Source organism: Azospirillum sp. FG154 (genome assembly GCF_057809575.1).
Genome location: NZ_JBMDKF010000026.1, coordinates 1 through 57,671 on the forward strand (window position 1 = coordinate 1; position 57,671 = coordinate 57,671).

The 57,671-nt window shown below is 65.7% G+C and carries 46 protein-coding genes (1 of these 46 running past the window's edge); 26 read left to right on the plus strand and 20 right to left on the minus strand.

Annotation, left to right across the window (positions count from 1 at the left end; all coding sequences use genetic code 11):
- Positions 1–495: 495 nt before the first annotated feature.
- Positions 496–2,199, plus strand: a complete 1,704-nt coding sequence (locus ACODS4_RS22855) for a monovalent cation:proton antiporter-2 (CPA2) family protein (RefSeq protein WP_488867894.1) — start codon at positions 496–498, stop codon at positions 2,197–2,199.
- Between the two features lie 30 nt (positions 2,200–2,229).
- On the opposite strand, the gene ACODS4_RS22860 is transcribed toward ACODS4_RS22855, so the two are convergent.
- Genes ACODS4_RS22860 through ACODS4_RS22875 form a run of 4 tightly spaced genes read right to left on the minus strand, consistent with a single transcriptional unit; the run spans position 2,230 to position 6,029 of the window.
- Positions 2,230–3,267 (minus strand): sulfate/molybdate ABC transporter ATP-binding protein, encoded by a 1,038-nt coding sequence (locus ACODS4_RS22860; RefSeq protein WP_488867896.1) that lies wholly within the window; start codon positions 3,265–3,267, stop codon positions 2,230–2,232.
- 13 nt (positions 3,268–3,280) lie between these two features.
- Positions 3,281–4,135 carry a sulfate ABC transporter permease subunit CysW gene (cysW, locus tag ACODS4_RS22865; RefSeq protein WP_488867898.1) on the minus strand — a complete coding sequence of 285 codons (855 nt, stop codon included), beginning with the start codon at positions 4,133–4,135 and terminating at the stop codon, positions 3,281–3,283.
- Entirely contained in the window at positions 4,125–4,961 is an 837-nt protein-coding gene (gene cysT, locus ACODS4_RS22870) for a sulfate ABC transporter permease subunit CysT (protein ID WP_488867900.1), read from the minus strand. The genes cysW and cysT overlap by 11 nt, the downstream gene beginning before the upstream one ends.
- A gap of 54 nt (positions 4,962–5,015) precedes the next feature.
- Positions 5,016–6,029, minus strand: coding sequence for a sulfate ABC transporter substrate-binding protein (locus tag ACODS4_RS22875; protein ID WP_488867902.1), 1,014 nt, complete (start codon positions 6,027–6,029; stop codon positions 5,016–5,018).
- 294 nt (positions 6,030–6,323) lie between these two features.
- Here ACODS4_RS22875 and ACODS4_RS22880 point away from each other — a divergent pair, with 294 nt between their 5' ends.
- Positions 6,324–7,460, plus strand: coding sequence for a Fic family protein (locus ACODS4_RS22880; protein WP_488867904.1), 1,137 nt, complete (start codon positions 6,324–6,326; stop codon positions 7,458–7,460).
- A 22-nt stretch (positions 7,461–7,482) separates the two neighbouring features.
- Here the strand turns inward: ACODS4_RS22880 and ACODS4_RS22885 are convergent, their stop codons facing one another.
- Positions 7,483–7,935 carry an RrF2 family transcriptional regulator gene (locus ACODS4_RS22885; protein ID WP_488867906.1) on the minus strand — a complete coding sequence of 151 codons (453 nt, stop codon included), beginning with the start codon at positions 7,933–7,935 and terminating at the stop codon, positions 7,483–7,485.
- A gap of 196 nt (positions 7,936–8,131) precedes the next feature.
- Between ACODS4_RS22885 and ACODS4_RS22890 the strand changes: the two genes are divergently transcribed.
- Entirely contained in the window at positions 8,132–8,764 is a 633-nt protein-coding gene (locus ACODS4_RS22890; RefSeq protein ID WP_488867908.1) for an MBL fold metallo-hydrolase, read from the plus strand.
- A gap of 20 nt (positions 8,765–8,784) precedes the next feature.
- Here the strand turns inward: ACODS4_RS22890 and ACODS4_RS22895 are convergent, their stop codons facing one another.
- Both ACODS4_RS22895 and ACODS4_RS22900 read right to left on the minus strand, forming a co-directional pair.
- Entirely contained in the window at positions 8,785–9,606 is an 822-nt protein-coding gene (locus ACODS4_RS22895; RefSeq protein WP_488867910.1) for a ParB/RepB/Spo0J family partition protein, read from the minus strand.
- Positions 9,607–9,715: 109 nt separating this feature from the next.
- Positions 9,716–11,866 (minus strand): methyl-accepting chemotaxis protein, encoded by a 2,151-nt coding sequence (locus ACODS4_RS22900; RefSeq protein ID WP_488867912.1) that lies wholly within the window; start codon positions 11,864–11,866, stop codon positions 9,716–9,718.
- A 241-nt stretch (positions 11,867–12,107) separates the two neighbouring features.
- On the opposite strand from ACODS4_RS22900, the gene ACODS4_RS22905 reads away from it, so the two are divergent.
- The 3 genes from ACODS4_RS22905 to ACODS4_RS22915 all read left to right on the plus strand — a co-directional run bounded on the left by ACODS4_RS22905 (position 12,108) and on the right by ACODS4_RS22915 (position 14,470).
- Positions 12,108–12,683 carry a class I SAM-dependent methyltransferase gene (locus tag ACODS4_RS22905; protein WP_488867914.1) on the plus strand — a complete coding sequence of 192 codons (576 nt, stop codon included), beginning with the start codon at positions 12,108–12,110 and terminating at the stop codon, positions 12,681–12,683.
- A gap of 3 nt (positions 12,684–12,686) precedes the next feature.
- The gene (locus ACODS4_RS22910; protein WP_488867916.1) at positions 12,687–14,009 is read left to right on the plus strand and encodes a class I SAM-dependent methyltransferase; all 1,323 of its coding nucleotides are present in this window, start codon (positions 12,687–12,689) and stop codon (positions 14,007–14,009) included.
- A gap of 98 nt (positions 14,010–14,107) precedes the next feature.
- Positions 14,108–14,470, plus strand: coding sequence for a methylglyoxal synthase (locus ACODS4_RS22915; RefSeq protein WP_488867918.1), 363 nt, complete (start codon positions 14,108–14,110; stop codon positions 14,468–14,470).
- A gap of 252 nt (positions 14,471–14,722) precedes the next feature.
- Here the strand turns inward: ACODS4_RS22915 and ACODS4_RS22920 are convergent, their stop codons facing one another.
- From ACODS4_RS22920 to ACODS4_RS22930, 3 genes are all read right to left on the minus strand, one after another.
- Positions 14,723–16,882, minus strand: a complete 2,160-nt coding sequence (locus tag ACODS4_RS22920; RefSeq protein ID WP_488867920.1) for a malate synthase G — start codon at positions 16,880–16,882, stop codon at positions 14,723–14,725.
- Between the two features lie 169 nt (positions 16,883–17,051).
- On the minus strand, positions 17,052–19,919 hold the full coding sequence (polA, locus tag ACODS4_RS22925) for a DNA polymerase I (protein ID WP_488867922.1): 2,868 nt from the start codon (positions 19,917–19,919) through the stop codon (positions 17,052–17,054).
- Between the two features lie 108 nt (positions 19,920–20,027).
- Positions 20,028–20,957 (minus strand): dihydrodipicolinate synthase family protein, encoded by a 930-nt coding sequence (locus tag ACODS4_RS22930; RefSeq protein WP_488867924.1) that lies wholly within the window; start codon positions 20,955–20,957, stop codon positions 20,028–20,030.
- A gap of 270 nt (positions 20,958–21,227) precedes the next feature.
- Here ACODS4_RS22930 and ACODS4_RS22935 point away from each other — a divergent pair, with 270 nt between their 5' ends.
- The 3 genes from ACODS4_RS22935 to ACODS4_RS22945 are packed head-to-tail and all read left to right on the plus strand — an operon-like array spanning position 21,228 to position 24,405.
- Positions 21,228–22,112 (plus strand): SMP-30/gluconolactonase/LRE family protein, encoded by an 885-nt coding sequence (locus ACODS4_RS22935; RefSeq protein WP_488867926.1) that lies wholly within the window; start codon positions 21,228–21,230, stop codon positions 22,110–22,112.
- A gap of 5 nt (positions 22,113–22,117) precedes the next feature.
- Positions 22,118–22,960: an NAD-dependent epimerase/dehydratase family protein gene (locus tag ACODS4_RS22940; RefSeq protein WP_488867928.1), complete on the plus strand. Its 843-nt coding sequence runs from the start codon at positions 22,118–22,120 to the stop codon at positions 22,958–22,960.
- A gap of 2 nt (positions 22,961–22,962) precedes the next feature.
- Positions 22,963–24,405, plus strand: coding sequence for an aldehyde dehydrogenase family protein (locus tag ACODS4_RS22945; protein WP_488867930.1), 1,443 nt, complete (start codon positions 22,963–22,965; stop codon positions 24,403–24,405).
- A 51-nt stretch (positions 24,406–24,456) separates the two neighbouring features.
- Here ACODS4_RS22945 and ACODS4_RS22950 read toward each other — a convergent pair whose 3' ends face one another.
- The 3 genes from ACODS4_RS22950 to ACODS4_RS22960 form a co-directional block, all read right to left on the minus strand.
- Positions 24,457–25,212, minus strand: coding sequence for a response regulator transcription factor (locus ACODS4_RS22950; RefSeq protein WP_488867932.1), 756 nt, complete (start codon positions 25,210–25,212; stop codon positions 24,457–24,459).
- A gap of 181 nt (positions 25,213–25,393) precedes the next feature.
- Positions 25,394–26,650, minus strand: coding sequence for a DUF1501 domain-containing protein (locus tag ACODS4_RS22955; RefSeq protein WP_488867934.1), 1,257 nt, complete (start codon positions 26,648–26,650; stop codon positions 25,394–25,396).
- A 15-nt stretch (positions 26,651–26,665) separates the two neighbouring features.
- Entirely contained in the window at positions 26,666–28,231 is a 1,566-nt protein-coding gene (locus ACODS4_RS22960) for a DUF1800 domain-containing protein (protein WP_488867936.1), read from the minus strand.
- Between the two features lie 272 nt (positions 28,232–28,503).
- On the opposite strand from ACODS4_RS22960, the gene ACODS4_RS22965 reads away from it, so the two are divergent.
- Positions 28,504–28,671, plus strand: a complete 168-nt coding sequence (locus ACODS4_RS22965; protein WP_488867937.1) for a hypothetical protein — start codon at positions 28,504–28,506, stop codon at positions 28,669–28,671.
- Positions 28,672–28,715: 44 nt separating this feature from the next.
- Positions 28,716–29,744 carry a methyl-accepting chemotaxis protein gene (locus ACODS4_RS22970; RefSeq protein WP_488867939.1) on the plus strand — a complete coding sequence of 343 codons (1,029 nt, stop codon included), beginning with the start codon at positions 28,716–28,718 and terminating at the stop codon, positions 29,742–29,744.
- 27 nt (positions 29,745–29,771) lie between these two features.
- On the opposite strand, the gene ACODS4_RS22975 is transcribed toward ACODS4_RS22970, so the two are convergent.
- Together ACODS4_RS22975 and ACODS4_RS22980 are read right to left on the minus strand one after the other, a co-directional pair.
- Complete coding sequence (locus ACODS4_RS22975; protein ID WP_488867941.1) at positions 29,772–30,035, minus strand: hypothetical protein; 264 nt, start codon at positions 30,033–30,035, stop codon at positions 29,772–29,774.
- A 96-nt stretch (positions 30,036–30,131) separates the two neighbouring features.
- A complete protein-coding gene (locus ACODS4_RS22980) occupies positions 30,132–30,533 on the minus strand; it encodes a DUF1636 family protein (protein WP_488867943.1) in 402 nt (133 codons plus the stop codon).
- A gap of 197 nt (positions 30,534–30,730) precedes the next feature.
- Here ACODS4_RS22980 and ACODS4_RS22985 point away from each other — a divergent pair, with 197 nt between their 5' ends.
- From ACODS4_RS22985 to ACODS4_RS22995, 3 genes are all read left to right on the plus strand, one after another.
- On the plus strand, positions 30,731–34,132 hold the full coding sequence (locus tag ACODS4_RS22985; protein WP_488867945.1) for a hybrid sensor histidine kinase/response regulator: 3,402 nt from the start codon (positions 30,731–30,733) through the stop codon (positions 34,130–34,132).
- Between the two features lie 4 nt (positions 34,133–34,136).
- Positions 34,137–35,063, plus strand: coding sequence for a response regulator (locus ACODS4_RS22990; protein ID WP_488867947.1), 927 nt, complete (start codon positions 34,137–34,139; stop codon positions 35,061–35,063).
- A gap of 222 nt (positions 35,064–35,285) precedes the next feature.
- Positions 35,286–37,319: a methyl-accepting chemotaxis protein gene (locus ACODS4_RS22995; protein ID WP_488867949.1), complete on the plus strand. Its 2,034-nt coding sequence runs from the start codon at positions 35,286–35,288 to the stop codon at positions 37,317–37,319.
- A 14-nt stretch (positions 37,320–37,333) separates the two neighbouring features.
- Here ACODS4_RS22995 and ACODS4_RS23000 read toward each other — a convergent pair whose 3' ends face one another.
- From ACODS4_RS23000 to ACODS4_RS23015, 4 genes are all read right to left on the minus strand, one after another.
- The gene (locus ACODS4_RS23000; RefSeq protein ID WP_488867951.1) at positions 37,334–37,786 is read right to left on the minus strand and encodes a MaoC/PaaZ C-terminal domain-containing protein; all 453 of its coding nucleotides are present in this window, start codon (positions 37,784–37,786) and stop codon (positions 37,334–37,336) included.
- 42 nt (positions 37,787–37,828) lie between these two features.
- A complete protein-coding gene (locus ACODS4_RS23005; protein ID WP_488867953.1) occupies positions 37,829–39,130 on the minus strand; it encodes a hemolysin family protein in 1,302 nt (433 codons plus the stop codon).
- A gap of 25 nt (positions 39,131–39,155) precedes the next feature.
- The gene (locus tag ACODS4_RS23010; protein WP_488867955.1) at positions 39,156–39,815 is read right to left on the minus strand and encodes an exopolysaccharide biosynthesis protein; all 660 of its coding nucleotides are present in this window, start codon (positions 39,813–39,815) and stop codon (positions 39,156–39,158) included.
- 151 nt (positions 39,816–39,966) lie between these two features.
- Positions 39,967–40,344 carry a response regulator gene (locus ACODS4_RS23015; RefSeq protein WP_488867957.1) on the minus strand — a complete coding sequence of 126 codons (378 nt, stop codon included), beginning with the start codon at positions 40,342–40,344 and terminating at the stop codon, positions 39,967–39,969.
- A 290-nt stretch (positions 40,345–40,634) separates the two neighbouring features.
- Between ACODS4_RS23015 and ACODS4_RS23020 the strand changes: the two genes are divergently transcribed.
- Complete coding sequence (locus ACODS4_RS23020) at positions 40,635–42,758, plus strand: ATP-binding protein (RefSeq protein ID WP_488867959.1); 2,124 nt, start codon at positions 40,635–40,637, stop codon at positions 42,756–42,758.
- A gap of 12 nt (positions 42,759–42,770) precedes the next feature.
- Here ACODS4_RS23020 and ACODS4_RS23025 read toward each other — a convergent pair whose 3' ends face one another.
- The gene (locus ACODS4_RS23025; protein WP_488867961.1) at positions 42,771–44,426 is read right to left on the minus strand and encodes an AMP-binding protein; all 1,656 of its coding nucleotides are present in this window, start codon (positions 44,424–44,426) and stop codon (positions 42,771–42,773) included.
- A gap of 198 nt (positions 44,427–44,624) precedes the next feature.
- Between ACODS4_RS23025 and ACODS4_RS23030 the strand changes: the two genes are divergently transcribed.
- From ACODS4_RS23030 to ACODS4_RS23080, 11 genes are all read left to right on the plus strand, one after another.
- Positions 44,625–45,521, plus strand: a complete 897-nt coding sequence (locus ACODS4_RS23030) for an ABC transporter ATP-binding protein (RefSeq protein ID WP_488867963.1) — start codon at positions 44,625–44,627, stop codon at positions 45,519–45,521.
- Positions 45,521–47,485 (plus strand): long-chain fatty acid--CoA ligase, encoded by a 1,965-nt coding sequence (locus ACODS4_RS23035; RefSeq protein ID WP_488867965.1) that lies wholly within the window; start codon positions 45,521–45,523, stop codon positions 47,483–47,485. Before ACODS4_RS23030 ends, ACODS4_RS23035 begins: the two co-directional genes overlap by 1 nt.
- A gap of 163 nt (positions 47,486–47,648) precedes the next feature.
- Positions 47,649–48,536: a branched-chain amino acid ABC transporter permease gene (locus ACODS4_RS23040; RefSeq protein ID WP_298375997.1), complete on the plus strand. Its 888-nt coding sequence runs from the start codon at positions 47,649–47,651 to the stop codon at positions 48,534–48,536.
- A 7-nt stretch (positions 48,537–48,543) separates the two neighbouring features.
- The gene (locus ACODS4_RS23045; RefSeq protein ID WP_488867967.1) at positions 48,544–49,617 is read left to right on the plus strand and encodes a branched-chain amino acid ABC transporter permease; all 1,074 of its coding nucleotides are present in this window, start codon (positions 48,544–48,546) and stop codon (positions 49,615–49,617) included.
- Positions 49,618–49,671: 54 nt separating this feature from the next.
- Positions 49,672–50,952 (plus strand): ABC transporter substrate-binding protein, encoded by a 1,281-nt coding sequence (locus ACODS4_RS23050; protein WP_488867969.1) that lies wholly within the window; start codon positions 49,672–49,674, stop codon positions 50,950–50,952.
- A gap of 78 nt (positions 50,953–51,030) precedes the next feature.
- The gene (locus tag ACODS4_RS23055; protein ID WP_488867971.1) at positions 51,031–51,873 is read left to right on the plus strand and encodes an ABC transporter ATP-binding protein; all 843 of its coding nucleotides are present in this window, start codon (positions 51,031–51,033) and stop codon (positions 51,871–51,873) included.
- 173 nt (positions 51,874–52,046) lie between these two features.
- Positions 52,047–53,276 (plus strand): phenylacetate--CoA ligase family protein, encoded by a 1,230-nt coding sequence (locus tag ACODS4_RS23060; RefSeq protein ID WP_488867973.1) that lies wholly within the window; start codon positions 52,047–52,049, stop codon positions 53,274–53,276.
- Between the two features lie 254 nt (positions 53,277–53,530).
- Entirely contained in the window at positions 53,531–54,703 is a 1,173-nt protein-coding gene (locus ACODS4_RS23065) for an isovaleryl-CoA dehydrogenase (protein WP_488867975.1), read from the plus strand.
- 53 nt (positions 54,704–54,756) lie between these two features.
- Positions 54,757–55,941, plus strand: coding sequence for an acetyl-CoA C-acyltransferase (locus ACODS4_RS23070; protein ID WP_488867977.1), 1,185 nt, complete (start codon positions 54,757–54,759; stop codon positions 55,939–55,941).
- Between the two features lie 176 nt (positions 55,942–56,117).
- Positions 56,118–57,251, plus strand: a complete 1,134-nt coding sequence (locus tag ACODS4_RS23075) for an acyl-CoA dehydrogenase (RefSeq protein ID WP_488867979.1) — start codon at positions 56,118–56,120, stop codon at positions 57,249–57,251.
- A 43-nt stretch (positions 57,252–57,294) separates the two neighbouring features.
- A protein-coding gene (locus ACODS4_RS23080; RefSeq protein WP_488867981.1) for a carboxyl transferase domain-containing protein crosses the window boundary here: on the plus strand, positions 57,295–57,671 show its beginning. The gene runs 1,231 nt beyond the window's last position; only the first 377 of its 1,608 coding nucleotides appear in the window; its start codon is at positions 57,295–57,297; its stop codon lies off the right edge, out of view.

Below are 57,671 nucleotides of genomic sequence, written 5' to 3' on the forward strand. Positions count from 1 at the left end.
TCGAAACCCAACGTCAAACGGTGCAACCCGCACCGCCGCCTGCGCATCCCTTCTCGACTTCACGACCACAATGTCAAAGATCCATCCCCGATGGCGCACCTAAAGCTTTTCAATCGCCTAAGCGAATGATAAAGTCTCTCAGAGCTTTCTGATCGGAGAAGCGCGAAACCGAGCGGTTCGCGCTGGCAGGCAGTCTTTCTAGCTCTTTCGGCGGAGAGCGTCAAGCTCTTTTTTTCCGCCTGTTTTGCCGACGCATCGGCAAAACCATCACCAAAAAGCACCAACCTCCCCCAATCATCCAGGGGTCTCAACCACTTGCCGTCGCCCCGCAGGGCGCCGCCATCGGCTGAGGGACGGGTGTATACTCAGCCATATCGCCCTCGTCCAGCACAAAATAACCCGAACCAAATTTTTCATCGCGGCCACGGCGCGGCTTGCAGCCTCCCCCTGACCAGACCATACACAACAAAGCCCTGTTCCAACCACGCGCGTCCGATGCACGACACCACTCTTCTGCTCGATGTTCTGTTTCTGCTGCTGTCGGCCATCGTTGTGGTCCCCGTGTTCCAGGCGCTTCGCATTCCAGCGGTGCTGGGCTATCTCGTCGCTGGCATGGCGCTGGGACCACACACGCCTGGACCGGTCGTCGATTTGAAACTCCCCCAGGTTCTTTCGGAGTTTGGGGTCGTCTTCCTGCTCTTCGCCATTGGGCTGGAACTGCCCGTGTCGCGTTTGCGGGCGATGCGCCGCTACATCTTCGGATTGGGTTTGTTGCAGGTGGGGTTGACCAGCGCCGTTCTGGGAGGCGCCGCCTATCTGTTGGGGTTGTCGCCGGAAGCGTCCCTGGTGGTTGGCGGGATGCTGGCCTTTTCCTCGACCGCCACTGTGTTGAAGCTGTTGGTCGAACGCGGGGAAACCGTGGCGCGTTTTGGCCGAATCTCCGTCGCCGTGCTGATCTTTCAGGATTTGGCGGTGGTGCCGCTGCTGACCCTGCTGCCCTTGCTGGCCGACCCAAGCGCCAGCATTCCGCTCGCCCTGACGATTGCGACCGGCAAGGCCGTGCTGGCGATTGGGTTCATCATGCTGTTGGGCCGCTTCGTGGTGCGTCCGGCCTACCGCTTCATCGCCTCGGCGGGGAATCCCGAGCTGTTCACCGCGACCAACCTGTTTGTGGTGCTGGCGGTCGGCTGGTTGACCGCGCAGGCCGGAATGTCGATGGCGCTTGGCGCCTTTCTGGCTGGAATGTTGCTGGCGGACACCGCCTATCGCCACCAGGTCGAAGCCGACATTGAACCGTTTCGCGGGTTGCTGCTCGGTCTGTTTTTCATGACCGTCGGCATGACGCTGGATTTGCCCGCCATGGCGCGGGAGGCCGAGACCATCGCCACCCTGACCGGCGCGCTGCTGATCGGCAAAAGTCTGCTGCTGGTGCTGCTTTGCCGCTTGTCCGGGCTTGGGTTGGCGACGTCGATTCGCGTTGGTTTGATTCTGTCGCAGGGAAGCGAATTCGCCTTTGTGCTGATTGGCACGGCGACGTCGCTGTCGGTGCTGAACGCGTCCACCGGCCTGCTGTTGTCCTCGTCGGTGGCCCTCAGCATGGCGGTGACGCCGCTCATCGCCGCCATCGCCCACCGAATCGCACAGCGCATCGAGGCGCGAAACGGCGCGGAATCCTTCGGCATCGCCACCGGCGACGCCAGCCGTCATGTGCTGATCGCCGGGTATGGTCGGGTTGGCAAGGCCGTAGCCCGGTTGCTGACCGCCAACAACATTCCCTACGTCGCCCTGGATCTGGAACCAAGCCGCGTCGCCGCCGCGCGCGCGCAAGGATTGCCGGTGTTCTACGGCGACGCCAGCCACGCCAACGTCCTGCGCACCGCAGGAATCGACCGGGCAAGCGCCGCCGTCATCACGCTGAACCGCCCCGATCAGGCTCAACGCGCGGTCGAGGCCGTCCATCACGCAGCCCCAACCCTGCCGCTGATCGCCCGCGCTCACGATCTGACGCAGAGTCAGCACCTGACCGAAGCCGGAGCCAGCGCCGTGGTGCCTGAAGCGATGGAAGCCAGCCTGCAACTGGCCGGGCTGGTTCTGCTCAGCGCTGGGGTCGAGGCTGACCGGGTCGATGAAAGCCTGAGAACCCATCGGGCGGACGAATACGCCGCCCTGGCGGAGCGCCCGGTCGCGGAGGCGGACTGATCCGCCAACCCGCGCCAGACGCATGGCGAATCAACGCGTGAACACCCGGGCGCGGTCGATGTGAACCGAACAAGGATCGCCAAGCGCCATGCCGAGCGAGGTGAAACGCTCCCGGTCCATTTCCGCCTCCAGAAACAAGCCGCCAAGTTCAATTTCGACCCGCGCGTCGGGGCCGACCACATGGATGCCCGACACCCGCCCCGGTCCACCAACGGCGGGCGTCACACCCAAATCATGCGGGCGGACATAGGCGATGGCCGCCCCCCGCACGTCGCCGTCGGTCGGAATGGTCAAGGCCCCGTTGCCGATGTGGGCCAAACCACCCTCCACCATGCAATCAAAACGGTTCACCTGCCCCAGAAACTCATAGACGAAGGCCGAGGATGGATGGTCGTAGACCTCGGCGGGCGAGCCGATCTGTTCGATCCGCCCTTGGCTCATCACCACCACGCGGTCGGCAAGCTCCAACGCCTCCTCCTGGTCGTGAGTGACGAAGACCGAGGTGATGTGAATCTCATCGTGCAGCTTGCGCAGCCAACGCCGCAACTCTTTGCGAACCTTGGCGTCAAGCGCGCCGAACGGCTCGTCAAGCAACAGGACTTTCGGCTCAATCGCCAAGGCGCGCGCCAACGCCACGCGCTGACGCTGGCCGCCCGACAATTGCGCCGGATAACGGTCGGCGAAATGGCCGAGTTGAACCAGTTCCAACAATTCCGTGACGCGGCGTTTGATCTCCGCGCTGGGCAGACGCTGCGCGCGCGGACGGACCTTCAGGCCGAAGGCCACATTGTCGAACACCGTCATGTGACGGAACAGGGCGTAATGCTGAAACACGAAACCGACCTGACGGTCGCGCGGCTTCAGCCCCAACGCCTCCTCGCCATTCAGTTGCAGACTGCCCGCGTCCGGGCTTTCCAGCCCGGCCATGATTCGCAACAGGGTGGTCTTGCCCGACCCCGAAGGACCAAGCAGAGCCAAAAGCTCCCCTGATCGCACCTCAAGATCAACCGAATCGAGCGCGCGATAAGACCCGAATTGCTTGGTGATGCCCGAAACTTGGATCGCCATCGACGTCGAACCCCTACTTGTGCCGTGTGGCCGCCAACTCGGCCCCGAAGCGCCATTCCAGCGCCGTTTTCACCACCAGCGTGACGAGAGCGAGCATGGCCAGCACCGAGGCCACCGCGAAGGCGGCGACGAAGTTGTATTCATTGTACAGAATTTCGACGTGTAGAGGCATTGTGTTGGTGTAGCCCCGGATGTGACCGGACACCACCGACACGGCGCCAAACTCCCCCATCGCCCGGGCGTTGCACAGCAGAACGCCGTACAGCAGCCCCCATTTGATGTTGGGCAGCGTCACCCGCCAGAAGGTTTGCCAACCGCTGGCGCCCAGCACCAGAGCGGCCTCCTCCTCCTCCGATCCCTGCTCCTGCATCAGCGGAATCAACTCACGCGCGACGAAGGGGAAGGTCACGAAGATGGTGGCCAGCACCAAACCGGGCACGGCGAAGATGATTTGGATGCCTTCCGATTTCAGATACGGTCCCAAAACGCCGCGCAAGCCGAACAGCAACACGTAAATCAGGCCCGAGATGACCGGCGACACCGAAAAGGGCAGATCAATCAGCGTTATCAGCAGGCTTTTGCCGCGAAAATCAAATTTGGTGATGCACCAGGACGCCGCCACGCCAAACACCAGATTGGCCGGAACCGCAATGACCGCGACGATCAAAGTCAGCTTGATCGCCGCCAACGCGTCCTCTTCCACCAACGCCGCCCAATAGGCGCCGACGCCCCGGCGCAAGGCCTCAGCGAACACGGCGACCAGCGGCAACAGCAGAAACAAGGCCAGAAACGTCAGAGCGGTGACGATCAGCAACCGACGCATCCACGCCGGATCGCTCAGCGCCGAGGAGGATGAGTTAGCGGGCATGGCGCGACCTCATCCAATGTTGCAGGATGTTGAGAATCAGCAGCATGACGAAGGACACCAACAGCATGGAGGCGCCAACCGCCGCCGCGCCCGCGTAGTCATACTGTTCCAGCTTGATGACGATCAGCAACGGCAGGATCTCCGTCAACCCCGGCATGTTGCCGGCGATGAAGATCACCGATCCGTATTCGCCAACGCCGCGTGCGAAAGACAGGGCGAAGCCCGTGACCAGGGCGGGCAGAACCGCCGGAAACACCACCCGCCAAAAGGCTTGCCCGCGCGTCGCCCCCAAAGAAACCGCAGCCTCCTCCTCTTCCGGCGGCAAATCCTGGAGGATTGGCTGCACCGTGCGGACGACAAAAGGCAGGCCGATGAAGGTCAACGCAATGGCGATGCCGATGGGGGTGAAGGCCACCTTCAGCCCGAACAGCTCGTTCAGCGGCTTGCCCACCCAACCGTTCGGCGCGTAGAGCGCGCTGAGCGCGATGCCCGCCACCGCCGTCGGCAGGGCGAAGGGCAAGTCAACCAGCGCGTCGACCAGCCGCTTGCCGGGAAACTCGTAACGGACGAGCACCCAGGCGACCATAAAGCCGAACACCGCGTTGATTCCCGCCGCCACCAGCGACAAACCGAAACTGACCTCGAACGCCGCCAGGACGCGCGGCGTCAGAACCGCGTCCCAGAAGCCCGACCAACCAAGCCCGCCCGCTTTGCTCATCAAGGCGCCAAGCGGCAGCAACACGATGACGCCAAGATAGCTGAGCGTGAACCCCAGAGTCAGGCCAAAGCCCGGAATCACGCTTGGTTTCTTCAGGATGGACGTCACCGCGCTTCCCTTCGTGGGAAACGCGACGTCGGCAGAAGAGGTTGCGACCACCGGTCAGCGGCCCTTCTGATAGATCTGGTCGAAGACGCCACCATCCGCGAAATGCTTCTCCTGTGTCGGACGCCAGCCCCCGAAGGCCTGGTCAATCGTCACCAGCTTAACATTCGCGAAGCGTCCCGCATACTGGCTCGCCAACTCCGGCAACCGTGGGCGGTAAAAGTTCTTGGCGGCAATCTCTTGGCCTTCGCGGGTGTAAAGAAATTGCAGATACGCCTCCGCCACCTTGCGGGTTCCCTTGCGGTCCACCACCGAATCGATCACCGCCACCGGCGGTTCCGCGAGGATCGACAGGCTGGGGACGACGATCTCGAACTTGTCGGCGCCAAATTCCTGAAGCGACAGATAGGCCTCGTTCTCCCAGGCCAACAGGACGTCGCCCAATTCACGCTGGGTGAAGGTCACGGTCGCGCCACGGGCGCCGCTGTCGAGAACCGGCACATTCTTGAAAAGCTGGCCGACGAACTCCTTCGCCTTGGCCTCGTCGTTGCCGTTCTTCTCCAGCGCGTAGGCCCAAGCCGCCAGATAATTCCAGCGCGCCCCGCCCGAGGTTTTCGGATTCGGCGTGATGACCGCCACGCCCGGCTTGACCAGATCATTCCAGTCCTTGATCGCCTTGGGATTGCCCTTGCGGACCAAGAACACGATGGTCGAGGCGTAAGGCGCGCTGTTGTTCGGCAGGCGGGTCTGCCAGCTCTTCGCCAGAAGGCCAGTGTCGGCGATGGCGTCAATGTCATAGCCCAGCGCCAGCGTCACCACGTCGGCGTCAAGACCGTCGATCACCGACCGCGCTTGCTTGCCGGAACCGCCATGCGACTGCTTGACGCTCAGCTTGTGGCCGGTTTCGCTCTGCCATTTTTTTGCAAAGGCTTGGTTGAATTCGACATACAGTTCACGAGTCGGATCATAGGATACGTTCAACAACGTGTCCTGCGCATCGGCGGCGGCGACGCCCAGCCAAGCCAGCGTCAAGCCTGCGGCGAGGAGGGACAGGCGGCGACGGAACGACATCGGTGTCTCCTTCGGTGGAACCCACAGACCACAGTATTTACATGGAATGTGCGTGAGTTCATTTCTATTTCGTCCGTAGACATTGCCAAACCACAGGGTTGGTGGAAAGCGCTTTTTTCCGAAGAAAGCGAAAATGAACCATGGGGAAGGCGTAATGTCATGTTTTTATTGTATATAAATTTTACGGACACCGAATGCGCCGAACGGCCATCCGCACGCGGTATTTTACAATGAAACTTATCAAAGAAATTGGTATCATCCGACGGTTCCTCGGCGCACGCAGGCCAATCCACAATGCTGTCCCCTGCCCTTCTCACCGCCCTTCTAGAGGCTGAGCGCGCTTTGGGCCGCTTGGCGGAAGCCTGCCAAGAACCGGAACGGCGGGCGCGCCTGTGGGCCGACGCCGCCCGACGCGAGGCCTGCGCCGCCGCCCGCCTGGACGGGATCATGATCGATCCCACCGATTTCCTCATCGCCACCGTCAATCCTGATCTGGCGCCAACGGCGGATCGCCCCGCCGCGTTGTGCGCCCACGCGCTGTGGCAAGGCGCGCGCTTCGCGCAAGGGGTCCGGGACGTCGCCGCCCTTCGCCCACGCGCGCGGCTTCCGGTCCGGGGTCCCAACCACAGCGCCGCCGCCGACGCTTGGCGCGCGGTCGCCGCCCTGGAGGGTCACGCCGACGCGGACAGCGCCAGCGACGCGCCCACCGACGCGCAAGACCCGCCGGAGTCGGGCGGCCCAGCCTCGCCCGCCCCCTGGACGCTGGGCTGGATCGAAGCGTCCTGGCGAGTCCTTGAAGCGGATCTGTCCGGGCGGGATCCCGCTCATCTGAGCCTGTCGGTTGAGCGGGAGGCGGAGGCCATGGCCTTGCTCAACCGGCTGGACCGGGCGGGGGAGGCTCCGGCGCTGTTGGGTGGAATCGGGCTGTTGGCCGAGTTGTTGCGCCCGCCGCCAGATTTGCGCACGCCCGGTTGGCTGCGCCCAACGGCCCGCCTGCTGGCCCCGCTCGCCATCGCCCGCAACTGCCGCCTGCCGGGTCTCTGGTTGCCGCTGTCCACCGCCCTGTGGAACGACCGGACGGCGGCGGCCATCGCCGCTCGCGACAGCGGAGACGGCTGGCGGCTCTGGTTGACCGACATGATCGCCGAAACCGCGCGGCGGGAACGGCAACGGCTGGCCAGTTTGGATCAGACGGCGCAATCCTGGCGCCGCCGTCTGGGCGACCGCCGCCGCAACTCACGCCTGCCCATGGTGATCGACGGCCTGTTCGAGCGCCCGGCCTTCACCGTGCGCCACCTGCAAAAACGGCTGGGAACCACCTTCCGGGGGGCGCAACTTTTGGTCAATGATCTGGAAGACGCGGGCGTTTTGCGCGAAGTGACCAACCGCGCGCTGGACCGGGTGTTCGTCGCGGTCGAATTGCTGCCGTGACGCGGCCCTCGGCCCCGCCCGGTCAAATGTCGAAATTCAGCGCCAGACCGCCGGTGGATTGACGGTGCCGCAGCGCGTCGGCCAGCGTGCAATTGTCGAGCACATCGGCGGTCGCGTCGCGCACCTGCACCATCAGCCAACGCACCGAGCAGGCGTTTGGATCGCCGCAATCCTCGCAGGGCTTGAAGGAAAATTTGCTGGCGCAGGGAATCGGGGCCAGATGACCATCGATCAGCCGAATCACCTCGCCAAAGGAAATGTCGGACGCCGAACGCGCCAACCGATAGCCGCCGCTCTTGCCCCGCTTGGCGAACAGCAGGCCGTGTTTGCGCAATTCAACCAAGATGGCTTCCAGAAACTTGCGGGGGATGTTCTCCCGATCCGCAATATCGGCGATCAGAACCAAACCATCATCCGGTCGCTCCGCCAGCATGATAAGCGCGCGAAGCGCGTATTTGGCTTTCTGCGTCAGCATTCCGGCAAAGCCTGTTCCTAAAGAGTTGTTTCACACAACCGAGTCGGTCGAACACGCCAACCCGGATCCCACCGATCAACCGCAACGATCATCCACCAGCAAGCCGAGCGTCAAGCATCGTCTTGCCCCGGCTTTCGCGACCGCGTTAAGGTCCGCCGTCTTCCATGGCTGCGTTCCAGCGACAAAGGGCACGGGTATGCAACACGTCATCGTTCCGGTCACGCCGTTTCAACAGAACTGCACGGTTCTCTGGTGCCCCGAAACGATGACGGGCGCCGCCGTGGATCCGGGCGGCGATCTCGACCGGATTCTCCGCGCCGCCGAGGCCAAGGGAGTCACGCTGGAGAAGATCCTCGTCACGCACGGCCACATCGATCACGCCGGCGCCGTGGCCGATCTGGCCGACAAACTGTCGTTGCCCATCGAAGGGCCGCAACGCGAGGATCAGTTCTGGATCGACGGCATGCCGATGCAAAGCAAGATGTTCGGCTTTCCGCCAGTGCGCTCCTTCACGCCCGACCGCTGGCTGGAAGACAACGACACGGTGACGGTGGGCAAGCTGACGCTGGACGTCCGCCATTGCCCCGGCCACACCCCCGGCCATGTCGTGTTCATCCACCGCCCAAGCAAGCTCGCCATCGTCGGCGACGTTCTGTTCCAAGGCTCCATCGGCCGCACCGATTTCCCCAAGGGCAACCATGGCGACTTGATCGCCTCGATCAAAGAACGCCTGTTTCCCTATGGCGACGACATCGCCTTCATCCCCGGCCATGGGCCGATGTCGACCTTTGGCGAGGAACGCCTGTACAACCCATTCCTGACGGACTGACCGCGCGTCGTTCACACAGGTCAGTCGATCTCCATCTCGTCGCCCAACAGCAGATCGATCCGCCGCCGCAACACCATCAGTTCGCGGCGTTGGGCGTCGTCGATGTAAGCGCGGTGGTCGCGCGGGTCGCCCAAGCGCTGGGTGGCCCGGCGCAGCGCGTCGAGAAAGCGCCCAACGGCCGACAGGGCGCGCAAGCTTGGCTCCTTCGTCGTGTCCTTGCGGTCACGCGCGTCCCGCACCGTGTCGTTTCCCTCCTTCACCTGTTCCCACAAGGCCATTTGATCGGCCAGATCCTTGATCCAGGCGATTTCGATCAAGGTGGAGCGCGACACGTCGCGATGCGACGTCGCATAATCCCGCTTGATCGCCTCGGGCAGGCTGTTCAGGCGCAACGTGTGGCTGACGTTGCTTTGGCTTTTGCCGATGATGCGGCCAAGCTGTTCCTGTGTGTATCCATAACGGTCCATCAGCCGGGCCAACGCCTCGGCCAATTCCAGCGCGTCGAGATCGACCCGTTGGACATTCTCGACCAACGCCAACTCATCGGCGTTGCCCGACGTAATCAAGGCGTGGACGGTCGCCAACCCCAACATCTCATGGGCGCGCAACCGCCGCTCGCCCGCGATCAACCGGCAGCCGCCAACCACCTCCTGAACCAAAATCGGCTGTTTCAAACCGTAATGGGCGATGGAATCGGCGAGGCTGCGCATCTCCTCATCGTCGAAACGCCGCCGGGGCTGGTTGGGGTTGCGCAGGATGCGGGCGACGTCAAGCTCGACCAGACGGGGCGGCTTGCTCTTGTCATCGAACAGATCGGCGCTGCTGGGCAAGGGCGTTGGCATGACGGCGGTTCCTATCCCTCAAACGGGCCTGGACGGTGCCCTGCCGGGCGCCGTCCTGTCAACAGCCCGTCCCCGGCAGGGTTGGCCCCACCGGTCGGCGCAAGCCGCGTCACGCCGCCTTGATGTCAGCCAGAAACCGCTCGATCTCATTGCGCAGATGCCCGGCCTGACGGGTCAGATCCTGCGACGAGGTCAGCACCTCGTTGGCCACCGTCTTGGTGGTGTCCGCCGCCTTGGCGACGCCATCGATGATCGAGGTGACGGATTGCGTCGCCTTGGCCGCCTGCTGAGCGTTGGCGGCGATTTCCATCGTCGCGGTTCCCTGCTCTTCGATGGCGTTGGAGACGACGCCGGAGATGCGGCCCATGTCCTCGATCACCGTGACGATCTGGCCGATGGCCGCCGCCGCCCCTTCCGTGACCGATTGCATGGTGGAGATCTGGCCGGAAATTTCCTCCGTCGCCTTGCCGGTCTGGTTGGCGAGGCTCTTCACCTCGCTGGCCACCACGGCGAAGCCCTTGCCCGCCTCGCCCGCGCGGGCCGCTTCGATGGTCGCGTTCAGCGCCAGCAGGTTGGTTTGCGCGGCGATGTCGTGAATCAGTTGAACCACCGCGCCGATGCGGTTGGCGGTGTCCACCACCACCTGCATGGTTTCGCCCGCTTGCGCCGCCGCGCCGACCGCCGCCTGGGTGATCCGGCTGGATTCGTCGATGTGCCGCCCGATGTCGCCAATCGACGCGCGGAGTTGGTTCGCCGCCGAGGCCACCGTGCCGACGTTCGACGCGGTTTGATCCGCCGCCGCCGCGACGTTGGTCGCCTCGTGCAGAGTCTTGTCAGCGCCGTCGCTCATCGACCGCGCCGTCGTCTCCAATCCTCCCGCCGCCACCGTCACCGCCCGAACGATGCCGCCGACCCGCGAGTCAAACGTCTGGGTGACGCGTTCCAACTGTTTGGTCCGCTCTTCGCGCAGGGCGCGGACACGCTCCTGCTCCGCATGCAAGGCGTCCGCCTTGATGAGCGCGTCCTTGAAGACCTGCATGGCCCCGGCCATCCGACCGATCTCGTCGGTGCGTTCACGCGCCGGAACGTCAAGCTGCCGTTCGCCGTCAGCCAGACGCTGCATCGCGTCGCTCATGTCCGACAACGGACGGGTGATGCCGCGCGCGAACAGAACGCCGCCCAGCGACACCAACAGCACCAGACCGACGCCAGCCAGAAGCATCTGGTTGCGCATGCTGTAGACGGGCGCGAGGATCTCCTCCACCGCCGCCTCCGCCAACACGGTCCAGCGCAAAGAGCTGTGCTTCATCGCGTGATAGGCGGTGAGCGCTGGCCCCGTGCCGCTGACGTTTCCGGCCTCGACCACGCCGGTTTGGTCGCTGTCCGAGGCGATGGTCGCCGCCGCGCCGCCGACATAGGGCTTCAGCACCGCCATTTCGCTGGAAAAACGCGGCGTGCTGCGCAGTTTGCCATCCGCGCCAAGCAGGAACGTGTCGCCGGTGTCGCCCATGCCGTCGGTGCTGCGCATGATCCGGTCAACCCCGCTGGGCTGAAGCCGGAAGGCCAGAACCGCCAGCATCTGCACGCCGCCGTCCGGCTGTTGCAAAATCACTGGGCTGGCGATGAAGGCGGACGGCATGCCGCCCGCCAACGCATAGGCGGTGAAATCCAGGACGCGGGCCGTGCCCGGCTTGGGTTCCCGCTTCATCTCCGCCAACAGCGGGCCAAGCGCGGTGTCGTTCGCCGATTTGCCGAAATCGTCGCCCTTGGCCGCGCTGTACAGAACCGTGCCGTCGGGCGTCAGAACCAGCACGTCGGCCAGCCCACGCCGCAGCATCAAATCCATCATCCAGGAATGCAGACGAAGATGCGCCATGTCGTACATGGTGCTGCCTTCGGGCTTCTCCAGCTTGTAGCGTTCCGCCGCCGGGTGGGGATTGTCCTCGACATAGCGTTTGCGCAGCATGGCCCCCGGCTCGCCCCGGTCGGCTTCGATCCGCCAGCCATTGTTCAGGGCGACCACGGCGTCGCGCATCGACCGTGTGTTCGCCGTCAACACGACGTCGCCCTCCAACCCTTCGATGTAGGATTGCACGCTGGACGCGCGCGCGTTGGCCAAAGCCACAAGTTTTTCTTGCGCCGCCGTGCGCAAACGGTCGGTCGCCGCCCAATAGGCGAAACTTCCCAACAGAATCGCCGACAACACCGCCGAAGCAACCAAAGCACAGGGGATTTTGTGCCGCAGAAGAAGGCTATTCAAGGTTGCACCCTCCCGGAGAAATACTGCACCGGCTACCCCGGTTTTGTGAACAGTCTGTCATTGCATGAACAGATTGAAAAGAGTGAAGACAATCATGCCAGCCAATCGTGAACGCAGGACCGGGCAACCCCATGACGGTTTTGTTAAACGATCGTTCAAAATCCATTGCGCTGGCGCAATGAAACGCATGTCGGTAGAAAGGGGAATGAATACCGGGTTCCCCTGGGGTGGAGGTCAGTCGATGTCCCTTGCAGACCGCAAGCTCTTCGTCGAGCGATGGATTCGCTCTCCGCTGAAAGTCGCGTCGGTGACGCCAAGCGGAACGGACTTGTGCCGGGCCATGGCGAAAGCCGCCGGTTCCGGCCCGGCGCGCCGGGTGGTGGAGCTTGGTCCGGGCACCGGCCCCGTCACCGCCGCGTTGCGCGACCAGGGCGTCACCGCCGAGAATTTGTTGATGATCGAGTTGGACCCGGCCTTCGCCGGTCATCTCGCGGCGCTCCATCCCGGCGCTGGAGTCATCCAGGGGGACGCGACTCGGATCCAGCGGATTGTTCACGATCATGGTTGGTCGCAGTGCGACAGCGTGGTGTCCGGCCTGCCGTTGATCGCCATGCCCCTGTCGGTCCAGGCGCGAATCGTGCGCGGGGCTTTTTCCGTGCTGGCGCCCGGCGGGGTTTTCGTGCAATTCACCTACGGCCCGTTCGCCCCGATCAATCCTGAACTGATTCGGCGGTTGCGCCTGAAACCGCACCGCCACAGTTGGATTGCCCGGAACCTGCCGCCGGCCTCCGTCTGGACCTTCCACCGCTTGCCGTGATCCGTGACCGCTGCTGATTTGGTGTTTGACGAGGCGCGCGCCCTGATCGACGCGCGCCGCTATCGGGTGGCGATCCGCCGCCTGAAGGACAGCGCCCCGGACGGGGCGACGCGCGACCGCCTGCTTGGAACGGCTTACGTCGGCCATCGCGCGCCCGCCGCCGGACTGGCGCATCTGCGCCGGGCGATGATGATCGCCCCGGACGACGCGGAGACGCTGCGCGCCCTTGCCCACGCCCAACAGGCCGCCAACGCCCCCTTTCACGCGGTTTTGTGGTTCGAGCGGCTGGCCCGACTGGCCCCACACACACCCGGCATTCGCGCGGCGCTGGCCGGAGCCTACCGCCGCGACGCCCGATACCGTGACGCGCTGGCCGTCACCCATCGGGCGTTGAGCGAGGGCGAACGCAGCCTGGACCTGCTGTTCGAGACGGCGACCAGCCAAGCCTGCCTTGGCCGTGACGCCGAGGCGCTGGCCAGCTTCCACGCCCTGTTGGCCGACGACCCGGAACACGCCGCCGGTTGGTTCGGCAGCCACGCCCAGGCGATGCACGGCCTTGGCCCGGAGGAGGCGTTGCGCCGCCTGCGCCGCTCCACCCGCTGCGGCGGGGCCAACGGCAAATATTGGGCCTTCGTCTGCGCCATGCTGTTTCTGCTCGACCGCGTCGAGGAGGCGGAGGCCGTCGCCGCCGAACAGATCGGCGACAACCCCAAACGCCGCCCGCTGGTCGATGGCGTCCGCGCCCTGCTGCCCCACCGCGCCGCCGACCTGCGCCTGTTCGGCAGCAGCGCCCGCCTGCTGCGCCACGCGCTGGCCCAAGCGGCGACGCCCGGTTTGGTTCTGGAATTCGGCGTCCGGCGCGGCACGTCGCTGGACCACATCGCCGCCGTCGCCGGACAAGAGGTCCACGGCTTCGATTCGTTCGAGGGGCTGCCGGAGGGTTGGGTCAACGCCCCCGCCGGCGTGCTGACCACCGGCCTGCAACGGCCCGAGGTGCGGCCCAACGCCCGCCTGCATGTCGGCTGGTTCGACGACAGCCTGCCGCCCTTCCTGGCCGCCCATCCGGGGCCGGTGCGTTTCGTCAACATCGACAGCGACATTTACAGCTCCGCCCGAACCGTGCTGACCGCGTTGGCCGACCGCGTTCGCCCCGGCAGCGTTCTGGTCTTCGACGAATACATCGGCAACCACAGTTGGCGGGAGGACGAACACCGCGCCTTCCAGGAGTTCGTCGCCGCCCATCGGGTTGATTACGAGTGTTTCGCCGTCAGCCCCTTCACCAAACAGGTCGCGATGCGGATTCTGTCCATCGGCGGCGCGGCGTAGCAGCCCGCTGTTACAAAGTTTCTGCTTTCAGCCTTTGGCTTCTCATTCCTTGCTGAATGCGGTAGTTTGTCGCGGTTTTTCGCTGGAGGACACCCGCCGTGCAGGCCGCCTTGATTTCCCACGACCGTCTGAAGCCGCAATTCGTCGAATGGGTGGTCCGCCACCGGCTGGCCTTGCAGCCGCACACCCTGTTCGCCACCGGCACCACCGGCGGCCTCATCAAAGACGCCTGCCCGGAATTGAACCTGACCCCGCTGAAAAGCGGCCCCTTGGGCGGCGACCAACAGATCGGCGCGATGATCTGCGAGGGCGCCATCCACGCCATGTTCTTCTTCATCGACCCGCTGACCCCAATGCCGCACGACGTGGACGTGAAGGCCCTGATCCGCCTGACCGCGCTCTACAACATCCCAACCGCGCTGAACGAGGCGACGGCGGATCGGGTGATCGCTGGGTTTTGAACGGAGCGGCGTGGATTGGTATTCGGTATTTTTTGACACCGATGGACACAGATAAACACAGATGAAATAAGAATTTTTCGCACTTCATACGCGATGAAAGATGGAGTTCAGAAAACAGACGCACAGATTTCCACGCGCTTGCTTCGTCGGCGTCCATCTGTGTTTATCTGTGTCCATCGGTGTCAAAAAAAATCCCCCGGCCCCATGCAAGGGACCGGGGGAATGTGACCTTCACGCCAAACGCACAGCCCGTTACGCCGCCGCTTTCACCTGACGGCGGCGGGCGTGCAGGACCGGCTCGGTGTAGCCGTTCGGCTGGACGCGGCCCTTGAACACGAGGTCGCAGGCCGCCTGGAAGGCGACGCTGGTCTCGAAATTCCCGGCCATCGGGGTGTAGAGCGGATCACCGGCGTTCTGTCCATCGACCACGGCGGCCATGCGCTTCATCGTCTCCATCACCTGGGCTTCGGTGCAGATTCCGTGATGCAGCCAGTTGGCGATGTGCTGGCTGGAAATGCGCAGAGTGGCGCGGTCTTCCATCAGCCCGACATTGTGGATGTCCGGCACCTTGGAGCAGCCGACGCCCTGATCGACCCAGCGGACGACGTAGCCCAGAATGCCCTGGGCGTTGTTGTCCAACTCCTGGCGGATTTCCTCGTCCGACCAGTTGGGGCGGTCGGCCAGCGGCAGGGTCAGAATGTCGGACAGGGCGGCGGCCTGCCGGGCGGCAAGCTGGTCCTGCACCGACGCGACGTTGACCGCGTGGTAATGGGTGGCGTGCAGGATGGCGGCGGTCGGCGACGGCACCCAGGCGGTGTTGGCCCCGGCCTTGGGATGGCCGATCTTGGCGACCAGCATGTCGGCCATCAGATCGGGCATCGCCCACATGCCCTTGCCGATCTGGGCGCGGCCCTTCAGGCCAGCCCGCAAACCGACATCGACGTTGTTGTCCTCATAGGCCCCAATCCACTTGGCGGCCTTCATCGCCGCCTTGCGGACGACGGGACCGGCCTCCATCGAGGTGTGGATCTCGTCGCCGGTGCGGTCCAGGAAGCCGGTGTTGATGAAGACGACCCGATCCTTGGCGGCGCGGATGCATTCCTTGAGGTTGACGGTGGTGCGCCGCTCCTCGTCCATGATGCCGACCTTCAGCGTGAAGCGGGTCAGGCCAAGCAGATCCTCGACGCGCCCGAACAGCTCGTTGGTGAAGGCGACCTCCTCCGGCCCGTGCATCTTCGGCTTGACGATGTAGACCGAACCGGCGCGGCTGTTGCGCAACGGACCAGCGCTCTTCAGGTCATGCAGCGCGATCAGCGAGGTGAAGATGCCGTCAAGGATGCCTTCCGGCGCCTCGCCGCCATCCGACAGCTTGACCGCGTCGTTGGTCATCAGATGGCCGACGTTGCGGACCAGCAGCAGGCTGCGGCCATGCAGGGTCCGCGTGCCGGTCGCCGTGTTGTAGACGCGATCCGGGTTCAGCGAGCGGACCACCGTCTTGGCGCCCTTGTCGAAACTGGCCTGCAACGTGCCCTTCATCAGGCCCAGCCAGTTGCGGTAGGCGCCGACCTTGTCCTCGGCGTCCACGGCGGCGACGGAATCCTCGCAATCCTGGATGGTCGAGAGGGCGGCCTCCAGCACGACGTCGGCGACGCCCGCCGGATCGGTCTTGCCGATCAAATGGTTGCGGTCGATGCGGATGTCGATGTGGGTGCCGTTCTGCACCAACAGGATCGACGAGGGCGACGCCGCGTCGCCTTGCCAGCCAACCAGCGCGGCGGGATCCTTCAGGCCAACCGTGCGGTGATCCTTCAGCGTGGCGACCAACGCGCCGTCCAGAATGGCGTAGGCGCTGACGTCGGCGTGCGAATCCTCGGCCAACGGCACGGCGTCGTCCAGGAAACGGCGCGCCCAGGCGATCACGTCGGCCCCGCGTTCGGCGTCATAACCGCCCACCGCCGCCTTGCCGGGCAACGCGTCGGTGCCGTACAGCGCGTCGTACAGGCTGCCCCAACGGGCGTTGGCGGCGTTCAGCGCGTAGCGGGCGTTGGTGATCGGAACCACCAATTGCGGCCCGGCCAGCCGGGCGATCTCGTCATCGACGTTGGTCGTGTCGATGGTGAAATCCGGCCCTTCGGGGACCAGATAGCCGATTTCGCGCAGGAAGGACTCATACGCGGCGGCGTCGAAAACCTGCCCCCGGCGCTCAAGATGCCAAGCGTCGATCTTGGCCTGGATGGCGTCGCGCGTGGCCAGCAGCGCGCGGTTGCGCGGGGCCAGATCATGCAGCAGCGCGTCCACCCCGGCCCAGAAGGCGCCGGAGTCGATCCCGGTTCCGGGCAGCGCCTCGGTCTCGATGAAATCATACAGGGCTTGGGCGACGTCCAGGCCGCCGCGACGGATCCAGGTGCTCATCTCGTTGCGTGTCCCATTCTCTTGTGCGCTCGGTTCGCAGGCCCCTCTGTGGGAGCCTTTGCGCAAAGTTATTGCGTAATCCGCTTCGCGTGGTCAACAGAATGTCGCAGCGCAAAAAGTATGAGACCACCCCACCGAAACGGCCCTTGCGTCGCCGATGAAAAGCCGTTCAGTGCGCCTCGCCCCAATTGGTTCCGATGCCCGCCTCGGCCACCAGGGGAACGCTGAGGCTGGCGGCGCCCTCCATGACGGCGCGCACCAGGGCGGCGGTCTGTTCGGCTTCGGCCTCCGGCGCCTCGAACAGCAATTCGTCGTGCACCTGCAACAGCATTTGCGCGTGGCTGCCCGCCGCCGCCAGCGCGGCGGGAACCCGGTTCATCGCCCGCTTCATGATGTCGGCGGCGGTGCCCTGAATCGGCGCGTTGATCGCCTGACGCTCGGCGAAGGCCCGGCGGGCCGGGTTCTTGTCCTGAATGCCCGGCATGTAGCAGCGGCGCCCGAACAGGGTTTCGACATAGCCATGCTCGCGGGCGAAGCTCTTGGTCGCCTCCATCCACACCTTCAACTCGTGGAAACGCTCCAGATAGGTCTTGATGAAGCTGTTCGCCTCGCCCGGCGTGATGCCAAGCTGGCGGCTGAGGCCGAAGCCGGAAATGCCGTAGATGATGCCGAAATTGATCGCCTTGGCCTTGCGGCGGATGTCCGGCGTCATCTGGTCGAGCGGCACGCCGAACACCTGGGCCGCCGTCGCCGCGTGAATGTCCAGCCCATCGCGGAAGGCGTCCTTCAACGCCTGGATGTTGGCCATTTCGGCGACCAGCCGCAATTCGATCTGCGAGTAATCGACGCTGATGAGCCGGTTGCCGGGGGCGGCGATGAAGGCCCGGCGGATCTTTTTCCCTTCCTCGGTGCGGATCGGGATGTTTTGCAGGTTGGGATCGGTCGAGGACAGGCGCCCGGTGTTGGTCGCCGCCAGCGCGAAGGCGGTGTGGACGCGGCCCGTCAGCGCCTCGATCTTTTCCTGCAAGGCGTCGGTGTAGGTGCTTTTCAGCTTGGCGAGCTGCCGCCAATCCAGCACGCGCTGGGCGATGGTGTGGCCCTGCTCGGCCAACTCCTCCAGCACGCTGGAATCGGTGGAATAGGCCCCGGTCTTGCCCTTTTTGCCGGCGCCGAGCTTCATCACGTCGAACAGGATTTCGCCAAGCTGTTTGGGCGAGCCGATGTTGAAGCTCTGCCCGGCCAGTTGGTGGACGTCCTTTTCAATCTCGACCAGCCGCACCGCCAGATCCTGCGACAGACGTTTCAGCGCGTCCTGGTCCAGCCGCACGCCCGCCCGTTCCATGTCGGCGATGATCGGCGCCAGCGGACGGTCGAGCGTCTCATAGACCGTGACCATCCGCGCCTCGACCAGCCGGGGCTTCAGCAGGGTCCACAGCCGCAACGTGATGTCGGCGTCCTCCGCCGCGTAGTCCAGCGCCTTGTCGAGCGGCACTTGGTCAAACGTGATCTGAGCCTTGCCGGTCCCGCAGACCTCCTTGAAGGAAATCGGCGTGTAAGCGAGGTGCAACTCCGCCAACTCGTCCATGCCATGGCCGTGCGCGCCGCCGTCGAGCGCGTAGGAGATCAACATGCTGTCGTCAATCGGCGAGACCATCACGCCATGGCGGGCGAACAATTGATGGTCGAATTTGAAATTATGGCCGACCTTCAGGATCCCCGGATCCTCCAGCATGCCCTTCAACGCCGCCATCAGGTCGGCGGTGGGGATTTGCTTGGGCGGCGGCGGCGCGTCGAAATCAAGCTGACCGGCCGCCGCCGCCGCGCTGCCATGGGCGAGCGGGATGTAACAGGCCAGCCCCGGCGCGGTGGACAGCGAAACGCCGACCAGGGTCGCGGTGGCCGGGGTCAGACTGTTGGTTTCGGTGTCCACGGCGATGACGCCGCTGGCTTGCGCCCGCCGCACCCAGACCTCCAGCGCCGCCAGATCCTGGACCAACTCATAACGCTTTTCGACCGTCGCCCCAGGCGGCTGGGCGACCACCCCGTCGGAATCCACGACGCCGGGGGCGGCGGTGGACGGCGCCGGAAGACCGGCGTCGGCGATACGCCCGTCGCGCTTCATCTCCATCTCGACGCGGGCGACGATGCTGCGGAAACCCTGGGCCTTGAGAAAGTCGATGAGCCGACGATGGTCGGGTTCGCGGACGCGCAGATCCTCCAGCGGTTTGGGCTGCGGCGCGTTGGCCTCCAACTGGACCAGACGGCGCGACACGCGGGCCTGGTCGGCGAACTCGATCAGTTTCTGGCGGCGGGCGGGCTGCTTGATCTTCTCGGCGTTGGCCAACAGCGTGTCCAGATCGCCATATTCGGTGATGAGTTGGGCGGCGGTCTTCACGCCGATGCCGGGAACGCCCGGCACATTGTCCACGCTGTCCCCGGCCAGCGCCTGGACGTCCACCACCTTGTCGGGCGGAACGCCGAACTTCTCAAACACCTCGTCGGGGCCGATGTGCTTGTTCTTCATCGGGTCGTACATGGCGACGCCCGGCCCGACGAGTTGCATCAGATCCTTGTCGGACGACACGATGGTCACGGGCCGCCCGGCCTCCTGCGCCAAACGGGCGTAGGTGGCGATCAAATCATCGGCCTCATAGCCGTCCAACTCCAGGCTGGGCAGGCAAAAGGCGTCGGTCGCCTCGCGGATCAGGGCGAATTGGGGCTTCAACTCCTCCGGCGTTTCGGGCCGGTGGGCCTTGTAATCGGGGTAGAACTCGTTGCGGAAGTTCAACCGGGCGCTGTCGAAGACGACGGCCACCGCCTCCGCCTTCACGTCGGCCAGCAGCTTCAGCAGCATGTTGGAGAAGCCAAGCACCGCGTTGACCGGCGTGCCGTCGGGCCGCGTCATCATCGGCAAGGCGTGGAACGCCCGGAAGATGAAGCCCGAGCCGTCCACCAGATACAGCCCGCTGCGGTCGGGCGCGGCGGCGGCGTTGTCCTGAGCGGCGGTGGGGGCGGTCGTTCCGGTGCTGTCGGTCATGATGCTCTCGTGTCCATCCTTGCGGGCGTCACCATCGCCGAAGGCGGCGCGGGAGTCGAGCGGCTATGACCAACGACCGGGGGGCGACCGCCCCCATCTGTTCCTGTATCAGCCCGCAAAGGCGCGGTCGGCGGCCAGCAGAGTGTGCGCGGCGGCGCGGATTTGCTCCAGCAACGCCGGGTCGGCGATGTTGGAGAACATCGGCAGCATCGGCCCCATGTCGGCCACGCCGGACAGCGTCACCGCTTCGTGCAGAACGCGGATCGGCGACGAGCCGTCGCGCAGGTCTTCCAGGGGCAGGAAATGGTCGCGCAAGGTCGCCGCGCGGGCGACGTCGCCGGATTTCAGCGCCCGCAGAATCGCCATCGACAGGTTGGGGGCGACGCAGATCGAGCCGGAGGTGAAGCCGGTCAGGCCGAATTTCGGCAGATGATCCAAGACCGGACGCTCGCCGATGCCGCTGACCACGTAAGACTTGTCCACCGCGTCCAGGATGCGGCTGAGATAGGAATCCTCCGCCGGGTTTTCCCGCACCACCGCGTATTTGACCGAGCAGATCGCCCCGTCGCGGATCAACGCGGCCAAAGACTCCGGCGCGATGTAATTGTCGGACTTCACATAGGCGGTCAGCGGGCGCTGGGCGCGGTCGGCCACCCGCGCGATGGCGGTCGCCACCCCGGCGGGGGTCGCGCCGAAGCTCATCGGCAGCATCATCGCGGTCGGGAAATCAAACTCGCGCAGGATGGCCGCCTGATCCATCGCCTTGCCGTAATCGGGGCCGAGCGACGGGATCATCCAGGTGTCGGGACCGGCGATCTCGCGCAGCATCGCCAGCAGATGGGGAAACTCGCTGACGCCGGTGTTGTAGAGGTTGGCGTTCCCGCCATAGAGCAGGGTGGAGACGCCGCCCTGTTCCAGATGGCGGACCAGCTTGCGGTTTTCGTCCGCGTTCAGCGACAGATCGGCGTTGCGCGCCAAGGGCGGCACCGCAATGACCGACCGTTCGAGATCGGCCCGCGTGACGGCAGTCGTCTTCACCTCAATCCTCCTACGTGCGACGTCGTGAAAGCAGCGTCCAAAGCGTTAAAAGGTATGACAACATCCTTGTTGTCTGACAAGTTAAAAGCGCGTCAATCCGCCATTTTCCTGTGTTGCGGCGCAAAAATCGTTGCGCCCACTGGTCAATCCATAAATTTGTTTGACAACATAGTCCCGCAAACCGATTCTTCCGCCAACGCAGCGTTCCGTCCCGCCGCCCATCGGGCGCGGCAGGGCCGCGCGCCTTGGAATTTGGGAGGAGATCGGCCCATGCTTGGCCCGATTCAGTGTCTGGTGGACGCCCGCGCCCGCGTCGGGGAAAGCCCGGTCTGGGACGCGGCCAGCAACCGCCTGTTCTGGGTGGACATTCTGGCGGGGACGCTGTCCGCCGTCGATCTGGGCGGCGGGGCGGTGCAGTCCTGGCCTTTGCCGGGCGCCGTCGGCTCCATCGCGCTGTGCCGCAACGGCGACGTGGCGGTCGCCCTGCCCAACGGCGTTCACATCCTGTCGCTGACCAGCGGAGCCTTGCGCCTGCTGGTCGATCCCGAACCGGACCAGCCGACCAACCGGCTGAACGACGGCAAGGCCGGACCCGACGGGGCCTTTTGGGTCGGCAGCATGGACGACCGCCCGGTGAAGGAGCCGGTCGCCGCCCTGTACCGCGTCACCCCCGATGGCCGGGCGGAGCGCAAGATCGACGGCCTTCTGGTGTCGAACGGGCTGGCCTGGAGCGCCGACGGGCGGACCATGTTCCATTCCGATTCGCGCGGCCCCTGGATCGACCGCTGGGATTTCGATCCCCAAACCGGGGCCATCGCCAACCGCACCCGCGTCGCCACCCTGACCAACGCGGAGGGCCGACCCGACGGCGCGGCGACCGACATGGAGGGCTGTTACTGGAGTTGCGGCGTCTCGGCGGGCTGCCTGAACCGCTTTTCCCCCGACGGCGCGCTGTTGGCCCGCTACCCCCTGCCCGTTCCCGCCCCGACCATGTGCGCCTTCGGCGGCCCGGACCTGCGCACCCTGTTCGTCACCAGCCTGCGCGAGGGGCTGTCCGACGCCGTTCTGGCCGAACATCCGCTGTCGGGCGGGGTTTTCATGATGCGAACCGAGGTCGAAGGCGTCCCGGTTGGCCGTTTTCAGCACAAAGGGTGACGCCCATGCACATTCTGATGACCGGCGCCGGCGGCGCCGTCGCCACCGCGTTGACCCCGCGCCTGACCGCGCTGGGCCACCGTCTGCGCTTCAGCGACCGGGTCCGCCCGCCGGGCCTGCCCGACGACGCCGATTTTGCCCTGGCCGAATTGACCGACGAGGCCGCCGTCTTCCGCGCCTGCGCGGGCGTGGACGCGGTGTTGCATCTGGGCGCGATCTCGTCGGAGGATTCGTTTGACCGCATCCTCGACGTCAACATCCGGGGCGCCCACAACGTCTTCGAGGGGGCGCGGCGGGCGGGGAACCGCCGGGTGATCTTCGCCAGTTCCAACCACGCCATCGGCATGTACCCGCGCAACGTCGCGCTCGACGAAACCGCGCCACCCCGCCCCGACAGCTATTACGGGCTGAGCAAAGCCTATGGCGAGCTGCTGGCCCGGATGTATTGGGACAAGCATGGGCTGGAAAGCGCCTGCCTGCGCATCGGCTCTTGCGAGGTCAAGCCAAGCCAGAAGCGCCACATCAGCACTTGGCTCAGCCACGACGACCTCGCCCACCTGATCGACCGCTGCCTGCGGGCCGAGGGGCTGGGCGCGGCGATTTTCTACGGCGTGTCGGCCAATGAACGGCGCTGGTGGAGCGACCGTTCGGCGGACGCCATCGGCTACCACCCCAAGGACAACGCCGAGGATTACGCCGGTCTGCCCGGTATGCAAGATCCGATGCCGAACATGCTGGACGAGACGCATCAGGGCGGTACCTTCGTCAGCGCCAATTACACCCGCGCCCTGCCCCCCGCCGACGCGCGGGCGGCGACGGGCGCCGAACAGCAGCAGGAAAGCCTCTGATAATGGCCGACGTTTACGCGAACCTCATCGGCGGCGAATGGGTCGCCTCCACCACCGCCAGCCGCAACATCAACCCGTCGGACCTGTCCGACGTGGTCGGGGAGTACGCGCAGGCCGACGCCGCGCAGACCGTCGCCGCCATTGACGCCGCCGCCGCCGCGTTCCCGGCCTGGGCCGCCGCCTCGCCGCAGCGGCGCAGCGACATTCTCGACGCCGCCGGGTCGGCGATTCTGGCCCGCAAGGACGAACTGGGCCGCCTGCTGTCGCGCGAAGAGGGCAAGACCCTGCCGGAGGGCGTCGGCGAGGTGACGCGCGCCGGGCAAATCTTCAAATTTTTCGCGGGCGAAGCCCTGCGCCTGTCGGGCGAACGGCTGGATTCGACCCGCCCCGGCGTCGATGTCGACATCACCCGCGAGCCGTTGGGCGTCATCGGCCTCATCACGCCGTGGAATTTCCCCAGCGCCATTCCAGCCTGGAAAATCGCCCCGGCGCTGGCCTATGGCAACACCGTCGTCATGAAGCCCGCCGACGCGGTGCCGGGGTCGTCCTGGGCGCTGGCCGAGATTTTGGTCCAGGCCGGGATTCCGGCGGGCGTGTTCAATCTGGTCATGGGGCGCGGCTCCGTGGTGGGCGAGGCCATCGTGTCGTCGCCCAAGATCAACGCCATCAGCTTTACCGGATCGGTCGCCACCGGGCGGCGAATCGGTGCCCGCGCCTTTGAATCGGGCAAGAAGTTCCAGCTTGAGATGGGCGGCAAGAATCCGCTGGTCGTGCTGGACGACGCCGATCTCGCCATCGCCGTCGGCGCGGCGCTGAACGGCGCCTTCTTCTCCACCGGACAGCGCTGCACCGCGTCCTCCCGCTTTGTGGTGACGGAGGGGATTCACGACCGCTTCGTCGCCGCGCTGGCCGAAAAGATGGCCGCGCTGAAGGTCGATCACGCGCTGAAGCCCGGCACGGACATCGGCCCGGTGGTGTCGCAGGACCAGTTGGAGCAGGATCTCCGCTACATCGCCATCGCCAAGGACGAAGGCGGTCGGCTGGTCACGGGCGGCGAGCGGCTGACCCGCGAGACCGACGGCTATTACCTGTCCCCGGCCCTGTTCGCCGACACCGCCAACAGCATGCGGATCAACCGGGAAGAGGTGTTCGGCCCGGTCGCCTCCGTCATCCGCGTCCGCGATTATGACGAGGCTCTGGCGGTCGCCAACGACACCGAATTCGGCCTGTCGTCGGGCATTTGCACCAGCTCGTTGAAGCACGCCACCCATTTCAAGCGCCACGCGCAGGCGGGCATGGTCATGGTCAATCTGCCGACCGCCGGGGTCGATCCGCACGCGCCGTTCGGCGGGCGCAAGGGGTCGAGCTATGGCGCGCGCGAACAGGGGGCCTACGCGCGTGATTTCTACACGACGATCAAGACCGCTTACGTGTTTGGCGGCTGAGCGCCCTCGGTTGATCGCTTGAAAGCCGCATGAAAAGCGCGGGCGGGGAACTCACCCCGCCCCGTTTCCATCCGGGCCGCTGACGACCGTCCCGACAAAGGCGTAGCCGACGCCGTGAACCGCCTGAACCGGCAAGGCGACGCCCGTGTGCTCCTCCACCTTGATGCGCAGGCGGCGGACCAACGAATCGATGGAGCGGCTGTAGGGATCCCAATCCCGTCCGGTCAACGCCATGGCGATGGCTTGGCGCGTCACCGCTTCACCCGGCGCGACAACCAGCAAACAAAGGAATTTGTATTCCGTGGCGGTCAGCGACACCGCAGCCCCGCCGGGCGCCTGAAGCCGCCATTCCGTTTCGTCGAACCGCCAGCTCTTCTTGCCGTCGTCCAACGGCGCCGACGCCGGAGGCGCGCGCCGCAGCGGCGCCGGAGCCGAGCCTGTGTTTTTTTGCAGACGGCGGAACAGAGCCTTGATCTGCGCCTCGACCTCGCGGAAATCGACGGGTTTCACCAGATAGACGTCGGCCCCCAATTCCAGACCAATCACCCGGTCGATCAACCCCGAACGCGCCGTCAGCATGATGATCGCCGCCTGAGAAACCGCGCGCACGCGCTGGGCGACGGAAAAACCATCCTCGTTGGGCAGGTTGACGTCCAAGACAATGACGTCAGCCCCGTGGCTGTTCAAAAGCGCGTCCATCTCTTCCCCGCTGGACGCTCCACGCACATGGAACCCGCAGCGGCTCAGATAGTCCACCAGATCGTCGCGAAGGTCGGCCTCGTCTTCGACCACGATGATGCGCGCCACGGCGACCTCAACCCCACAGTCCAATTCTGTGAAGCGATACTAACCATGGGCGCGCGCCTTCGCCAACGCAAAGCGGCGGTCAGAAAAGGAAATCCATGCCCGATCAACGATTTGTTCAGAGAACAACACTTCTGGGTTGAAATTTTGAACGGCCCACGTCTCATCTTTCGGCATCGCTCGATCAGGCCAGAATCCCCAACCGCCGCGCGGTCCAATTGGGGAAAACCGATGTTCCGACCAGTTCGGCCAACACGGCGCGGTAATCGGTGGTGACGGCCAGATCGACGCCCCGATCAAGCTGGTGGCTGGCCAGACCGGGCCATTGACCCAGCATCCGCCCGCCCGCCACGCGCCCGCCCAGCGCCAGCATGACGCCGCCATGGCCGTGATCGGTGCCTTGGCTCTTGTTGCCGCGCAGCCGCCGCCCGAACTCGCTGAGGACCACCATGGTCACGCGCCCATGGTCGCGGTGGCTGTCGGCGTAAAAGGCCGCCAGCGCGCGGGACAACTGACGAACCGCGTTGGAAAAGCGTCCGGGCTGGTGTTCGTGGGTGTCCCAACCGCCGACATCGACCCAGGCCAGCCGCAACCCGATGTCCATCTTCAGCAGGCGCGCCACGGTTTGCAGACCACGCCCGGCCTCCGTCTCCTCGTAAACCGCCCCGCCCTCGGCGGCGTAGGGCGCGACCTTGCCGTCGGGCAGCCGGGGCAATTGGCCGTCGATGGTGGACAGGCCGCTCAAGGCCGACCGGGCGGCGTTCGCATAGGGGCCGTCCGCCCCGCGAAACAGCCCGGCCAGCACATCGGCGGCCTGCGCGCCGCCGGGAGGGGCCAAGCCGGACCGCAGGTCGGCGACCGCCAGAGCCGACCCATACCCCATCAAGGCCGCCGGGGTGTTGGACGCGGCGGAAACCGCCCCAACGCCGGAAACCCCGTTCTCCGCCAGCCAGCGCGCGGCCCAGCCGGAGCCGACGCGGCTCAACTCCGCTTCGCCGCCGACGCCGCGCTCCATCAGATCCTGCGCCACGAAATGGCTGCGCGTGCCGTCGGACAGACCGGCGGCGTGGATGATCGCCAGAGTCCCGCCCTGATACAGCTCCGCCAGCGGCGCCGCCTCCGGGTGCAAGCGGAAATCAACGCCGGGGGCCAAGGACTGGGCCAGCCGGACGCCCGCCGCAGGGCCATCCTCCGCCACCCGCAATTCCGGCGGACGGGCGGCGCGGTAGTCGGGATCATCGACCGGCGCGACCAGATTGAGCGTGTCGGCCCCGCCGCGCAGAAACACGACAACCAGGGTTTCCGCGCCCGTCACGGCGGCGGGCGCGGCCCCGCCAGCGGCGTACGCCACATGCGGCAGACCCGGAATCAGGCTCAACCCGGTGGCGAGTCCGCCTTGCAGCAGAAGCCGACGGGTGACGGCGAAGGATGGATGCGTCATCGTCAATGTCTCCCTTCAACGCGCCTGGAATCGGGGCGCCATGGCGACGTAGGCGGCAAGACGGCGCAGCTTGGCGTCGCCATCCTTGGCGCCCGGCGTCAGCGTCGCCGCCGGGTCGAGCTTCATGCCGATCAAGATCGCTTGCGTGACGGCGGGATCAGGGGCGGCCCCATGCAGCGCGCGTTGCCAGCCGTCCGTCGCCTCCTGCGCCGTCACCGGCCCGGGAAAGGGAAGGCCGGTGTCGAGCGGCCCGGTCTTCCACCAATTTTCCGCCAGCCCGAGCAGCAGGGTCCAACGACGGCGCATCGCCGCCGCGCCCAACCAGGCCTCATTCCGATCCGGGTAGCCGGTGGGCGGCGGACAACCGAACAGGCGCTGGCCGCTGCCGTCCAACTCGCCGATCAGGCCGTTGGTCGCGGTGAAATCAACCGACGTCGCCCGCGCGAAGGAGGCGACCAGCTCCAACGGGCGTTTGACCTTGCTGGCCTGATGGTCGGCGAATTCGCGGGACAGCGCGATGGCGCGCACCACCCGGCGAATCTGGTCGGGCTTGCGGCGATTTTCGGTCCAGACCTGCGCGGCGGCCTTCACCAGCGAGTCGGGCGGGTCGTCCGACAGCAGCCGGGCGCACAGCTTGCGGCAAAGGTGCAGCGCCGTCGCCGGGTGATCGGCGACCAGGCTCAACACCCGCTTCCCATCGTCCATCGGCGCCTGGAAGGGGTCGAACTCCCGGCCCAACACGCGCTTTTGGTAATTGTCGTGCCAGCTTTCGACATAGACGAAGCGTCCGGTCGCGGGCAAACGTTGCTCGCCGCCCAGACCCGCGCCATCCTCCACCGCCCAGCCGGTGAAGGCGCGGGCCGCTTCATAGACGTCCTGGTCGATGTAGCCAGCGGGGTTGCCCGCCTGCGCGCCCGGCACCTCGCGCCATTTGTTGTAAAGCGCGTTCAGATAGGCGTCGCGGCCCAAACCATGCAACTCGAACAGTTCGCGGGCGTAATTCTCGTTGGCGCTTCCGGCGCGGGAGGAGCGGTTGTTCAGATAGACCAGCATGGCGGCGCTGCCGCCCACCGCCTCCAGAAACTCCCGGAAATTGCCCAACGCGTGGCGGCGGATCACGTCGCGGTCATAGCTGGGCAGGGCCGCCGCCACCGCCTGCTCGCCCGCGTACACGTTGAAATGATTGTGCCAGAAATCGACCAGCACCTCGCGCAATTGCCAACGGCTGTGAACGGCGCGAATCAGCGTCGCCGCCGTCACCTCCAGGCGGGGAAACTGGCGTTCCGGCCCGGCGAAGGGCTTTTTGCCGTCCGACAGCGGCCAGAGATCGTCAATCGGCTTGGTCAGGCTGGCCAGCGGGCGCATCTCCTCCACCGCCGCCCAACCGTCGCCCGCGTCGTATTTGATGCGCAGCCGACAGGCGGCCAAACTCCGCTGGCACGCCTCGTCCTGCCCATCGTCGGGGGACAATTGCTCGTCCAGCCAGCGCGGCAGGCCCATCCACCGCAACGCCTCGGCCTCCCCCGGTTTGGGACCGTAGGCCAAGCGGGTCAAAGCACGGGTTGAAAAGCTGTCATCCATGGATCGGATCCCGTGGGCGCCACGAAGAGCGCCATCATGGAACAAGCCACACGTCGTGGGATGTTACCTTTTCAGGGCATCGGCCAACATGACCGCCACCGCGCTCAATAGAAATTCACTAAAATGCAATGCATTTTGCAATAAATCAGAAACAATTGAGAGCAACGGAATTCGCGATAACTGCCATACTCTGGTAACGATTTGGAAAGAAGATTGGCGTCACAGTTGTTGCATCGCAGCATGGCGGCCCTGCTTTTCCACCGGAGGCGGCGATGACGAACAACGACGCAGCAACGCAAGACCGGGACGCCCGGCTTCTGTTCGCCCGTTACAGCCAGCAATCCCCGCGCTGGCGCGGGCTGTCCTGGGATGCTCTGCGTGAAGACACGCGGCGCCTGTTTCGCCGCGAGGCGGCCTGGAGTCTCGACCCGCAAAATTGACGCTCGCCACAGCCCATCGCATCACACACGGCAAGGGGACGCTCATGACCAACCCAGGCAACAACCTGTTCGATCTGTCGCGCGGCGTGTTGGACGTCGCGTCGCAGAAGGTGTCGCGGATCGAGGAGATCACCCGCCGGATGAAGATGCTGGCGATGAACGCCCTGATCGAAGCGGCGCGGGCGGGCGACAATGGCCGGGGCTTCGCCGTGGTGGCGAACGAGGTGTCGGAAATCTCCACCCAAGTGAACGGAATCACCAAGGAATTGCGGTCGGAAATCGTCGCCCGCGTCGATCACCTGACCACGACCGGCAGCGCCATCGTGCAGGAGATGCATGGCAAGCGGCTGGCCGACCTGTCCTTGAACATGATCGAGATCATCGACCGCAATCTCTACGAACGCTCCTGCGACGTGCGCTGGTGGGCGACCGACCGCGCCATGGTCGATTGCGCCGCCGCCCCGACCGACGACGCCCGCCGCCACGCCGCCCGGCGGTTGGGGGTGATCCTGGAATCCTACACGGTCTATCTGGATCTGTGGATCGCCGACCGCGATGGCCGGGTGATCGCCAACGGGCGCCCCGACCGCTACCGCAACGCCCAAACCGCGACGGTGGCGGACGAGCCATGGTTCCGGCAGGCGCTGGCCACCCGCAACGGCGGGGAATTCATCGTCGGCGACGTCACCCGCAACAAGATTCTGGACGACCGGGTGGTCGCCACCTACGCCACCGCCATCCGTCGCGACGGCGAAGCGAACGGCGAGGTTCTGGGCGTGTTGGGCATCTTCTTTGATTGGGAGCCGCAGGCCGCCGCCGTGGTGCAAGGGGTGCGGTTGGAGGAGGAGGAGCGCGAACGCTCGCGCTGTCTGCTGCTCGACGCCCGCCACCGGGTGATCGCCTCGTCGGACGGTCACGGCGTGCTGACCGAAACCGTGCCGCTGCGCCGCGACGGCGGCGGCATGGGCCATTACACCGACCCGCGCGGGAAGCTGATCGGCTACGCGCTGACGCCAGGGTACGAGACCTACAAGGGGCTGGGCTGGTTCGGCGTCATCGTGCAGGCGCCCTGACGCGCTTTGCTCATAGAAAGGGCGCGGTCAATGGGTGGCCGTCATCCCGTGGCAGTCGAAAACTCCAGACACCGCGCTGGCGTTGCGCAGGTCAACCGCCTCAACCAGATCGCGCACCTCGTCGGTCAAGTCTTCGGCGGTCCAACCATGGCTGTCCGCCCCGGCCACGACCAGCAGGCGCAAAGTCGTGCGCAACAGGTCGCCCGATTCCCAGCCATTACGGCGTTCGGCGTCGCGGGCGGTCTGGAGCAGGGAGGTGGCGAACGCCAGGACATCCTGTTCGATCTTCATGGCCGGAGCCTCCGCGCGTTTGTTCGTAACGTCAACAATATGACGACCGCAACGCCCGCTTGTCAAACGGCTCTTTGTGCTGATGCGAACAAAGACCTAAGTCTTGCTTCGATCCGCCGCCGCGTCGGCGAAGGGCGGCATTCTGGCGACGAAACGACCTTTGACGCCTTGCGGCCATTGCTTGAACGGAACGATTCCGTTGGCGGTCTCGGCGTAGGCACGCAGATAGCTGACCAGGGTTTCGACCGTGCCGTCGTCCGGCGGAAAATCGCCCAACACATAGCTCATCCGCTCCGGCGAGCGCACGGCGACCGAACAGGCGCGGCGGCAGCTCATCAGGCAGCTTTGCGGGCGCAGCCGGACCTTGGCCGCCAGATCCGGGTTGTCCGCCAGCGCTTGTTCCATCAGCGCAACCAATTGCGCGCCCGCGCGGGGCGTGGCGTCGGGCGAATCGCCCTCGCGGCGGCAGGTGTCACAAACAAGAAGCTCGACAGGCATGGAACCGCTTTCGCAATGATCGCCGACCGGACAGGATGGCCCGCGCGACCGCCCAGTGCTAGCGATGGCCGAGCGTCTTTGTCAACCATCACCCGCCCCGCCTGCGACGCGGCTTGCCAAGCGGCGGCAAACTTCCGACCATGCCCGTCAGCCCCAGGGGCGGCGGGCGACGGCGGCGATCCAGACGACAGGCGGGCATGAGCGCACGGCAACGAATTGTTCGCGAACGGCGGCAGTACAACCAACTCGCCGCCGACCAGACGCTGGAAGATTACGCCCTGCGCTACACGGCGGAACGGGCGCGGCGCTGGACGGCGTGGCGGGTCGCCAACACGGCGTTGGGGGCGATTTCCTTTCTGGCCTGCGAGGCGATTGGCGCGGCGGTGACGCTGACCTACGGCTTCGCCAACGCCATGGCCGCCATTCTCACCGTCGGCATCCTCAGCATTCTGGTCGGCCTGCCCATCACCTACCACGCGGCCAAGGCCGGGGTGGACATCGACCTGTTGGCGCGCGGGGCCGGGTTCGGTTATCTGGGATCGACCATCACCTCGCTGGTCTACGCCTCCTTCACCTTCATCCTGTTTTCCATCGAGGCCAGCATCATGTCCGCCGGGCTTCAGATGGTGCTGGGGATTCCAGCCTGGATCGCCCACGTCATCAGCTCGCTGGCGGTGATTCCCATCGCGGTCTACGGCATCCGTTTCATCAGCCGGATGCAGGTGGCGACGCAACCGATCTGGATCGTCCTGCAATGCGCGCCGCTCGCCACGCTGGCCCTGCTGGACCCGGCGACGCTGGCCGCGTGGATGGCGGTTCCCGGCACGCTGGGCGGCGGCGACGGTTTGGCGCTGCTGCCCTTCGGCATGGCGGCGTCGGTGCTGCTGTCGCTGTTGCCGCAAATCGGCGAACAGGTCGATTACCTGCGCTTCCTGCCCTCGGTGGCGCGGGTCGGGCGGGCGCGCTGGTGGAGCGCCCTGCTGATTGGCGGCCCCGGCTGGGTGCTGATCGGCAGCCTGAAGCTGGTCGCCGGGTCGCTGCTGGCCTTTCTGGCCATGAAACACGGCCTGTCGGCGGAGGACGCGGCGCAACCGACTCAGATGTATCATCTGGCCTTTCTCGACCTGTTCGGTTCGCCCGGCGTGGCGCTGGCGCTGACCGGGATTTTCGTCGTTGTCTGCCAGATGAAGATCAACGTCACCAACGCCTACGCCGGGTCCATCGCCTGGTCGAATTTCTTTTCCCGCCTGACCCGCAGCCATCCGGGCCGCGTCGTCTGGCTGGTGTTCAACGTGCTGCTGGCGCTGCTGCTGATGGAAATCGGCATTCTCAGCGTGATCGAAAGCATTTTGGGCCTCTACGCCAACGTCGCCGTCGGCTGGCTGGGCGCCGTCGCCGCCGATCTGGCGATCAACAAGCCGCTGGGCTTCAGCCCCCGCCACATCGAGTTCAAGCGCGCCCATCTCTACGACATCAACCCGGTGGGGGTTGGGGCGATGGGGCTGTCGGTGTTGTGCTCGACCACCGCCTTTTTCGGGCTGCTCGGCCCGGTGGCGCAGGCCTTGGCCCCCTTTCTCGGGCTGGTCGTCGCCTTCGCCGCCGCGCCGCTGATCGCCTGGAAGACGCAAGGCCGCTATTACCTCGCCCGCCCCGCCGTCGGGCTGCCGGAAGGCACGGCGGAGATCCGCTGCTCCATCTGCGAAAACCCGTTCGAGCGCCGCGACATGGCCCATTGCCCGGCCTATGACGCGCCGATCTGCTCACTCTGCTGCACGTTGGAGGCGCGCTGCCACGATCTGTGCAAGACCAACAGCCGCTTTTCCGACCAGATCGCCCAGTTCCTGCAAGGGGTTTTGCCGCGCCGGATCGCGGCGGGGGTGCACAGCCGCACCGGCCATTTCATCGGGGTGATGACGCTGTTCACCCTGGTGATCGGCGGGGTGCTGCTGGTCATCGATTTCCAATACGCCAACGCCGACGCCGCCGAACGCGCGGCCATCCACACCGCGCTGTTCGGCGTGTTCGTCTGCCTGTTCATCCTGTCCGGAGTCGCCGCGTGGCTGCTGGTTCTGGCCCATGAAAGCCGCCAGAAGGCGGAGGAGGAAACCGGACGCCAGACCGCCATGCTGATGGACGAAATCGCCGCGCACGAGCGCACCGACGCCGCCCTGCAAAAGGCCAAGGAGGTGGCGGAGGCCGCCAACGCCGCCAAAAGCCGCTACATCATCGGCGTCAGCCACGAGATTCGCGCGCCGCTGAACGCAATTTCCGGCTACGCCCAATTGCTGGAGCGCAACGCCACCGCCCGCCCGGAGGACGCCGTCCGCGTCATCCGCCGCAGCGCCGAGCATTTGTCGAACCTGATCGACGGCTTGCTGGACATCTCCAAGATCGAATCGGGCCTGCGGCGGCTCAGCCGCGACAAGATCAACCTGATCGAGTTCCTCGACCAGTTGGCCGACATGTTCCGCATCCAGGCCACCGCCAAGGGTCTGGAGTTCCGCTATGAACGGGTGCGCCATCTGCCCGCCTACGTCCACAGCGACAGCAAGATCCTGCGGCAAATCCTCATCAACCTGCTGTCCAACGCGGTGAAATACACCGAAAAGGGCCATGTTTCGCTGACCGTGCGCTACCGCAGCCAAACCGCCGAGTTTGAGATCGCCGACAGCGGCATCGGCATCCGCCCGGAGGATCTCGACCGCGTGTTCGAGCCGTTCGAGCGCGGGCATGGCGGCGCCGTGCGGACGATTCCCGGCACCGGCCTTGGCCTGACCATCACCCGGCTGCTGACCCGGATCATGGGCGGCGACCTTGTTTTGCGCAGCGCGCTGGGCCAGGGCAGCGTCTTCACCGTGCGGCTTTTGCTGTCCGAAGCGATGCACCGACCGGGGGAGGTGGCGGCCCGTCGCGCCGTCTGCGGTTTCGCCGGGCCGCCGATCAAGGTGCTGCTGGCCGACGACGACCAGGATCATCTGGCGCTGATGACCGACATTCTGAAACCGCTGGGCTTCGTGCTGTTCACCGCGTCGGACGCCGCCGCTTGTCTGGCGCTGGCGGCGGAATGCGCGCCGGACCTCGCGCTGCTCGACATTTCCATGCCCGGCGAAAGCGGTTGGGACGTCGCCGACGGCCTGCGCCGCCTGTTCGGCGACCGCATCCGCATCATCATGGTGTCGGCCAACGCCTATGAGGCGCAGGGGCCGGGGGATGGGCGGGCGCCGCACAACGCCTTCGTCGCCAAACCCATCGACATCCACGCCCTGCTCGACCAGATCCAGGCGCTGACCGGGCTGGAATGGATCCACGCCGCCGATCCGTCGCCGCCCGTTCCCTGCCCAGAGACGAGCGCCCCGCCCGCCCCCGCCGCCCCGTCGCCAAAATCATGGCCGCGACACATCGACGACCTGCGCCAATTGGGTCGGATCGGTTACATTCGCGGGATCGAAGCCAAGCTGCGCGAGATCGAGGCCGAGGACGCCAGCGCCCTCCCCGTCGTCGAGCGGTTGCGCGCCCTGCTGCGCGCCTTCGATCTGAAGGGTTACATGCGAAGCCTGGACGAGATCGCCGCGACGATCCGCCCCGGCGATGGAAGTTGAGCCGATGAAGCGCCGCGACATGATCCTGGTGGTGGACGACACGCCCGACACGCTGGGATTCCTCACCGAAGCCATTGAACAGGCGGATCTGACCGTGCTGGTCGCGGTGGATGGCGACAGCGCGCTGGAGCTGCTGGGCCAGATCACGCCCGACCTGATCCTGATGGACGCGGTGATGCCCGGCCTGGACGGGTTCGAGACCTGTCGGCGGCTGAAGCAGGTTCCCCATCTGTCGCATCTGCCGGTGATCTTCATGACCGGCCTCAGCGACACCGAGCATGTGGTGAAGGGGCTGGAGGCGGGCGGCGTCGATTACCTGACCAAACCGATCATTGTGGACGAGTTGATCGCCCGCATCCGCGTCCATCTGACCAACGCGCGGGTGTCCTATGGCGCGCGCGCCGCGCTGGACGCCACCGGGCGTTTCCTGCTGGCGACCAACGGCGAGGGCCGTTTGCTGTGGTGCACGCCGCAAGCCGAACGGCTGTTGAACGGCCTGCTGCCCGGCCCGGACGGCGCATGCTCCCCGCTGGCGACAACCCTGTCGGCGGGCTTGAACCGGCTGCGCCAGTTCCCCGCCGGATCGAACGACAGCTTCCGGTTGGAGGTTCCCGACGGCGACGCCATACGGCGGTTGGACTTCGTCTATCTCAGCCCGGCCAACCCGGACGAATTCCTGTTCCGGCTCAGCGAACCCACCGCCGGGCGACAGGAGGCCATCCTGCGCGACGCGCTGGGCCTGACCGCGCGCGAGGCCGAGGTGCTGCTGTGGATCGCCAACGGCAAGGCCAACCGCGACATTGGCGAGATTCTGGGCATCAGCCCGCGCACGGTGAACAAGCATCTGGAACAGGTTTTCGCCAAGCTGGGCGTCGAAAACCGCGCTTCGGCGGCGGCGTTGGCCATCCGCGCGCTGGCCGCGCGGGGATGACGCCCGCGCGCCTTGGCCGCGCCGCCTGATTTCCTCGCTCTTTGATTGAATTAAATAACTCATTGTGAATTAGTTATTGACCCGACAGAACTGTTCGTAAGACTATCAATCTCAGACACCACAAAAGACCAATTCTTGCCCAAAAGGCCGCCCCCAACCGGCGAGGGGACGCAAGCCGGGCTGAACCACACCCAAAAATCCGCCGGGGAGGAAGGCACAACCATGCTCCGGCTCAGAGATTTGCCCATCACCGTCAAGATCGTCAGCCTTGGCGTCGTCATGACCGTCGGCATCGCCGTCGTCGCCTGGAAAGGGGGTGACGGCATCGTGACGACCAGAGACGCTCTGACCCAGTACGAAAGCATTTCCCAACAGGACATCCGTCTGCGTCAGTTGCGGGTCGGCATGCTGGAAATCCGTCTGGCGCTGGAACGTTTCCTCGCCAAGGGCGACGCCGCCAGCGTGGACGAGGTTCAACAGGGGCTGAAGGCCATCGCCGCCGCCCTGACCGAGGCGGCGGCGGGCGATTCCCGGCAAGGCCAGGATCTGGAGCGCATCGGCGCCCTGGTCGCCAGCTATGGCGAGGCGTTCAAGAGCGTGCTGGATCTGCAAGGGCGGCGGGACGCCTCGGTGGCGCTGCTGCGCGGGTTGGGAACGGCGTTGAACGGGCAATTGTCCGGCCTGATGGAGGCGGCGCGCAAGACCGACGCCCCGCCGCTCGCCGACGCGGCGGGCGACGTGATGAAACTGTCGCTGACCGCGCAACTCGCCGTTGGCCGCTTCGCCGTGACCAGCGAGCGCAGCGACGCCGAGAACGCCGCCAAGGCCATCGAGTCGCTGACCCAAGCGCTCGCCGCCCTGAAAGCCCGCCCGGACGCCGCGCCGTTGGCCGAGATCGTCGGTCGGGTCGCTGGCACCGCCGCCGTCTACAGCCGCAACGTCGCCGATCTGTCGGAGGTCGCGCAGGAACGCCAGCGCATCGCCACCGGCGTGCTCGACACCAACGGCCAGCAGGTCGGCAAGGCGATGGAGGCGCTCTCCGCCCTGCAAAGCGCCGAACGCGACCGCATCGGCCAAAGCGCCGTCGCCCAGGCGGCGGACGCCGTCGCGTCGGTTTTCACCATCGGCGGGGCGTTGGTGGTGGTCGGACTGCTCGCCTCCATCCTGATGGGGCGGATGATCGCCGTGCCGATCCTGCGCATCACCCGGATCATGGACGCCCTGTCGCGCGGCGGGGACACCATCGCGCTGACCGACGCCGCCCGCCGCGACGAAATCGGCACGATGGCCCGCGCCCTGACCGTGTTTCAGGAACATCGCGACCGGGTCGAACGCATGCGGACGGAGCGCGAGGAGATGGAGCGGGCGGCGTTGGCCGACCGGCGGGCCAGCATGCTGGCGCTGGCCGACGGGATCGAAACCGGCATCCAAACCATGGTGCGCGGCATGAGCGAGCGGATCGAGGGGCTGCGGAACGCCGCCGCCGTGATGGCCGACAACGCCCAGCGGACCAGCGCGCACAGCGCGTCGGTCGCCGAAACCAGCCAATTGGCCTCAGCCAACGTCCGTTCGGTCGCCGCCGCGACCGAGGAGATGAACGCCACCAGCCAGGAAATCGCCCGACAGATCGGCCATTCCGCCGAGGTCGCCGTGTCCGCCGCCGCCCAAGCCGACGGCGCCGACCACAACGTCCAGGAGTTGGCCGCCGCCGTGCTGCGCATTTCTCAGGTGGTGGACATCATCCGGGCGATTTCCTCGCAAACCAACCTGTTGGCGTTGAACGCCTTCATTGAGGCGGCGCGCGCCGGGGACAGCGGCAAGGGCTTCGCCGTCGTCGCCAACGAGGTCAAGCTGTTGTCAAGCCAGACCGCGCGCTCAACCGACGACATCGCCGCGCAGATCGACGTGGTGCGGACCGACACCGACCGCACCGTGACCGCCGTGCGCGACATCGTCGGCATCGTCAACCAACTGCACCAAGCCGCCGCCGCCATCGCCGCCGCCATCGACGAGCAACGCAGCGCCTTGGCCGAGATTGGCCGCAACATCCATCAGGCCGCCGCCGGAACCGAGGACATCAACGCCCACGCCGCCAACGTGTCGGACGAGGCCCAGCAAACCCTGTCGGTCGCCGCCGAGGTCGCCGCCACCGCCGACGCCCTGATCGGCGAGGCCCACCAGTTGCGGCGCAGCGTGGAAGGCTTCGTCGCCGACATCCGCGACCGCAATCGCAGCGGCGCGGCGCTGGCGGCGTAAAAGGGAGCGCTCGCTCAGACCGAAATCGCGCGGGTCGCGACGATGTGGCTCATCACGCAGGTCATCACGGTCTCGCCACGCTGGTTCAGCGTGGCGTAGGCCAACCGCACCGTGCCCCGGTCGCCGCGACGCGACGCCGTGGTCTCCACCACCTCGACCCGCACGCGGATGGTGTCGCCGGGACGCACCGGCGACAGCCAGCGCAACTCGTCCATGCCGGATCCGCCAAGCCCGGTGCCGGTGATGATCCCGGTGTCGCGCAGCAGGCGGAAGGTCAGGGACAAGGTGTGGAAGCCGCTGGCGATCAATCCCTGGAACGGCCCCGCCGCCGCCGCGACCACGTCGATGTGAAAGGGCTGCGGGTCGAAGCGTTGGGCGAAATCCATAATCATGCTGTCGGTCAGGGTCGCCCCCTCCGTCTCGATCACGTCGCCGATCTGGAAATCCTCAAACCACCGACCGGCCATGCGCCGCTCCTCCCCTGCCTTGTTGCGCGACGTTCCCGACGATCAGCTTTCCGCTTCCTCAGCGTCGCGTTGAATCAGCACCTTGTCAATGCGGCGACCATCCATGTCCACCACCTCGAAGCGGATGCCGCGCCAGTGGAAATGCTCCGCCGCCGTCGGGACATGGCCGAAATGGTTGAGCAGGAAGCCCGCCAGCGTGTGGAAATCGCCGTCGCCCTTCATGTTCTTCACGCCGACCAGCGTCTCGACCTCCTCGATCGGGGACATGCCGTCCACCAGCCAACTGCCGTCCTCGCGCTGCACGGCGGCGGCTTCGCCGTCCTGGCCCAGTTCGGGCAATTCGCCCGCGATGGCCTCCAGGATGTCGGTCATGGTGACGATGCCCTCGACGCTGCCATACTCGTCCACCACCACCGCCATATGGACGCTGGCCTGTTTGAAGAGTTCCAGCAGACGCAGCACCGGCGTGCCGTCATGCACCACCAGGGGCTTGGCCAACGCCGCGCGCAGGTCAAAGGGCTTGCCGTTCAGCGACTGGTCGAGCAGCGCCTTGGTGGAGACGATGCCCTGCACCTCGTCCACGTCGCCGCTGCACACGGGAAAGCGCGAATAGCCGCTGTCGCGGATCTCGCGGCTGACCATGTCGATGGGATCGTTGACGTCCAACCAGATGACATCCGGGCGCGGCGTCATGATCGACCGGACGCTGCGGTCGGCCAGATGCAGGACGCCTTCGATCATCTGGCGTTCCGCCGGATCGAACACGCCAGTCTGCGTGCCTTCCTTGATGAGGGTCTTGACCTCCTCCTCGGTCACGGTCTGCTCGCGCAAGGTGGGCAGGCGCAGCAGCTTCAGCACCGCGTCGCTCGACAGGCCCAGCAGCCAAACAACCGGCGCGGACACCAGCGACACCGTGCTCATCGGCCCGGCGACCAGGCAGGCGATTCGTTCCGCATCGACCAGCGCCATGCGCTTTGGCACCAACTCGCCGATGATGAGCGAGAAATAGGTGATCGCGGCGACCACCAGAGTGAAGGCCACCGGCTGGCCATAGGGCGCCATCCACGACACCTCGTTCAGCACCAGCCCCAGCCGATCCGCCAGGGTGGCTCCGCCATAGGCGCCGGCGACGATGCCGGTGACGCTGATGCCGACCTGGACGGTGGACAGGAAGCGGCTGGGATCCTCCGACAGGGTCAGCGCCGTTCGGGCGCCCTTCCCCCCCCTTCCCTCGGCCATCTGCTGAAGTCGGGCGCGGCGCGCCGACACCAACGCCATTTCCGACATGGCGAAAAAGGCGTTGAGCAGGATCAACAGCAGAATGACCAACAATTCCCAGATCATGGCGTCATGCCCGAAGGGCGCTCCCTCAGCCGAAAAAATAAAGCCACGCCGCGCCTCCCGCCTTGCCCAGCCCCAGAAGGACAGCGGCGACGATGGCCAGCGCGATGATGCCGGACACAAGACCGGCCAGAACGAAAACGCCGTCACGCTCAATCAACCCAAGCGCGATCAGGGCGATGGCGAAGGCGGGCGGCTGGTTGCCGAACACGATGGGCAGCGCCAGCACGGTGGCCAACAGCATGATAGCCAGCCCAAGACCGCGTTCGGCCCGCGCCCCGACCAGGACGGGCAGGCGGGGCTGCAAATGGCGCTCCACCCGTTCCGCCCAAGGCTGCGCACGCCGCATCACGGCCAGAAAGGCGTCGCGGTCCAGCGTGACCGCCGTCACCCGACGCGGCAGCCACAAGCCGGAACGGCCAAAGGCCATCTGCGCGCCGATCAGAACCATCGGCACGCCGGTCGCCGTGGACAGGCCGGGAACCGGCAGAATGTTGGGAATCGACAGGATCAGCAGCAGCGCGCCAAAAGCGCGGTCGCCCAACGCCGCCAGCACGTCGCCCAGCGCGATGCGGGGGCGATGATCCATTCTGAGGAAATCATTGAGCAGATCGGAAGCGCGCGCGCGCCCGGACGGAACGCCCGGACGGCCTTGGTCAGACGACCCGGAAGGTCGATCTTTGCTCACGGCAGTCCCCGGCTCCTGAAGCGACGAAGACCGAGTGGCGGATGTTGCGGACCCATGGACCTTTTGCAGCGCAGCGGCGATGACGCCCTTTCTACAGGATACGGCGCCCAAGCGCCAGCACGGGTTGAAGCCGAGGCCTTGGTTGTCCGGCTTAGGTTTGCGCCCGCTGCTGAAGAGCGAAACCCAGCCGTTTCATCAGATCTGTTTTGGACACCGGCTTCACCAGATAACCGGAAATGCCATAGGCGATGGCCCGCTTGACCATGTCGGCCTCGCGATGGCCGGTCAGCACGATCACCGGCAATTCCGCCAGCGGGTTTCCCGTCGCGGTGCGCAAAGCGTGCAGCAAATCCAATCCACCCATGCGCGGCATTTCCAGGTCGCAGATGGCGATGTCCACATCATGGCCGTTCTTGCGCAGAACGTCCAAGGCCTGCACGCCGTCGGACGCCTCGAACACCAGTCGGACCCGGATGTCGTGCAGCAACCGCGAAATCAGCTTGCGCGTGAAGTCATCGTCTTCAATCAACAGGACGCCCAAATCGTGAATCGTCCGAATGCGACGGGCTCCGTTTCCTGCCTCCAGACCCATCCCACGTCCCCCATTGCCCGACATTTTATACGGCGCTGAAATAATTTTCAGAATGTCAGTTTCAACGTCGCAATATTGACTCTTCGTTAACAAAACACCCTTCGCCGCGCAATGTCCCGTTCTTTTCCCATCGCAGCCCTGGAACGATTGGCTGTGGCGGCGATGGAAAAGACCGACAAGACGCCGTATCCTGCGATTCATCCGCTTCTTTGGGACGTTCACGCGCCGTGTCCACATTTCCCACCCTGCCGACGATTGAGGATGGCGCGCCACTGCCGCCCACCGACATGCTCGTCGCCGTGGTCGAGGCGACGGGGGCCGGGATCCTGATCGCCGACCCCACCCTTCCCGACACGCCATTGGTCTATTGCAACCGCGCCTTTTTGGACATGACCGGTTATGAGGCCAAAGAGATTGTCGGGCGCAATTTCCAGTTTCTGCAAGGCCCCGACGCCGACCCGGCGACCGTCGCGGAAATCCGCGCGGCCCTGGCCGAAGCCCGCCCGACCTCGGTCGAAATCCTCAATCACCGCAAAGACGGCGAGCCCTTCTGGAACGCGCTGTCGCTGCGGCCGATCTTTGGGCCGGATGGCCACGCGCGCTGGTTCGCCGGATCCTGCACCGACGTCACCCGCAGCCACCATTCGGAGCAGGAGCTGCGGGCCGCCCAAAACCAATTGACCAAACTGGCCGCCGAAACCTTCGCGCTGGCCGAAGATCTGGACCGCGCGCGGGAAGAGGCGGACGAGGCCCGCATCGCCGCCGAAAACGCCAGCCGCGCCAAGTCCCGCTTTCTGGCGATGATGAGCCATGAGCTGCGCACCCCGATGACCGCCGTCATCGGCATGGGCGATCTGTTGATGGGCACCCCGCTCAGCGACCAACAAAAGACCTTCGTCAAAACCCTGCGCTCATCCGCCGAAACCCTGTTGAGCATTCTGAACGACGTTCTCGATTTCTCGAAGATCGAGGCGGGCCAACTGGCGCTGGAAGAGATCGACTTTTCGCTGCACAGATTGATCGACGACGTTGTTCAGCTTTTCCTGGTGCGCGCCGCCGCCAAGGGGTTGAGCCTGTCAGCCTCCATCGCCGAGGACACGCCACGCCATGTGCGCGGCGACCCGACGCGGCTGCGGCAGGTTCTTTTCAATCTGGTCTCGAACGCCATCAAATTCACCGAGCGCGGCGGCGTCGAGATCTCCGTCTGGTCGCCCGACGCGCCGACCTCCGATCCGAATGGCGACGGCGACGCGTCGTCAATCACCCTGCGGTTCGAGGTGGACGACACCGGAATCGGCATGACGCAGGAACAACAAGGCCGCCTGTTCGGCGCCTTCGTCCAGGCTGACGCGTCCACCAGCCGCAAATACGGCGGAACCGGCCTGGGCCTTGCCATTTGCAAAAGGCTGGTCGAGGCGATGGGCGGCGACATCGCCGTTTCAAGCAGGCCCGGACAGGGCGCGACCTTCCGTTTTTCCGTCAAGACGCGCGCGTCCGAAGCCGCGCCGTCGCCTGAACTGCGCGCCCGCGCGACCCTGGCGGTCACGCAATCCGCCAACAGTTCGACGCCGTCCTTGCGCCTGCTGTTGGCCGAAGACAACGACGTCAACCGCATGCTCATCACCGCCATGCTGACGCGGCTGGGCCATCGGATTGACGCGGTGGTCAACGGGCAGGCGGCGGTGGACGCGTTGCAGGCGTCCGATTATGACCTGTTGTTGCTGGACATGGAAATGCCGGTGATGGACGGGCGCGCCACCGCAAGGGCGATCCGCCGCATGGATTCCCCGATCTCCCGCATACCCATCGTCGGCATTTCCGCCGACGCCCTGCCCGAACACCGCGACGGCCACATGACCGCCGGTCTCGACGCTTATCTGACCAAACCGATTGATTGGGATCATCTGAACGCGGTCATCCTTGACCTTGCCGCCCGCCCGGACGACGGGCGCGCCGTTCCTGTTCCCAGCCGCCCGCCTCCGGAGAGCCAAGCCTTCGCCCGGCTGCCTTTGGTGGATCGAGTCAAACAAGCCGAATTGCGGCTGGCGCTGGGCAGCCAAAGCCTGGACGGCATGTTGCACCTGCTGCCGGAAACCGCGCTGCGCGAAGTGTCGGCCATCCAAACCGCGTTGCAAGACAACCACCCACGCGAGTTGAAGCAGGCGGCCCACACGCTGGCCGGGCTGGCGGCCAATTTCGGCACGCCGCGCGTCGCCGCCATCGCCAAGCTTATCAACGATCAACATATGGACACCGAACGGGTTGCGGCTCTGCTGCCCTTGCTGGACGCCGCCGTCGCCGCAACCAACCGCCACCTCCAGGAACCCGACGCGCATTCCGGCGCCGACTGACCAAAGATCGTCCTATTCCCCCTGCTGCATGAGGATCGCGTCGGACGCCCGCCCGCGATAATGGATGTTGCCCTCGGCGTCCAGAAACGCCCAATCCCCGGTCAGGTAATAGCGCCGCCCATGGCGGAAACGCCGGTCGGTGCGCTCTGGATCGTTGGCGTAGGATTCAAACCAGAAGAGCGGTGATTTTTCGACGTCGATGGCGATTTCCCCCGCCCCGCCGACCGGCGCCTCGCGCCCATCGGGGTCCAGCACGACGACGCGAAAGCCCGGCATCGGTCGCCCCAGCGAGCCGGCGCCCGGCTGGCTCGTCGCGTCGGGATCGTAACGGTTGACGATGAAGATGCCGGTTTCGCGCTGGCCATACTGGTCGAGCAGCGGCACGCGCACCGTCCGGTTGGCCCAGGCGATCAGATCGGGCGGCAGCGGTTCGCCCACCACCGACAGGATGCGCAGGGCGAATTGGTGGTTGCCGCCGGGATCGGCGCCGTGCCACGCCCGAATCTGCGACGGCGCGGCGGTCAGGTTGGTGACGCCGAATTTGGTCAGCATGCGATAGCCCTGCCGCACGTCGTACGGACCGTCGCAGAAGATCGTCGTCCGCCCCAGCAGCAGCGGCCCGACCAGCCCGTAATAGGCGCCATAGGCCCAGCCGGGATCGGCCATGTTCCAATAGATGTCGTCGTCGCGCAGATCCAGGCCGATGCGCATGTATTGCTCGATCCCCGACAGCGCCTTGACCGGCAGGGACACGCCCAGCGGCGTCGGTTCGGATTCCGAGGTGTAGATCAACGCCAGCGCGTCGCTTTCCCGATAGCGGGCGACGTCGGCCAAGGGCGCCGCCTCGTGCAGGGCCGACCAGAACAGGGTGGTGTCGGGGCCGATGGCCTCGTCCCCCTCCACCATCACCACCGGGCGGGCGTTGTCGCGCGGCAGCTTGCGGCGCAGAAAACCGTTGGTGACGATGGCCCGCGCCTCGCTTTCCGCCAGACGATAGGCGACCGCCGACGCCGTGTAAGTGGCGAACAGCGGCATGTAGACGCCGCCCAGACGCCAGATCGCCAGCGCCGCGATCAACAGTTCCGGCCCCTTGGGCAGCAACACCGCCACCCGGTCGCCCTTCGCCACGCCAAGCCCGGCGAGCACGGTGGCGAAACGCGCCGAATCGCTGGCCAAGCGGGCGAAGCTGAGTTCGGTCGTCTGCCCGGCCACGCTTTCGTGCAGCAGCGCCGCCCGCGCGCCGTCGGCAGTGTGGACGTGGCGGTCGCACAGCAACGTCGCCAGCGGAATCGAATCGCCCCGGTATTCGGGCCGTAGAAAGGCCGACGGGCGCACGCCGACATCCAAAGGGGCGGCTTCCGACAGGACGGCTTCGGGCGGGGCGGGCGGGCGGTGGCGGGCGGCGGCCAACTGGCCCAGCGCGTCGAGGTCGGGACCGAGGTGATAGCGGCGGCTTCGGCTGTCCTGCTCGATCAACCCCTCGCGGCTCAACGCCATCAGCAGGCGGTGCGCGGTGGCCTTGGACAGCCCGACGTCGGTCATCAGATCGGCCAGCCGCGCGCCGTCCGCGCCCGAGGTCGCCACAGCGCGCAGCAGGGCGATGGCGCGTTCGAGGCTTTGCGTGCCTCCGGACAGAGTCGGAGGGGGGAGTTCGGTCTTGGTCGTCATAATGGTCCATATTATGGACTATGTGACCTCCTGTCGCGCCTAAAAAACGCAAGAAGGCGGAATGTCAGTGTTGATAACAGACGCGAACCTCCTGTACAGTGTCTGTGTTGCCGCAAATGAGGTCCACAATATGGACCAACCGGCCAGCAAGAGCCGACGCACCATCGAAAAGCCGAACCAACAGCAACGGAGGAGGAAATGTCCGGCGCGCCCGTCGCATCGCACCGTGGCCATGCCCAGTCGGCCCCCGCCCAAAGGTCTGAGTCCTCCCAGGCGGAGACCATCTTTGAGGCGCGCGGCGTCAATCTGCGCTTTGGCGGCGTGCAGGCACTGACCGACGTCAGCTTCGGCATCCGCAAGGGTGAATTGTTTTCCATCATCGGCCCGAACGGCGCCGGCAAGACCTCCATGGTCAATTGCATTTCGGGCCGTTACAAGCCGACCGACGGCAAGGTTTTCTTCAAGGGCCGCGACGTGACGGCGATGACGCCCAATCACCGCGCCTCGCTCGGCATTGGCCGGACCTTTCAAAATCTGGCGCTGTTCGGGCATATGACCGTGCTCGACAACATCATGGTCGGTCGCCACCATCTGCTCAAAAACAACTTCCTCACCGGCTCGCTCTATTGGCTGACCGGCGCGCGCAAGGAAGAGCTGGAGCACCGCCGCGAGGTCGAGGAAATCATTGATTTCCTGGAAATCCAGCATGTGCGCAAGGCCACCGCCGGAACCCTGTCCTACGGCCTGCGCAAGCGGGTCGAACTGGCCCGCGCCATCGCGCTGAAACCCGACCTGATCCTTCTGGACGAGCCGATGGCCGGCATGAATCTGGAAGAGAAGGAGGACATGGCCCGCTACATCGTCGATCTGAACGAAGAGTTCGGCATGACGGTGGTGATGATCGAACACGACATGGGCGTCGTGATGGACATCTCGCACCGGGTCATGGTGCTGGAATTCGGCAAGAAGATCGCCGAGGGCATGCCCGAAGAGGTTCTGGCCAACCCCCGCGTCCGCCGCGCCTATCTGGGCGAGGACGACGAGGATGGCGAGGCCCCCAACGCCCACACCGCCCAGCAGAAGGAGGTCGCGTGATGGCCGGGCACACATCCGCCGTCGGCTCCAGCATGAACCTGCCCGATCTGCGCGTGCACGACACGCTGGTCAAGCTGGTGGCCCTGCACGCCCGCGAGCATGGCGACGACATCGCCATGCGCGAAAAGGATTTCGGGATCTGGCGCACCTTCACCTGGGAACAGGTGAACGCCCGCGTCCGCGCCTTCGCCCTGGGCATGACCAAGCTTGGCGTGGTTCCGGGCGAGGTCGTGGCCCTGCTGGGCGACAACCGCCCGGATTGGCTGATGGGCGAGGTCGCCACCCACGCCCTGCGCGGCATGAGCCTGGGCATCTACCGCGACGCGCTGGACGAGGAAATCGCCTACCTCATCACCTACGCCGACGTGAAGGTGGTGATCGCCGAGGACGAGGAGCAGGTCGACAAGCTGCTGACTCTGGCCGACCGCCTGCCGACCTTGCAGCACATCATCTATTCCGACCCGCGCGGCATGCGCAAATACACCGACCCGCGCCTGCTGCCCGCCGCCGAGTTGGTGGCGATGGGCGAGGAGCTGCACCGCCAGCAGCCCGCGCTGTACGACGCGATGGTCGCGGCGACGAAGGGCGACGACGTCGCCATCCTCTGCACCACGTCGGGCACCACGTCGAACCCGAAGATGGCGATGTTGCAGGCGGGCAGCCTGATCCGCCACGTCGCCAGCTATCTGTCGGTCGATCCCAAGGGGCCGGAAGACGAATACGTCTCGGTCCTGCCGATGTCCTGGATCATGGAGCAGGTCTACGCCGTCGGCATGGGAATCGTGTCGCGGATGCGCGTGAACTTCGTCGAGGAAGCCGAGACGATGATGCACGACTTCCGCGAAATCGGGCCGAGCTTCGTGCTGTTCGCCCCGCGCCTGTGGGAGGCCATCGCCGCCGACGTCCGCGCCCGCATGATGGACAGCTCCCCCTTCAAGCAGAAGATGTTCGAGCTGGGCATGAAGCTGGGGCTGGAGGCGCTGGCGCAGGGCAAGCGGTCCGCCGTGGCCGACTGGATCCTGTTCCGCGCCCTGCGCGACCGGCTGGGCTTCACCAATCTGAAATCGGCGGCCACCGGCGGCGCCGCGCTGGGGCCGGACACCTTCAAATTCTTCCAGGCGTTGGGCGTGCCGCTGCGCCAGATCTACGGCCAGACCGAAACGATGGGGGCCTACACCGTCCATCGCGGCGACGACGTGGATTTCGACACCGTCGGACTGCCGTTCGACGACGGCATCCAGGTCAAGGTGATCGACCCCGACCACAACGGCGTCGGCGAGATCGTCACCACCCACCCGAACATGTTCGCCGGTTACTACCGCAACGAAAAAGCCACGATGGGCGACGTGCGGGACGGCTGGATGCACACGGGCGACGCCGGATTCTTCGACAAGAAGGGCCATCTGGTCATCATCGACCGCATCAAGGACATCGCCACCACGGCGCATGGCGACCGTTTCAGCCCGCAATACATCGAGAACAAGCTGAAATTCAGCCCCTACGTCGCCGAAGCGGTGATTTTGGGCGACAAGCGCGATTATTTGTCGGCGATGATCTGCATTCGGCTGTCGATCCTGTCGAAATGGGCGGAAAAGAACCGGATCGCCTTCACCACCTACGCCGATCTGTCCTCGCGCCCCGAAGTCTACGAGCTGTTGCGCACCGAGGTGGAGCGGGTCAACCAAACCCTGCCCGAAGCCCAGCGCATCGCCAAATTCCTGCTGCTGTACAAGGAACTGGACGCCGACGACGGCGAGCTGACCCGCACCCGCAAGGTGCGCCGCAGCGTCATCGCCGAGAAATACGGCACGATCATCGAATCGATCTACACCGGCCAGCCGAAAATCGACGTCGACACGATGATTTCCTTCCAGGACGGCACCAAACAACGCATCCGCACCACCTTGACCGTCATCGACCTCGCGCCCGTCGCGGTGAAGAAACCGCAGCCGGTCGCGGCGTGAGGAGCGCTGTGATGCAATGGCTGAAAGCCCCTCTCCCCCCCGGGGAGAGGATGGGTGAGGGGGTTCCGCCTGCCGGACGCTCCTCGCGACGCATCCCCCTCACCCTAACCCTCTCCCCGGGGGGGAGAGGGGACAACCTGAGCAAACTCGGCGAGGCCACGCCATGACCCTTCTTTTCCAACTACTCGTCAACGGCCTGATCGTCGGCGCGCTGTACGGCGTGGTCGCCATGTCGTTCGTGCTGATCTACAAGGCCAGCCGCATCGTCAATTTCGCCCAGGGCGAATTTCTGCTGATCGGGGCCTGGACCTGCTGGTGGCTGCTGACCTCCTGGCAGTTGCCCTTCTGGATCGGCTTTCCGATCACGCTGGTCTTCATGCTGATTTTCGGCGTCGTGCTTCAGGTCGTCGTGCTGCGCCCGATGATCGGCGAGCCGATCATCTCCGTCATCATGGTGACGATCGGCCTGTCCATCGTCTTCCAGGCGGCGATGAAATGGATGTTCGGCGTCTTCGCCAAGCCCTTCCCGCAAATCTTCGCCAGCCCGACGCTCGACGTCTTCGGTTTGCAGGTGCAGACGGTCTACGTCGTCTCGCTGGGCATCTCGATCCTCATCATGGCGGGCTTCGGCTGGTTCTTCAAATACTCGCGCCTGGGTCTGGCGATGCGGGCGACCGCGTTCGACCAGCAGGTGGCCCAATCGCTCGGCATTTCGGTGCGCCAGATGTTCGCGATGAGCTGGGCGATCTCCGCCATGGTGTCGGCGGTGGCGGGCGTGACGGTCGGCGTGGTCAACGGCGTGTCGTCGGCGCTGTCCTTCTTCGGCATCAAGGTGTTTCCGGCGGTCATTCTGGGCGGGCTGGACAGCGTCATCGGCGCGGTCATCGGCGGCCTGATCGTCGGGGTGCTGGAAAATGTGGCGCATTACCTGGACAGCCAATGGCTGAACTGGGGGAACATGTACGAGATCGCCCCCTTCTACGTCCTGATCGCCATCCTGATGGTGAAGCCGTACGGCCTGTTCGGCACCAAAGACATCGAGCGCGTGTGAGGCCCAAATGGCGAACGTCAGCATCATTCCCAGTGGTGATTTCAAGACGTCCTACGGGACCGACACCACGATTTTCCCAACCGTCACCAGCCGCAACGTCGCGATCCTCGGCGTGGTTCTTCTGCTGGCCTGCCCGGCCTTCATGGACCGCTATTGGCTGAGCCTGCTGATCCAGATCGGCTATCTTGGCATCGCCGCGCTTGGCCTGAACATCCTGGTCGGCTTCACCGGGCAAATCTCCATCGGCCACTCCGCCTTCTTCGGCTTCGGCGCCTTCGCCTCGGCCTGGCTGAACAACCGCTGGGGCGTTCCGGTCTTCCTCGCCATGCCGCTGGCGGGCGTGCTGACCACCGGCGTCGGCCTGATCTTCGGCATGCCCGCCGCGCGGTTGAAGGGGCTGTATCTGGCCATCGCCACGTTGGCGGCCCAATACATCCTGCAAGATTTCTTCGCCCGCGCCGACTGGTTCACCGGCGGCACCAACGGCACCATCGCCGAGCCGCTGACCCTCTTCGGCTTCGCCTTCGACAGCGACGAACGTTACTTCTACGTCGTCCTGGTCGCCATGGTGGTGATGTACATTCTCGGCACCAACCTGATGCGAACCCGCGACGGGCGCGCCCTGGTGGCGGTGCGCGATCATTATCTCTCCGCCGAGATCATGGGCATCAACCTGACCAAATACCGGACGATGTCGTTTGGCATCTCCGCCTTCTACGCCGGGATCGGCGGCGCGCTTTACGCCCACTATCTGCAATTCGTGTCGGTCGAAGGCTTCACCATCGTCTTTTCGATCCAGTTTCTCGGCATGATTATCATCGGCGGGCTGGGGTCGATCATGGGATCGCTGATGGGCACCGCCTTCATGGTCCTGTTGCCCGAACTGATGCAGGCGGCGAGCAAGCTGGTCAGCGGCACCGCCATCGACGCCGCGCTGAACCTGAAGGACAACATCGCCTTCCTGCGCGAAATGTCGGTCGGCGTCGTCATCATTCTGTTCCTGGTGTTCGAGCCGGACGGGCTGGCCCACCGTTGGAAGCAAATCAAGGCCTACTGGAAGCTCTACCCCTTCTCGCACTGATCGGTTCCGATCCAGCGCTTGCAACGAACAAAATCACCTAGGGAGTAACGCAAGATGAGCATCAAGACCGCGCTGTTCGCCTCCGCCGCCGTGCTGCTGGCGACCACCGTCACGGCCAGCGCCGACATTCCGGTCGGCCATCTCGCCGACCAGTCCGGCGGCACGTCCGACGTGGGCGTTCCCTACGCGCAAGGCGTGTCCGACGCGCTGGCCTACATCAACAGCAAGGGCGGCGTGAACGGCGTCAAGCTGGCCGTGGATTCGGTCGATTACGGCTATCAGGCCCCGCGCGCCATCAGCCAGTACAAGAAATGGTCGTCGGGCAGCGACAAGATCGCCGCGCTCCAGGGCTGGGGCACGGCCGACACCGAGGCGCTCACCGCCTTCGTCGGCAAGGATGAGATCCCGGCCTATTCCGGCTCCTACTCCGGCCATCTGACCGACCCGACCGGCAAGGGCACGCACGGCTCGAAGCCCGCCCCCTACAATTTCTTCTACGGCCCGTCCTACTCCGACAGCCTGCGCGGCATGCTGACCTGGGCGGCGGAGGATTGGAAGAAGAAGGGCGGCGCGGGCAAGCCGAAATACGTCCATATGGGGGCCAACCACCCCTACCCGAACGCGCCAAAGGAAGCGGGCGAGCAGCTCGCCAAGGAGCTTGGCTTTGACGTGCTTCCGGCGGTCCAGTTCGCGCTGACGCCGGGCGATTACACCGCCCAGTGCCTGACGCTGAAGGAGTCGGGCGTCAACTACGCCTATCTCGGCAACACCGCCGGGTCGAACATTTCGGTGCTGAAGGCCTGCCAGACGGTCGGCGCCAAGGTTCAGTTCATGGGCAACGTCTGGGGCATGGACGAAAACGCCGCCAAGGCCGCCGGCGCCGCCGCCGACGGCGTGGTGTTCCCGCTGCGCACCGCCGTGACCTGGGCGGGCGACGCGCCGGGCATGGCGATGATGAAGGAGATCTCCAAGATCTCCGACGCCGCCGGGACCGCCTACCGCCCGGTGCATTACATGGCGGGCGTCTGCACCGCCTTTTACATGAAGGAAGCGATGGATTGGGCCGCCAAGAACGGCGGCGTCACCGGCCCGAACATCCGCAAGGCGATGTACCAGAAGAAGGATTGGGTTCCCGCCGGGCTTGAGGGCGTTTGCATCCCCTCGACCTGGACGGACACCGATCATCGCGGCATGACGGCGGTCAACATCTACCGCGCCTCGGTCGCGGCGGACACCGGGGCCAGCGTCGCCGATCTGGTGAAGTCCGGCGCGATCAAGCTGGAGAAGATCTCCACCGTGGACGTGCCGCGCAAGCCGGAATGGCTCGGCTGGTAAGCTCCGCGATCATTATCCCCCGCCCGTCCGCAATGGCGGGCGGGGGCGTTTCCCGCCTTTAAGACCGTCAGGTGCCGCATGCTGAACACCGCCATGGCCGCTCCCGTCACGCCGCCCGTCACGGTCGCCAAAAAGCTGATGCTGTCCGTCAACAACATCGAAGTCGTCTACAACGACGTCATCCTCGTCCTGCGCGGGCTGAGCCTTGAGGTGCCGGAGGGGGAAATCGTCGCCCTGCTGGGCGCCAACGGCGCCGGGAAATCGACGACGCTGAAGGCGATTTCCGGCCTGCTGAAGACGGAAGACGGCGAGGTCACGCGCGGCGACATCACCTTCGCCGGGGAACGCATCAACGGCATCGACCCGGACAAGATCGTCCGCAAGGGCATCTTCCAGGTGATGGAGGGGCGCCGCATCATCTCCGACATGACCTGTCAGGAAAATCTGCGCCTGGGCGCCTTCACCCGCCGCGACAACGGCGTGAAGGACGATCTGGACATGGTTTACCAGTATTTCCCCCGCCTGAAGGAGCGCACCGGCCTTGCCGGTTATCTGTCGGGCGGCGAGCAGCAGATGCTGGCGATTGGCCGCGCCATGATGGCCCGGCCCAAGCTGATTTTGATGGACGAGCCGAGCATGGGCCTGTCGCCGCTGATGGTGAAGGAGGTGTTCAGCATCATCCAACAGATCAACAAGGATCTGGGCGTCACCATCCTGCTGGTGGAGCAGAACGCCCGCATGGCGCTGCAAGCGGCGACGCGCGGCTACATCATGGAAAACGGCAAGGTGGTGCTGGACGGCACCGCCGACGAGTTGCGCAACAACGAGGACGTGAAGGAATTCTACCTCGGCGGCGGCAACGAAGAGCGCAAGAGCTTCAAGAACCTGAAGAGCTTCAAACGGCGCAAGCGCTGGATTTGAACGGGACGGGGGCGTTCTTGCGCCTGCCCCCTCCCTAACCCTCCCCCGCTGACGCGGGAGAGGGAATCGACGCCGCATTCTTCTGACACGACTCCGATCCCCCTCTCCCGCCATTCGGCGGGGGAGGGCCGGGGAGGGGGCAACGCGGGCGACCCCTGAACGGACGAACGACCATGACCGATTTCTACGACGACCTCGAAACACGTTCCTCCGACCAGCGCGAGGCCGCGCTGTTCGCGGCCCTGCCCGCCCATCTCGCCCACGCCAAGGCCGCCGCGCCGCACTTCACCCGGATTCTGGCCGAGGTCGATCCCGCCGCGATCCGCGACCGCGCCGCGCTGGCGGCCCTGCCGGTCACGCGCAAAGCGGACCTGATCGCCCTGCAACAGGCGGCCCCGCCGTTTGGCGGTCTGGCGGCGGTGGAGATTGGCCGTCTGGCCCGCGTCTTCGCTTCCCCCGGCCCGATCCACGACCCGGAACCCCATGGCAAGGATCCCTGGCGCAGCGCGCGGGCGCTGTTCGCCTCGGGCTTTCGGGCGGGCGATCTGGCGCACAATTGCTTCGCCTATCACCTGACCCCCGCCGGGTCGATGTTCGAGACGGGCGCCCACGCCATCGGCTGCGCCGTCATCCCGGCGGGCACCGGCAACACCGAAACGCAAGCCCAGGTGATCGCCCATCTCAAGCCCAGGGGCTACATCGGCACGCCGGATTTTCTGAAGATCATTCTGGAGAAGGCCGACGCGCTGGGGCTGGACGGCTCCTCGATCCGCATCGGCAACGTGTCGGGCGGCCCCTACCTGCCCGACGCGCGGGCCTTTTACGAAGCGCGCGGGGTGGACGTGTATCAGAGCTACGGCACCGCCGATCTCGGCATCGTCGCCTATGAGACCCCGGCGCGCGCCGGTCTGGTGGTGGATGAGGGGGCGATCATCGAAATCGTCCGACCCGGCACCGGCGACCCGGTTCCCGAGGGCGAGGTCGGCGAGGTCGTCGTCACCATCTTCAACCCGGCCTACCCGCTGATCCGCTTCGCCACCGGCGACCTGTCGGCGGTTCTGCCCGGAACCAGCCCCTGCGGGCGCACCAACATGCGGCTGAAGGGCTGGATGGGCCGCGCCGACCAGACCACCAAGGTGAAGGGCATGTTCGTCCACCCGTCCCAGATCGCCGACGTGCTGCGCCGCCACCCGCAGGTGGGCAAGGCGCGGCTGGTCGTCGGGCGGCAGGACGCCAGCGACACCATGACCCTGCGTTGCGAAGCGGCGGAGTCTGGCGAGGCGCTGGCCGCCGCGATCCGCGACAGCCTGACCGCCATCACCAAACTGAAGGGCGTGGTCGAGTTCGTCGCCCCCGGCGGGCTGCCAAACGACGGCAAGGTGATCGACGACGCGCGGGGGTGAGGGGCGGCTCCGTCTTGCCCCTCCCCAACCCTCCCCCGCTCACGCGGGAGAGGGGGTCTTGAGGACCAGCGGCGGCAGTTCCCTCTCCCGCTGAACAGCGGGGGAGAGTTAGGGAGGGGGCCATCCGCGACAACTCCCCCACACACGACCAGCAGATTTGCGGCGGCTGCAACCCGTCGCCTCTTGCCACACGCATCGCCATACGGTAACGTATGGTCAACAAACGGATGATTGTTGAGGGGAGCGATACGCCCATGCTGTCCAACCAGTACCCCAGCCTGAATTTCGACCTTGGCGAAACCGCCGACATGCTGCGTGAATCGGTTCGGAACTTCGCCGCCGCCGAAATCGCCCCGCTGGCCGCCGAGATCGACCGCTCCAACGAATTCCCCAACCATCTGTGGCGCAAGATGGGCGACCTCGGCATCCTCGGCGTGACCGTGGACGAGGAGTATGGCGGCGCCGCCATGGGCTATCTGGAGCATGTCGTCGCGATGGAGGAGGTCTCCCGCGCGTCGGCGTCGGTCGGCCTCAGCTACGGCGCGCACTCCAACCTCTGCGTCAACCAGATCCGCAAGAACGGCACGGAGGAGCAGAAGCGCCGCTATCTGCCCAAGCTGATTTCCGGCGAACACATCGGCGCGCTGGCGATGTCGGAACCGAACGCCGGGTCGGACGTGGTGTCGATGAAGCTGCGCGCCGACAAAAAGGGCGACCGCTACGTCCTGAACGGCACGAAAATGTGGATCACCAACGGTCCCGACGCCGACACGCTGGTGATTTACGCCAAGACCGACGTCGCCGCCGGGTCGCGCGGCATCACCGCCTTCCTGGTGGAAAAGACCTTCAAGGGCTTTTCGGTGGCGCAGAAGCTCGACAAGCTGGGCATGCGCGGCTCCAACACCGGCGAGCTGGTGTTCGAGGATTGCGAAGTGCCGGAGGAGAACGTCCTGGGCGGCGTCGGGCGCGGCGTGAACGTGCTGATGTCGGGCCTGGATTACGAACGCGCCGTGCTGTCGGGCGGGCCGCTGGGCATTATGCAGGCCTGCATGGACATCGTGATTCCGTACCTGCACGACCGCAAGCAGTTCGGCCAGGCCATCGGCGAATTCCAGTTGATGCAGGGCAAGCTGGCCGACATGTACACGATCATGAACGCCGCCAAATCCTACGTCTACACCGTGGCCAAGGCCTGCGACCGGGGCGAGACCACCCGCAAGGACGCCGCCGCCGCCATCCTCTATTCGGCGGAAAAGGCCACCTGGATGGCGCTGGAAGCGATCCAGACGCTGGGCGGCAACGGCTACATCAACGAATACCCGACGGGCCGCCTGCTGCGCGACGCCAAGCTCTATGAAATCGGCGCGGGCACCAGCGAAATCCGCCGTATGCTGATCGGGCGCGAGCTGTTCAAGGAAACCGCGTAAGCGCGTTCAACCACGAAGCCAAAGCGAAGCATCGAGGGAAGAGGGACACCAGGATGACCACCGACAGCATCGTCATCGCCGCCGCCGCCCGCACGCCGATGGGCGGGTTCCAGGGTGATTTGCAGGGGCTGACCGGCCCGCAATTGGGCGCCGCCGCCATCAAGGCGGCGCTGGAACGCTCCGGCCTGCCTCCTGAGGCGGTGGACGAGGTGTTCATGGGCTGCGTGCTGTCGGCGGGCGTCGGCCAGGCCCCGGCGCGTCAGGCGGCGCTGGGGGCCGGTTTGCCCAAGGCGGCGGGCTGCACCACCATTTCCAAGGTCTGCGGGTCGGGCATGCGGGCGGTGATGTTCGCCCACGACGTCATCAAAGCCGGGTCGGCCAAGGTGGTGGTGGCGGGCGGCATGGAAAGCATGTCGAACGCGCCCTATCTGCTGGACCGGGCGCGCGGCGGCTACCGCATGGGCCACGGCAAGGTGCTGGACCACATGTTCTTCGACGGTCTGGAGGACGCCTATGACAAGGGCCGTCTGATGGGAACCTTCGCTGAGGAATGCGCGGGCAGCTACAATTTCACCCGCGAGGCGCAGGACGCCTTCGCGATTGAAAGCCTGAACCGCGCCCGCAAGGCGGTGGAGGGCGGTTTCTTCGCCGGTGAAATCACCCCGGTGACGGTCAAGGGCCGCAAGGGCGACACCCTTATCAGCCAGGACGAGCAGCCGCTGAAGGCCGACCCGGCCAAGATTCCGACGCTGAAGCCCGCCTTCGCCAAGGACGGCACGGTGACGGCGGCGAACTCCTCGTCCATCTCCGACGGCGGGGCCGCGCTGATCGTCACCACCCGCCGCGAGGCCGACGCGCGCGGCCTGCGGGTGCTGGCCGAAATCAAGGGCCACGCCAACCACGCCCAGGCCCCGGCCCTGTTCACCACCGCCCCGGTCGGCGCGATGAAGACGCTGTTCGACAAGGTCGGCTGGTCCGCCGGGTCGGTCGATCTGTTCGAGATCAACGAGGCGTTCGCCGTCGTCACCATGGCGGCGATGCGCGATCTGGATCTGCCGCACGACAAGGTCAACGTCCATGGCGGCGCCTGCGCGCTGGGCCACCCCATCGGCGCGTCGGGCGCCCGCATCATCGTGACGCTGCTGGCGGCGCTGGAGCGGTACGACCTCAAGCGCGGCGTGGCCAGCTTGTGCATCGGCGGCGGCGAAGCCACCGCGATCGCCGTCGAACGGGTTTGAAATCTCGCCCTCTCCCTTTGGGAGAGGGAAGGGACCCGTGCGCAGCATGGGAAGGGTGAGGGGTTCGGCGGAATCCGGTTTCAGGATTCTTGACGGCCCCCTCACCCTCCCCGCGTCGCGGGTCCCCTCCCTCTCCCGGAGCGGGAGAGGGATCAAAAAACACTGGGAGGAACCCGATGCGCCTGACCGAAGAACAGACCATGGTCCGCGACATGGCCCGCGCCTTTGCGCAGGATCGGCTCGCCCCAACCGCCGCCGAACGTGACCGCAGCGGCGCCTTTCCCAAGGCGGAATTGGCCGAGATGGGCGCGCTTGGCCTGCTGGGCATGCTGGTGCCGGAGGAGTTCGACGGCGCCGCGTCCGACCATGTCGCCTACGCGCTCGCCATCGAGGAAATCGCCGCTGGGGACGGCGCGGTGTCCACGATCATGAGCGTCCACAATTCGGTCGGCTGCATGCCGATCCTGAAATTCGGCACGGCGGAGCAGAAAGAGCGTTTCCTGAAGCCGATGGCGCGCGGCGAACAGCTCGGCGCCTTCTGCCTGACCGAACCGCAGGCCGGCTCCGACGCCTCGGCGATCAAGACCCGCGCCCAACGTGACGGCGATCATTGGGTTCTCAACGGAACCAAGCAGTTCATCACGTCGGGCGCCAACGCCGACGTCGCCATCGTCTTCGCCGTCAGCGATCCCGCAGCCGGGAAAAAGGGCCTGACCGCCTTCATCGTCCCAACCGACACCCCCGGCTACACGGTGGCGCGGACCGAGGACAAGCTGGGCCAGCACTGCTCCGACACCTGCCAGATCCTGTTCGAGGATTGCCGGATTCCGGCGGACCTGATGTTGGGGGCCGAAGGGGCGGGCTACAAGGTCGCCTTGGCCAATCTGGAAGGCGGGCGGATCGGCATCGCCTCCCAATCGGTCGGCATGGCGCGGGCGGCGCTGGACCACGCGGTGCGCTACGCCCAGGAACGCCAGAGCATGGGCGTGCCGATCATCCAGCATCAGGCGGTGGCCTTCCGGTTGGCCGACATGGCGACCCGCGTCGAGGCGGCGCGTCAGTTGGTGCTGCACGCCGCGTCCTTGCGCGACGCGGGCGTTCCCTGCATGAAGGAAGCGGCGATGGCGAAGCTGTTCGCCTCGGAAATGGCGGAAAAAATCTGTTCCGACGCCATCCAGGTGCATGGCGGCTACGGCTATCTGAACGATTTCCCGGTGGAGCGCATCTACCGCGACGTGCGCGTCTGCCAGATTTACGAAGGCACCAGCGACATCCAACGGCTGGTCATCAGCCGCGCGCTTGTCCAATAAGCCATTTCTCAAACCGCCATTTCTCAAACGGGAGGGCGACGGCATGACCGTCCTGAAGAGCGCCATCAACCCGCGCTCCGCCGAATTCCAGACCAACGCCGACGCCATGGCGGCGCTGGTCGCCGATCTGCGCCAGAAGGTCGCCGCCATCCAACAGGGCGGCGGCGCCAAGGCCCGCGACAAGCATCTGGCGCGCGGCAAGCTGCTGCCGCGCGAACGCATCCGGCAATTGCTCGACGCCGGGTCGCCGTTCCTGGAGCTGTCGCAGATGGCCGCGCACGAGGTCTATGACGAAAGCATCCCGTCGGCGGGCATCATCACCGGCATCGGCAGCGTCGCCGGGCAGGAATGCATGATCGTCGTCAACGACGCGACGGTGAAGGGCGGCACCTATTACCCGCTGACGGTCAAAAAGCACCT

What these genes read in the sequence shown, in the direction of transcription:
- ACODS4_RS23060 (WP_488867973.1), top strand. Translation starts at nt 52,047, where the DNA reads ATGACCGATTTCTACGACGACCTCGAAACACGTTCCTCCGACCAGCGC.
- ACODS4_RS22980 (WP_488867943.1), bottom strand. Translation starts at nt 30,533, where the DNA reads ATGCCTGTCGAGCTTCTTGTTTGTGACACCTGCCGCCGCGAGGGCGAT.
- ACODS4_RS22895 (WP_488867910.1), bottom strand. Translation starts at nt 9,606, where the DNA reads ATGCCAACGCCCTTGCCCAGCAGCGCCGATCTGTTCGATGACAAGAGC.
- ACODS4_RS22885 (WP_488867906.1), bottom strand. Translation starts at nt 7,935, where the DNA reads ATGCTGACGCAGAAAGCCAAATACGCGCTTCGCGCGCTTATCATGCTG.
- ACODS4_RS23040 (WP_298375997.1), top strand. Translation starts at nt 47,649, where the DNA reads ATGACCCTTCTTTTCCAACTACTCGTCAACGGCCTGATCGTCGGCGCG.
- ACODS4_RS23035 (WP_488867965.1), top strand. Translation starts at nt 45,521, where the DNA reads ATGGCCGGGCACACATCCGCCGTCGGCTCCAGCATGAACCTGCCCGAT.
- ACODS4_RS22960 (WP_488867936.1), bottom strand. Translation starts at nt 28,231, where the DNA reads ATGGATGACAGCTTTTCAACCCGTGCTTTGACCCGCTTGGCCTACGGT.
- ACODS4_RS22995 (WP_488867949.1), top strand. Translation starts at nt 35,286, where the DNA reads ATGCTCCGGCTCAGAGATTTGCCCATCACCGTCAAGATCGTCAGCCTT.
- cysW (WP_488867898.1), bottom strand. Translation starts at nt 4,135, where the DNA reads ATGCCCGCTAACTCATCCTCCTCGGCGCTGAGCGATCCGGCGTGGATG.
- ACODS4_RS23005 (WP_488867953.1), bottom strand. Translation starts at nt 39,130, where the DNA reads ATGATCTGGGAATTGTTGGTCATTCTGCTGTTGATCCTGCTCAACGCC.
- ACODS4_RS22990 (WP_488867947.1), top strand. Translation starts at nt 34,137, where the DNA reads ATGAAGCGCCGCGACATGATCCTGGTGGTGGACGACACGCCCGACACG.
- ACODS4_RS22955 (WP_488867934.1), bottom strand. Translation starts at nt 26,650, where the DNA reads ATGACGCATCCATCCTTCGCCGTCACCCGTCGGCTTCTGCTGCAAGGC.
- ACODS4_RS22945 (WP_488867930.1), top strand. Translation starts at nt 22,963, where the DNA reads ATGGCCGACGTTTACGCGAACCTCATCGGCGGCGAATGGGTCGCCTCC.
- ACODS4_RS23045 (WP_488867967.1), top strand. Translation starts at nt 48,544, where the DNA reads ATGGCGAACGTCAGCATCATTCCCAGTGGTGATTTCAAGACGTCCTAC.
- ACODS4_RS22880 (WP_488867904.1), top strand. Translation starts at nt 6,324, where the DNA reads ATGCTGTCCCCTGCCCTTCTCACCGCCCTTCTAGAGGCTGAGCGCGCT.
- ACODS4_RS22935 (WP_488867926.1), top strand. Translation starts at nt 21,228, where the DNA reads ATGCTTGGCCCGATTCAGTGTCTGGTGGACGCCCGCGCCCGCGTCGGG.
- ACODS4_RS22975 (WP_488867941.1), bottom strand. Translation starts at nt 30,035, where the DNA reads ATGAAGATCGAACAGGATGTCCTGGCGTTCGCCACCTCCCTGCTCCAG.
- ACODS4_RS22890 (WP_488867908.1), top strand. Translation starts at nt 8,132, where the DNA reads ATGCAACACGTCATCGTTCCGGTCACGCCGTTTCAACAGAACTGCACG.
- ACODS4_RS23025 (WP_488867961.1), bottom strand. Translation starts at nt 44,426, where the DNA reads ATGACGACCAAGACCGAACTCCCCCCTCCGACTCTGTCCGGAGGCACG.
- ACODS4_RS22875 (WP_488867902.1), bottom strand. Translation starts at nt 6,029, where the DNA reads ATGTCGTTCCGTCGCCGCCTGTCCCTCCTCGCCGCAGGCTTGACGCTG.
- ACODS4_RS23050 (WP_488867969.1), top strand. Translation starts at nt 49,672, where the DNA reads ATGAGCATCAAGACCGCGCTGTTCGCCTCCGCCGCCGTGCTGCTGGCG.
- ACODS4_RS23030 (WP_488867963.1), top strand. Translation starts at nt 44,625, where the DNA reads ATGTCCGGCGCGCCCGTCGCATCGCACCGTGGCCATGCCCAGTCGGCC.
- ACODS4_RS22920 (WP_488867920.1), bottom strand. Translation starts at nt 16,882, where the DNA reads ATGAGCACCTGGATCCGTCGCGGCGGCCTGGACGTCGCCCAAGCCCTG.
- ACODS4_RS22860 (WP_488867896.1), bottom strand. Translation starts at nt 3,267, where the DNA reads ATGGCGATCCAAGTTTCGGGCATCACCAAGCAATTCGGGTCTTATCGC.
- ACODS4_RS22985 (WP_488867945.1), top strand. Translation starts at nt 30,731, where the DNA reads ATGAGCGCACGGCAACGAATTGTTCGCGAACGGCGGCAGTACAACCAA.
- ACODS4_RS23070 (WP_488867977.1), top strand. Translation starts at nt 54,757, where the DNA reads ATGACCACCGACAGCATCGTCATCGCCGCCGCCGCCCGCACGCCGATG.
- ACODS4_RS22970 (WP_488867939.1), top strand. Translation starts at nt 28,716, where the DNA reads ATGACCAACCCAGGCAACAACCTGTTCGATCTGTCGCGCGGCGTGTTG.
- ACODS4_RS22965 (WP_488867937.1), top strand. Translation starts at nt 28,504, where the DNA reads ATGACGAACAACGACGCAGCAACGCAAGACCGGGACGCCCGGCTTCTG.
- ACODS4_RS22905 (WP_488867914.1), top strand. Translation starts at nt 12,108, where the DNA reads ATGTCCCTTGCAGACCGCAAGCTCTTCGTCGAGCGATGGATTCGCTCT.
- ACODS4_RS23000 (WP_488867951.1), bottom strand. Translation starts at nt 37,786, where the DNA reads ATGGCCGGTCGGTGGTTTGAGGATTTCCAGATCGGCGACGTGATCGAG.
- ACODS4_RS23065 (WP_488867975.1), top strand. Translation starts at nt 53,531, where the DNA reads ATGCTGTCCAACCAGTACCCCAGCCTGAATTTCGACCTTGGCGAAACC.
- ACODS4_RS22855 (WP_488867894.1), top strand. Translation starts at nt 496, where the DNA reads ATGCACGACACCACTCTTCTGCTCGATGTTCTGTTTCTGCTGCTGTCG.
- ACODS4_RS23075 (WP_488867979.1), top strand. Translation starts at nt 56,118, where the DNA reads ATGCGCCTGACCGAAGAACAGACCATGGTCCGCGACATGGCCCGCGCC.
- ACODS4_RS22940 (WP_488867928.1), top strand. Translation starts at nt 22,118, where the DNA reads ATGCACATTCTGATGACCGGCGCCGGCGGCGCCGTCGCCACCGCGTTG.
- ACODS4_RS23055 (WP_488867971.1), top strand. Translation starts at nt 51,031, where the DNA reads ATGCTGAACACCGCCATGGCCGCTCCCGTCACGCCGCCCGTCACGGTC.
- polA (WP_488867922.1), bottom strand. Translation starts at nt 19,919, where the DNA reads ATGACCGACAGCACCGGAACGACCGCCCCCACCGCCGCTCAGGACAAC.